Here is a 57,671-nt window from a genome sequence, read left to right as displayed (position 1 = left end):
TTTCCCGTTTACTGTGGTTTGAAAATCTTTGCGATTCAAACCACACAAATTAACGTTTTCCGTTGTGTTCGCCATAATCAGTTGTTTTTAGTTACTAAATTATATTGCAAAGTAACCAAAAAAAAGTGAGTTTAACAAATTTAATGGCGAAAAATTGAGCAAAAGGAATGTTAAAAACAACTAAATGCCATCTTTGAGCAATTCTCCGACGATATAGTTGCTGCCTCCAACAAATATAACATCGTTGTTTCCTGCAGCTTTCTCTGCTTCGTGATATGCCTCACTTACAGATAAATACGTCTTTCCTTTCAGTTGATACTTCTGTGCCAATGCGAAAATAATCTGCTCGTTGAGTGCTCGTTTTGTTTTGGCTTTAGTAAAATAGTAGATTGCCTCTTTTGGAAGCATCTGAAGTATTGCATCTACATCTTTGTCGTTGACCATTCCAAATATAATATGTAATTGGTGGCAATGGGCAATCACATGGTTTAGCTGTTGGCTGATGAAGTGCCAACCGCCAGGATTATGTCCTGTGTCGCAAATTACATGTGGTGACGAACTTATTGTTTGCCATCTTCCTGCCAATCCTGTGAGCTTCTTGACGTTGTCGAATGCTTTGAGCACATTTCCGCTTGTTGCGTCTTTGTCAATGATCAGATAGCCTTTGTCTTCAAGAATCTGAAGGGCGTGTAATGTGGTATTGATATTCTTTGGTTGGTAGATTCCTCCGAGATCGCAAAATACGTTTCCGTATTTCGCTGTTTCGCATTTGATGTCGCCTTGGTCAGTTATTTCTGCACTTTTGATGAAATTGTCGTCTTCGGCAAAGATGATGGGTGCTTCCATTTCCCGTGCCTTTTCTTCGAAGACAGGTCGTGTCTCGTTTTGGTTTTCTCCGATGATGACCGTTGTGGCATGTTTGATGATGCCTGCTTTCTCTCGTGCTATTTCTGCGATGGTGTTTCCTAAGAATTCTGTATGATCCAGACTGATATTGGTGATGATGGATAGGATAGGGTGGATGATGTTGGTACAATCGAGTCGTCCCCCAAGCCCTACTTCAATAATTGCAATATCAACATTTTGTTCTGCAAAATACTTGAAAGCCATTGCCGTCGTCACTTCAAAGAATGACGGCGACAATGGTTCCCAAAAATTTCTTTCGTCTTCAACGAAATTCATCACATAGTCCTCTGGAATCATCTCGCCGTTGACACGAATTCTTTCTCTGAAATCGACGAGATGTGGAGAGGTGTATAGTCCTACTCTGTATCCGCAGCTTTGTAGTGCTGCAGAGAGCATATTAGAAACGGAACCTTTGCCGTTGGTACCTGCCACATGGATGGTGAGATACTTTTGGTGTGGATGACCGAAATGTTCGTCCAGCGCCAGTGTGTTTTCTAATCCTTCTTTGTAGCCACTCTTTCCTTGAGTTTCGAAAGCTGTGGTTCTGCTGAATAGGTATTCGCAAGTTTCCTGATAGGTCATGGACTATACTTTTTTTATGTGTTTTTGAAACAGAATCAGTTGAAATAATTCTTGAAGCGTTGGAAGATAGATCGCTTGGTTGAAGCGTCACCTTTGAAGTTGTCGCTACTTTTGAAGCTTTCTATTGCTTTCTTTTCATCGCTGCTGAGTGTCTTTGGCACATAAACGCTGATGTTGACAACGAGGTCTCCTGTGCCACGTCCATAGCCCTGTACGGAAGGAAGGCCTTTACCGCGCAGACGGAGAGTCTTGCCAGGTTGTGTGCCTGGTTCGATTTTTACTCTCAGGCGTGTTCCGTAGATTGTCGGAATCTCCACCTCACCTCCAAGTGATGCTGTTGGGAAATCGAGCAATAGGTTGTATATGAGGTCGTTATCGTCTCGTATGAAGGTGTCGTGTTCGATTTCTTCCACATATACTTGAATGTTTCCGTTAGCTCCTTTGTTGTGTCCGGCATTACCCTTGCCAGGAACGTTGACGATCATGCCCTGTGCGACTCCTGCAGGGATGTTGATTTCAACTACTTCTTCACCTTTCTCTACGCCAGTACCGCCGCAATATTTGCATTTGTTCTTGATGACACGGCCAGTTCCGCCGCATGTAGGACAAACACCTTGTGTCTGCATCATGCCGAAAAGACTTTGTGTGGTATGGGTGATTACTCCCGAACCATGACATGTGGGGCAGTTTTCTGTGCCGCTGCCGTCTTCTGATCCAGTTCCGTGGCAATGTGAGCAAGGCACGTCTTTGCGCACTTTGAACTTCTTGGTCACTCCTGTGGCGATTTCTTCCAAGGTGAGTTTGACTTTCAGGCGAAGGTCACTTCCTCGATGTTCTTTGGGTCCGGCACTTCTTCTGCTTCCGCCGAATCCTCCGAATCCTCCGCCACCTCCGAAGATGTCGCCGAACATAGAGAAGATATCGTCCATGTTCATACTTTGTCCGCCGAATCCTCCGAATCCTCCCGCACCTTGTGGTCCGTTGAATCCGAATTGGTCGTATTGCTGACGTTTTTGAGGGTCATGGAGCACATCATACGCTTCAGCCGCCTCCTTGAATTTCTCCTCGGCTTCTTTGTCGCCAGGGTTTCTGTCAGGGTGGTATTTGATGGCGATGGTGCGGTAGGCCTTCTTTATTTGGTCTTCTGTGGCATTTTTGTCAATGCCCAGAACTTCATAATAGTCTCTCTTTGCCATAATTGTGTTGTCTTAGTTTTTATTGATTCTATGAATCTTTATTGTCCAACTGCCACTTTGGCATGGCGAATGACTTTGTCGTTGAGTTTGTATCCTGTTTGGATGCAATCGATGACTTTTCCTTTTTTATCGTCGCCCATACCAGGTACCATGGCAACTGCTTCATGTTCGTCGGTATCGAAGTCTGCGTCTGTTGTGTCGATGGTCTTCACTCCGAGCGACTCCAATGCTTTGATACATTTATGATAGATGATTTCCATGCCTTCTCTGAGCACTTTAGGATCGTCCGTCTTGGTGCCATTCTCAATAGCTCGCTCCATATCGTCGATGATGGGCAGGATAGTGACAATTGCCTTCTCGCCTCCGTTGAGTATGAGTTCTGCTTTTTCCTTGATGGTGCGCTTGCGGAGGTTTTCAAATTCCGCAGCCTTTCTCAATACTTGGTCTTTGAGTTGTTCGATTTCCTCTTGCGCAGCAGCCAGCGGATCCTTTTCTTCTTCTTCAGGATTTTCGTTTTCTGCCTGCTGTGTGTTATCAGCAGATTCTTGCTGAGCGGATTCTTGCTGTGTGCATTCCTCCTCTTTATTCATTTCCTGTTCTTCGCAATTTATTTGCTCTTCTTTATTCTCTTTCATAATGTTTTTATTTGTTTTCTTAAGGAACATGCAAATTCTGTGCCATGTTTTCATTTACTCATACATAGACGCGCGTTGTTCCTTGATGGTCTCATCATAAATGTAGTCATCATAGGTTGTCAGTTTGTCAATTGTTCCTTTTGGTGTGAGTTCGATGATTCTGTCGGCAACGGTATTGATGAATTCGTGGTCGTGTGAAGAGAAGAGAATATTGCCCTTGAAGTTGACAAGGTTATTGTTGAATGCCTGAATAGACTCCAGATCGAGGTGGTTGGTTGGTGTGTCGAGGATGAGGCAGTTGGCATTTTTTAATTGCATACGTGCAATCATACAGCGCATTTTCTCACCTCCTGAGAGTACGTTGACATGCTTGAGCACATCTTCTTCTTTGAAGAGCATTCTTCCGAGGAACGACTTCATAGTCACTTCGTTACCTTTTCCCCATTGTGAGAGCCATTCCACGAGATTCATATCGGATTCGAAGAAAGAGGTGTTGTCCAACGGCAGATATGCTGTTGTAATGGTAACGCCCCATTTGTATGTTCCTGCATCGGCTTTTCTGTTGTCGTTGATGATTTCGAAGAGAGCAGTCATGGCTTTGGGGTTGTGTGACAGAAATACGGTCTTTTGTCCCTTTTCGATGGTGAAGTTAACATTGTCAAAGAGTACGGTTCCGTCTGTGTCAACAGCCTTGAGTCCTTCTACTTCGAGGATTTGTGTTCCAGGTTCGCGGTCCATAGTGAATATAATTCCTGGATATTTGCGGCTTGACGGACGAATTTCTTCCACGTTGAGTTTCTCCAACATCTTTTTTCGTGATGTTGTTTGCTTTGACTTTGCCACATTGGCAGAGAATCGGCGGATAAACTCCTCCAACTGCTTTCTTTTTTCTTCGTTTTTCATTTTCTGGTTCTGAGCCTGACGGAGTGCCAATTGACTTGATTCATACCAGAAAGAATAGTTTCCTGAGAAAAGGGTGATCTTTCCAAAGTCGATATCGACGGTCTGGGTGGAAACGGCATCGAGGAAGTGACGGTCGTGGCTGACTACCAATACGCATTGTTCAAGGTTTGAAAGATATTCTTCCAGCCATTGTACGGTATCGAGGTCGAGGTCGTTGGTCGGCTCGTCGAGCAGGAGGTTGTCGGGGTGTCCGAAAAGTGCTTTGGCCAGCATGACGCGCACCTTCTCGTTGTTTGATATTTCTTCCATCTGCTTGTAGTGCTGTGAGTCTGCCACACCAAGGTTTTGCAAGAGTTGTGCGGCTTCGCTTTCTGCTTCCCAGCCATTCATTTCGGCGAAAGCCATTTCCAGTTCTGCGGCACGGTTTCCATCCTCTTCTGTCATTTCGTCTTTCGCATAGAGTGCTTCACGCTCTTTCATGTTCTGCCAAAGTGGCTGGTGTCCCATGAGGACGGTATCCATTACCGAGAATGCATCATATTTGAAGTGGTCCTGCTCGAGCACAGACATACGCTCGCCAGGTCCTTGTTCGATAGTGCCCTTGTTGGGTTCAAGTTCTCCGCTGATAGCTCGAAGATATGTAGATTTTCCTGCACCATTGGCACCGATAATGCCGTAAATGTTCCCATTGGTAAATTTCATGTTGACGTCTTTGTAGAGCGTCTTCTTTCCAAACTGAATAGCCAAGTTTGTGACTGTAATCATTTCTTCTTTTCTCTTTATTTAAAATATATATTTCTTGCAAAGTTACTGCAAATCAATCGAATTACAAAGAAAAATCCTGCTTTTTTCGTCAATCCATGTGGTTCTTTGTTGAAAATCAGTGAAAACGGGCAAAGAAACGTGGAGAGAGTCGGAAAAATCTCAAATGGTTTGGAAATAATGAAGGAAGAATGGTGGAGCAAGAAGTGGAAGAAATGTAACTAAACTTTCGTGAAAATGAGTCGTGCTAATGAGAAATTATTACTGCTTTTTGGGCTCTGCTCTCGGCTTCGGGAAGCCTTGGTCTTTGACCTAGTCTTCTTTGCCTCGGCAAAGCTCAAAAGTGAACTTTCAGCTCTGCTCTCGGCTTCGGGAAGCCTTCGGGATGGGTTCGGGATGGGTTCGGGATTTGTGAATATGGAAGTTTGTGTTATAGTCCCAAGCAATTCCCAATTAAGTCCCAATTAAGTCCCATTATCTTTCCACAATCATGCGAACTTGATGGGAGAAGGATGGGAGATGAAGGGAAAGGAGAGAGGAAAAGTAAATGGAAAAAAGTAAATCTTAGGTTGTCTTTCCGTCATCGTTTACGTAAAAAAAGACAATATTTTAATATATAATATTTTATAAAACAAAAAAAAATGCTACCTTTGCAAGGTTAAAATTAAAACGAATCAAACTAAAACAATAAGAAATGAAGCAATTCAATGACAAAAACTTCGTTCTTGACAACGAAGTGGCTCAGGACCTCTTCCACAATCATGCGTCCAAAATGCCAATCATCGACTACCATTGCCATCTGATTCCAGAGATGGTAGCCAAGGATCACAAATTCAACAGTATTACTGAACTTTGGCTCGGCGGCGACCACTACAAATGGCGTGCAATGCGTACCAATGGCGTGGATGAGCGCTATTGTACAGGAAAGGACACCAGCGATTGGGAAAAATTTGAGAAATGGGCTGAGACTGTTCCCTATACTCTTCGCAACCCACTTTACCACTGGACACACCTTGAGTTGAAAACCGCTTTCGGAATCGAAAAACTTCTGTCTCCAAAGACCGCACGTGAGATTTTCGACGAGTGTAATGAGAAGCTTAAACAGCCTGAGTTCTCTGCACGTGGCCTCATGAAGCACTATAATGTGGAGTGCGTATGTACTACCGATGATCCCGTTGACGACCTTCACAACCACATTGAATATGCAAAGAGCAAGGCAGCCGATGATCCCATGATGATTCCAGCATGGCGTCCTGACAAGGCCATGAATATCGAAAAACCTGATTTTGGCGCTTATGTTCACCAGCTCGAAGAGGTTAGCGGAGTAACCATTACCAAGTTTGCCGATATGGTTGACGCTCTTAAGAAACGTCACGATTTCTTCAGTGCCAATGGCTGTAAACTCTCAGACCATGGAATTGAAGAATTCTATGATGAGGAATATACAGATTCACAGATTGAAGTGATTTTCGAAAAGGCACTTCGTGGTCAGCAGCTCTCTGCCTTAGAGACTCGTCAGTATAAAAACTGTTTCCTGACCATTATGGCAGAAATGGATGCTGATGCAGACTGGACCCAACAGTTCCACTACGGAGCAATCCGCGACAACAACACGAAGATGTATAATGCTCTCGGTCCTGATACCGGTTTCGACTCTATCGGCGAATTCAATACCGCTAAGGCCATGTCGAAGTTCCTCAACAAGCTCAACATGGAAGATAAGCTCACACGTACCATATTATATACGTTGAATCCTTGCGCCAACGAAGTAATCGCTACTATGCTAGGTAACTTCCAAGGCGGAGAACCTGGAAAAATCCAGTTTGGTTCAGGATGGTGGTTCAACGATCAGAAAGATGGTATGGAGCGCCAGATGAACGCACTCTCGGTACTTGGCCTTCTCAGCCGTTTCGTTGGAATGCTTACCGACAGCCGTTCGTTCCTCAGCTATCCACGTCACGAATATTTCCGTCGCATCCTTTGCAATATGCTCGGAAATGACGTAGAAAAGGGACTTCTTCCCGACGATCGCGAGTTGCTCGGAAAGATGGTAGAAGACATCTCTTACAACAACGCAAGAAGATATTTCAAATTCTATTAATAAAAAAATCGGCTATCGTTGCACATGATAGCCGATTTTTTTTTATCTTTGCACCCGAAATAGCGAACACAAACTTTATAAACGAGGAAATATATGTGTGGAATAGTAGGATACATAGGCAACAAACAAGCCTATCCCATCTTGATAAAAGGCTTGCGACGTCTTGAATACCGTGGTTATGATTCTGCCGGTGTTGCCCTTATCAATGATAATGGCAACCTTAATGTCTGTAAGACAAAAGGCAAGGTCGATAACCTGGAGGAATATTGCAAAGACAAGGATGTAAGCGGAACAGTAGGTATTGCTCATACCCGATGGGCTACCCACGGAGAACCATCTGCCGTAAATGCACACCCTCACTATTCTGAATCAAAGAATCTCGCAATTATACATAATGGTATTATAGAAAACTACGCAGACTTGAAGCGTAAACTTCAATCCAAAGGCGTAGAGTTTCGTTCTGATACGGATACAGAAGTACTCGTGCAACTGGTAGAGTATATTATGGAGCATAAGGATGTCGATCTTCTCACAGCCGTACAGGTAGCTCTCTTCCAGGTCATTGGCGCCTATGCAATTGCCATTATCGACAAACGCGACCCCAATCAGATTATTGCAGCCCGTAAGCAGAGTCCACTTGTGGTCGGAATAGGTAAAGACGAATTCTTCTTAGGTTCAGACGCCACACCACTGGTGGAATATACCGACAAGGTCGTCTATCTCGAAGATGGAAATATCGCCGTGATCCGTCGCGGAGAAGAACTTAAAGTGGTAAGTATTTTTGGAGAGGAACAGCAACTCAAGGTGAAAAAGGTGGATATTAACCTTGGACAACTTGAAAAAGGTGGATTCCCACACTTCATGCTTAAGGAAATCTTTGAGCAGCCCGAATGTCTGACCAACTGTATGCGAGGACGCGTCAACGTGGATACCGACAACGTAGTACTCTCGGCAGTAATCGATTATAAGAAACAACTGCTTGATGCCAATCGCTTCATCATCGTAGCCTGTGGTACGTCGTGGCACGCAGGATTGATAGGCAAACAAATGATAGAACAACTCTGTCGCATTCCTGTAGAAGTGGAATATGCGTCAGAATTCAGATATCGCAATCCCGTCATTACGTCAAAAGACGTGGTAATTGCCATCTCACAAAGCGGTGAGACCGCAGACACCCTTGCCGCCATACAACTTGCCAAAGAGCACGGCGCATTTATTTATGGAATATGTAATGCCATCGGATCAAGTATTCCCCGTGCCACAGATACCGGTTCGTATATTCACGTAGGACCAGAGATAGGAGTCGCTTCTACTAAAGCCTTTACTGGACAGGTTACCGTATTGACCATGCTGGCTCTTGCTTTGGCAAAAGAAAAAGGAACAATCTCCACGGAGAATTACATGCATGTGGTGAAAGAACTCCACGAAATACCCAAGAAGATAAAAACAGTACTTCAACTTAACGACCGTATCGCAGATTTAAGTCGTACATTCACCTATGCACGAAACTTCTTATATCTCGGACGTGGATTCAGTTATCCGGTTGCACTTGAAGGAGCCTTGAAACTGAAGGAAATTTCCTATATTCATGCAGAAGGTTATCCGGCTGCAGAAATGAAACATGGTCCGATTGCCTTGATTGACTCAGACATGCCTGTGGTGGTCATCGCAACACATAATGCCATGTACGAGAAAGTATTATCCAATATCCAGGAAGTAAAAGCTCGTAAGGGAAAGGTTATCGCTATTGTCAGTCACGACGACAATACTATCAGCAAAATTGCCGATGAAGTCATCGAACTGCCAGACACCATCGAAAGTCTTGAACCGTTATTGACAACAATACCCTTGCAATTGCTGGCGTATCATGTTGCAGTATGTAAAGGTCTTGATGTTGACCAACCCCGTAATCTCGCAAAGTCGGTAACCGTTGAATGATTTCAACAGTTACCGACTTTTTTTTGCGACGTAGTGAAAAGAGAGAAGAACAGACAATACAAACACAAATAAACAAAGGAGACAAAAAAAGTGGAAGAACTCAAGCACGAATGTGGTGTGGCCATGATCAGGCTACTTAAGCCGTTGGAATACTACGAGAAGAAGTATGGCACATGGGCGTATGGTTTCAACAAACTCTATCTGATGATGGAGAAACAGCACAACCGCGGACAAGAAGGCGCAGGTTTTGCTACGGTAAAACTAAATACTGAGCCCGGAAACGAATATATGTTTCGTGAAAAGGCTGAAGGTAAAGACGCTATCACAGAAATATTCTCGCGCGTAAAACAAGACATGGTTGGAGAACTTTATATGGGCCATCTTCGCTATTCCACTACAGGAAAGTCTGGACTGACTTATGTTCATCCATTCCTGCGACGAAACAACTGGAAGGCGAAGAATCTCTGTATTTGTGGTAATTTCAATATGACAAATATTGACCATGTGTTTCAGAAAATTACAGCACAGGGCCAATGTCCACGCATCTATTCAGACTCCTATATCATGCTGGAATGGATGGGCCATCGCCTTGACCGAGAAGTGGAGCGTAACTTCGTAGAAGCTCAACGCCAAGGGTTGGAAGGACGCGATATTACCGATTATATCGATCAACACGTAGAAATGAGTAATGTCCTTCAAACCACGATGCCCGACTTTGATGGAGGATATGTTGTGTGTGGATTGACAGGAAGTGGCGAAATGTTTGCCATGAGAGATCCGTGGGGAATCAGACCGGCATTTTACTATCGTGACGATGAAGTCGTGGCTTTAGCAAGTGAACGGCCTGTATTGCAAACCACCTTTGATATTTCTTCGGATGCCGTCTGCGAACTCAAAGCCGGACAGGCTTTACTCGTCAATCAGAATGGTAAGGTGGATGTACGGCAAATAATTCCTCAACGTGGCGATAAAGCTTGTTCGTTTGAACGTATTTATTTCAGCCGCGGTAATGATGAGGATATTTATAAAGAACGACTCCTCTTAGGAGAACAATTGACCGGTAGCATTCTCAAGGCTATCGATAAGGATGTCCATCATACGGTATTCTCATTTATCCCCAATACCGCAGAAGTGGCATACTATGGTATGTTGCGTGGTTTCAAACAGTATATCAACCAACGCAAGATAGAGCGTATCTCGAATCTTGGCCACATACCTACTCCAGAGGAATTGGAGGATATCCTTAAAGATTACGTGCGCTCGGAAAAGGCGGCATGGAAAGATATTAAATTGAGAACCTTTATTACCGAAGGAAATTCTCGTAACGACTTGGCTTCACATGTCTATGATGTAACCTATGGGATTCTGGAACCTCAACGCGACAATCTCGTCATTATCGATGATTCTATTGTGCGAGGAACAACCCTGAAGGAAAGCATCATAAAAATACTCGCGCGACTTCAACCCAAGAAAATCGTTATCGTTAGTAGCGCTCCACAGATTCGTTATCCAGACTATTATGGTATCGACATGGCGCGCCTTGAGGAATTTTGCGCCTTCCGTGCGTGCATCCAACTGTTGAAAGACAGACATATGGAGTCTCTCATAGATACGGTTTATCGGAAGTGTAAAGACGAACTTCAGAAAAACGACGGAAGCATGGAGTGTGCTGTCAAGGAACTCTACCGTCCGTTTACCGTAGAAGAACTCAACGTTAAGATGGTTGAAATGTTGTGCCCTGCTGATGTGGAAACACCTATAGAACTGGTATTCCAAAGCATAGAAGGCCTTCATAAAGCTTGTCCCAATCATCATGGCGATTGGTATTTTACAGGCGACTATCCAACGCCAGGAGGTACAAGACTCTGCCTCATGGCATTCGTGAACTATATAGAAAATGTATATAATCAGGAAACAAAATAATAAATAATGAAAGACGTAACACTTGTTCTGGAAGACGGAACGCAATTCAAAGGAAAATCATTCGGCTATGATGCACCAGTAGCAGGAGAAGTCGTGTTCAACACGGCTATGATGGGCTACCCCGAGTCATTAACAGACCCATCTTATGCCGGACAACTCATGACGCTTACATATCCGTTGGTTGGAAACTATGGAGTACCTCAGTTTTCTTTCGAAAAGAACGGCCTACCGAGCTTCATGGAAAGCGACCGTATCTATGCTTCTGCTATTATCGTAAGCGATTATAGTGAGCAATATTCCCATTGGAATGCTAACGAAAGTCTTGCCGACTGGTTGAAAAGAGAAAAAGTACCTGGTATAACAGGTATTGACACCCGCCAATTGACAAAGGTTCTTCGTGAACATGGTGTGATGATGGGTAAAATACTCATGGACGACGAACCTGACAATATTCCAGAAGCCGATTATGAAGGTGTGAATTTCGTGGATCGTGTTTCCTGTAAAGACATCATCCGATATAATGAAGGCGCAGGACGAAAAGTGCTACTCGTCGATTGTGGAGTGAAAGCCAATATCATTCGTTGTCTTATCAATCGTGGAGTGGAAGTTATTCGGGTGCCATGGAACTACGATTATACTGGAATGGAATTTGATGGACTCTTTTTGGCTAACGGACCTGGCGACCCTGACATGTGTGGAGATGCCGTCGATATTATCCGTAAGCAGATGTCTGTTAGCCGCAAACCAATATGTGGAATCTGCATGGGAAACCAATTGTTAGCTAAGGCAGGTGGCGCCTCAATCTATAAGTTGAAATATGGACATCGCAGCCACAACCAACCAGTTCGCGAAGTAGGTACCAACCGTTGTTATGTGACCAGTCAGAACCATGGTTATGCCGTTGATGCTTCTACATTAGGAAAAGAATGGCGCGAACTCTTTGTCAATATGAACGACGGTTCTAATGAAGGCATTCGCCATCAGACCAACCCTTGGTTTAGCAGCCAGTTCCATCCTGAGGCTTGTTCTGGACCAGTCGATACTGAGTTTATGTTCGACCGCTTCGTAGAGGCATTATAATCCATCAAACCATTTTTATGTAATAAGAACAATAATGAAATACGATAATATCAAAAAAGTATTGCTCCTTGGAAGTGGAGCGCTCAAAATCGGAGAAGCTGGAGAATTTGATTATTCTGGTTCACAAGCCCTTAAAGCATTACGCGAGGAAGGGGTGAAAACCGTACTTATCAATCCGAATATTGCTACCGTACAGACGTCAGAAGGGGTAGCCGATGAAATATACTTCTTACCCGTTCAACCTTATTTTGTTGAACGTGTGATAGAAAAAGAACGACCAGACGGTATCCTGCTTTCTTTTGGTGGTCAGACCGCGTTGAACTGTGGCGTAGAACTCTATCAGAGTGGAGTGCTCGATAAATATGGCGTACGCGTATTAGGAACTCCCGTACAGGCCATTATGGATACAGAAGACCGCGAACTCTTTGTGGAGAAACTCGATGAAATCAACGTAAAGACTATTAAGAGTGAGGCTTGTGAAAACATAGAACAAACACGCAAAGCTGCTGCGGAATTGGGCTATCCTGTCATTCTTCGTGCAGCATACGCACTTGGCGGATTAGGTTCGGGTTTTGCCGATAATGAAGAAGAACTCAACAAACTTGCTGAAAAAGCGTTCTCTTTCTCTCCACAGGTATTGGTCGAGAAATCTCTCAAAGGTTGGAAGGAGATTGAATACGAGGTGGTGCGAGACCGTTACGATAATTGCATTACCGTCTGCAATATGGAAAACTTCGACCCGCTGGGAATACATACGGGCGAATCAATAGTTGTTGCTCCTTCTCAGACCTTGACAAACTCAGAATATCACAAACTCCGTGCCCTTGCCATCAAGATTATCCGTCATATCGGAATTGTTGGAGAATGTAATGTACAATACGCTTTCGACCCACAGTCGGAAGACTATCGAGTGATTGAGGTTAATGCACGCCTGAGTCGTTCTTCTGCTTTGGCATCTAAAGCGACTGGTTATCCCTTGGCATTTGTGGCTGCCAAACTTGGTATGGGTTATGGACTCTTTGAACTCAATAATTCGGTTACCAAAACGACAAGTGCATTCTTCGAACCTGCCCTTGACTATGTGGTCTGCAAAATTCCACGTTGGGACTTGTCCAAATTCCGTGGTGTTGACAAGGAACTTGGATCATCTATGAAGTCTGTAGGTGAGGTCATGGCTATCGGACGTACCTTTGAAGAGGCTATACAGAAGGGACTGCGCATGATAGGACAGGGAATGCATGGTTTTGTGGAAAACAAGGAACTGAAGATTGAGGATGTTGACGCGGCCCTTCGTGAACCTACCGATAAGCGCATCTTCGTCATTTCAAAGGCTATGCATCTTCCGCAATATGATATTGACCGTATTCACGAACTTACCCGTATCGATAAGTGGTTCCTCTACAAACTGAAACACATCATAGATATCGACGAGGCGTTGAAAGGCCTGAAAAATAATGATGGTACATCGGCAGAAAAACTTGATGCGACATTACTTCGTGAGGCAAAAGTCTATGGATTTACCGATTTCCAAATTGCACGTGCCATCGGACTTGAGGATACCATGAACAATATGCATGAGGCTGTACTTGCTGTTCGTAAGATACGTAAGTCGATGGGTATTGTTCCCGTGGTTAAACAGATAGACACGCTTGCTGCGGAATATCCTGCCCAGACCAATTATCTTTATGTGACGTATAGTGGGGTGGAAAGCGATATTCAATATGAACAAGATGGAAAGAGTATTATCGTACTTGGCTCAGGAGCTTACCGCATCGGTTCGAGTGTAGAGTTCGACTGGTGTGGTGTGCAGGCTCTTAATACCATACGCAAGGAAGGTTGGAGAAGTGTCATGATCAATTATAATCCGGAAACGGTTTCTACCGATTATGATATGTGCGACCGCCTGTATTTCGACGAACTGACCTTCGAACGCGTCATGGATATTATTGACCTCGAACAGCCTCATGGTGTCATCGTATCGACTGGTGGACAGATTCCTAATAATCTTGCCATGCCTTTGGCAGAACAGCACGTGCCGATTCTGGGTACGTCTGCCATCGATATTGACGGAGCAGAAGATCGTGCAAAGTTCTCACAGATGCTCAACGAACTTGGAGTCAACCAACCTGAATGGAGCGCTTTGACCTCGATGGATGACATAGACCGCTTTGTGGATAGGGTAGGATTCCCAGTTCTCGTGCGCCCATCGTATGTGTTGAGTGGAGCGGCCATGAATGTTTGTTCCAATCGTGAAGAACTTGAGCGCTTCCTCCAGTTGGCTGCAAATGTGAGCGAAGACCACCCTGTGGTTGTTTCCAAGTTTATCGAACATGCCAAGGAAATAGAAATGGATGCTGTTGCTAAAGATGGCGAAATATTTGCCTATGCCATTTCAGAACATATCGAGTTTGCTGGCGTCCATTCTGGAGATGCTACGATTCAGTTCCCTCCACAGAAACTTTATGTAGAAACAGTTCGCCGCATCAAGCGCATCAGTCGCCAGATTGCCAAAGCGCTTCACATCAACGGACCGTTCAATATTCAGTTCATGGCACGTGATAATGACATTCTCGTGATTGAATGTAACTTGCGCGCCTCACGCTCCTTCCCGTTTGTATCAAAGGTGTTGAAAATCAACTTGATTGAGCTTGCCACTAAAGTAATGCTTGGTCTTCCTGTTGAAAAACCTCATAAAAACCTTTTCGACCTCGATTATGTAGGTATCAAAGCCAGTCAGTTCTCTTTCAACAGATTGCAGAAAGCTGATCCTGTACTTGGTGTTGATATGGCTTCAACAGGTGAGGTGGGATGCTTGGGTGACAATACATCTACGGCTTTGCTGAAAGCCATGCTGAGCGTGGGACATCGCATTCCGAAAAAGACAGTCCTCTTATCTACAGGTACACCTAAACAGAAAGCTGAAATGATTGATGCTGCCCGTATGTTAGTAGATCATGGCTACAAGCTCTATGCTACAGGTGGAACATCACGCTATCTGACAGAAAATGGTATAGAAAACACGACTGTCTATTGGCCCAGCGAATCAGACAAACAGCCACAGGCTCTTACACTCCTCCATGACCACAAGGTGGATATGGTAGTCAATATCCCCAAAAATCTGACCGAAGGAGAACTGAGTAATGGTTATCTCATCCGTCGTGCCTCCATCGATCTCAACGTGCCGCTCATTACCAACAGTCGATTGGCTTCTGCTTTTATCCAGGCGTTCTGTACGGTATCGTTAGACAATATAGGAATCAAGTCTTGGAGAGAGTATTGACAAAAATAATTATGTAAACATTTGGCAGGTTGCCAAATGTTTACTATATTTGCACAGTCAAAACTCTTAAAGATTATAAAACTATGGAACTTGGTGACATACTTGAATCTAAAATAAACCGAAGTGACTATAAGATACTTATTGTCGATGATGTGACGAGTAACGTGTTGCTATTGAAGATTCTTCTGACCAATGAGAAGTTTCAAATATGCACAGCGTCTAACGGCCATCAATGTGTAGAAGTGGCACGTAGCGAACATCCTGACTTGATATTGCTCGATGTAATGATGCCCGAACTCAACGGATTTGACACGGCGGTTATATTGAAAAAAGATCCCCTGACAGCAGATATACCTATTATATTTCTGACGGCTCTCAATAGCCCAAGTGATCTTGTACATGGATTCCAAGTTGGAGCTCATGACTTTTTGACGAAGCCTTTCAATAAGGAAGAACTGATCATGCGCGTCATGCACCAGATTTCATTGGTGGCAGCCAAACGCTATATTATAGAGCAAAATGAAAAGCTCAAGCGGATCATTTCTAACCGTGATAAGATGTATTCAGTAATCGCACATGACTTGCGTTCGCCTATGGCATCCATCCGTATGGTACTTAACCTCTGTGTCAACGTGGTGACGCCGGATATGGTTGGCGAGGAGATCTTTGGTTTGCTCGATAAGGCCAATCGTGAATCAGAAGAGACTCATGACTTGCTTGACAACCTGTTGAAGTGGACCAAGAGTCAGACTGGACGCCTTGAAGTGGCTTATCAGAATCTCGAACTCGATGATATCGTTCCTGGTGTGGTTGATATCTTCACGATGATTGCTGAGATGAAGAAGATCAAACTTCAGTATATTCCTTCTGAGGAGCATCTGAAAGTACGAGCTGACAACGATATGATGAAAACCGTGGTGCGCAACTTCATTTCAAACGCTATTAAGTTTACCCCAGAAGGCAAGGGAATCGAGGTATATTATAAGAAGTCGGGCGAGTTTGCCAAAATCAGCGTTCGCGACCATGGTGTCGGAATTGCTCCAGAACGTATTGATACCTTGTTCCATAAAGGAGAAACCACTTATGGTACAGGTGGTGAGGAAGGTTCTGGACTTGGACTCCAGCTTTGTGCAGATTTCGCTCGCAAGAATGGTGGCGACGTGATGGTGGAATCAACCTTAGGAGAAGGCTCTACCTTCAGTTTCTTAGTACCGTTGTTGAAAGAAGAAGCATAATATTGTAATCATACATTTTGATTATTACAATAAAATACAGGCAGGGGCATCTTTTGAATGATCGCCCCTGTTTGTGTTTCGTGAACTTATGACACTTTATTCTTCTTCGGGATGTTTTGGAAATGTCTTCGGGTTAATACGATCCTATGCTTACCTCTTCAATAAGTCTCTTCTAAGTACTATAAAAATGGGAGTTTAATGGGACTTACTTCCTATATAAATATAAGTAAGCATAAGTTGCCACCTCTGTCATGTAGGAAGCCGTAATGAATGACTTATTTAAAGAAATAATGAAAAAAATTACTCTTTTCTTGCATAATACAAGGAAATATGTTATCTTTGCCGAATAGAAAAATCAATAACAATAATTAATAAACAAACATCAAAGCTAACTTATGAGCCAAAAAAGAGTTTATACCTTTGGTAATGGAAAAGCTGAAGGTAATGCAAAAATGCGTGAACAACTTGGTGGTAAGGGTGCCAACCTTGCCGAAATGAACCTTATTGGAGTGCCTGTGCCTCCAGGATTCACCATTACTACTGACTGTTGCAACGAATACTATCAGGTAGGACAAGAGAAAATCATGCAGTTGCTTAACGATGATGTCATGGCTGCTGTCAAGCACATCGAGGAACTGATGAACTCTAAGTTCGGAGACAAAGAAAATCCATTGCTCGTGTCTGTTCGTTCTGGAGCACGTGCTTCCATGCCTGGTATGATGGATACCATCCTGAACCTTGGTCTTAACGACGAGGTGGCAGAAGGATTGGTAAAGAAGACAAACAACCCTCACTTCGTTTATGACTCATATCGCCGTTTCGTACAGATGTATGGCGACGTCGTACTCGAAATGAAACCTGTGAATAAAGAGGATATCGATCCGTTTGAGGAGATTATCGAACAAGTGAAGGCTGAGCGTGGTGTGAAACTCGACAAAGATCTTTCTGTGGATGAGTTGAAGAAACTCGTTCAGCTGTTTAAAGCAGCTATCAAGGAACGTACAGGCAAAGTATTCCCAGACAATCCTATTGAACAGCTGTGGGGTGCTATTTGTGCGGTGTTCCGTTCATGGATGAACGAACGTGCCATCCTCTATCGTAAGATGGAAAGCATTCCAGACGAGTGGGGTACAGCTGTTTCGGTAATGGCCATGGTATTCGGTAATATGGGTGAGACTTCAGCTACTGGTGTATGCTTCAGCCGTGATGCCGCTAATGGTGAAAACGTATTCAATGGTGAGTATCTTGTTAATGCACAGGGTGAAGATGTTGTGGCTGGTATCCGCACACCACAGCAGATTACAAAGCTGGGGTCACAGCGTTGGGCAGAACGTGCAGGAATCTCAGAAGAAGAGCGTGTCGCTAAATATCCTTCAATGGAAGAAGCTATGCCAGAGATTTACGCACAGCTTAACGGCATTCAGGAGAAACTCGAAGAGCACTATCGCGATATGCAGGATATGGAGTTCACCGTACAGGAGGGCAAACTCTGGTTCCTTCAGACCCGTAACGGAAAACGTACAGGTGCTGCCATGGTGAAGATTGCCATCGACCTGCTTCACGAAGGAAAAATCGACGAGAAGACCGCTATCATGCGTTGTGAACCACAGAAGCTTGATGAACTGCTTCACCCCATCTTTGATAAAAAAGCTCTTACCACAGCAAAAGTTATTGCACAGGGTCTGCCTGCATCTCCAGGAGCAGCATGCGGACAGATTGTATTCCATGCTGACGATGCACAGGAATGGCATGAAGATGGCCACAAAGTGGTACTTGTACGTATTGAAACCTCTCCAGAAGACCTCGCCGGTATGTCTGCCGCAGAAGGCATCCTGACAGCACGTGGCGGTATGACCTCTCACGCTGCCGTTGTAGCACGTGGCATGGGTAAATGCTGTGTATCAGGTGTAGGTTCACTCAATGTTGATTATCATGCTAAGACCGTTGAGATTGACGGAGTCGTATATAAAGAAGGTGACTACATCTCACTTAATGGTACCACAGGTCAGGTTTATGCAGGCGAAGTACCTACCAAGGCTGCAGAACTGAGTGGCGACTTCAAAGAACTCATGGACCTTTGCGATAAATACACCAAACTTCAGGTTCGTACCAATGCAGACACTCCACGCGATGCACAGGTTGCACGTCAGTTTGGTGCCAAGGGTATTGGTTTGACTCGTACCGAGCACATGTTCTTCGAGGACAAGAAGATCGTGGCTATGCGTGAAATGATCCTTTCTGATAGTATCGCAGGACGCGAAAAGGCACTCGCCAAACTTCTTCCTTATCAGAAAGCTGACTTCAAGGGAATTCTTGAAGCAATGGACGGTCTGCCCGTAAATATCCGTCTGCTTGATCCACCCCTCCACGAGTTCGTTCCCCACGATATCGAAGGTCAAAAAGTAATGGCCAAGGAGATGGGCGTAGATCTCGCCACCATCCAGCGTCGTGTGGATTCTCTGGCAGAGAACAACCCGATGCTTGGACATCGCGGATGTCGTCTTGGTATTACCTTCCCTGAAATTACAGCCATGCAGACCCGTGCTATTCTCAGCGCAGCATGTGAACTGAAGAAGGAAGGAAAGAATCCTATGCCAGAGATTATGGTTCCATTGATCGGTACCATCAAGGAGCTCAAACAGCAGAAGGATGTTATTCAGTATGCTGCCAAGGAGGTATTTGCTGAATATGGCATCAAGGTAGAGTTTGAGATTGGTACTATGATTGAGATTCCACGTGCTGCCCTTACAGCAGGTCTTATTGCCAGCGAAGCACAGTACTTCTCATTTGGTACTAACGACCTTACCCAGATGACCTTCGGTTACAGCCGTGACGATATTGCTTCGTTCCTGCCTGTATATCTCGACAAGAAGATTCTTAAGGTTGACCCATTCCAGGTACTCGACCAAGAGGGTGTAGGCCGTCTCATCAAGTATGCCGTTAAAGAGGGTCGCGAAACACGTCCTGATCTCCGTTGTGGCATCTGTGGTGAGCATGGTGGTGAACCAAGTTCTGTGAAGTTCTGTGCCAAGATTGGTATGAACTATGCATCATGTTCTCCTTTCCGCGTGCCCATCGCAAGACTTGCTGCCGCGCAGGCAGCTGTAGAGGAATAGACGAAAGATGCTGAAAATCAGTTAAATACAAGACAAGGATCTGGCAACAGGTTCTTGTCTTGATTTTAGCTAATATTTTGCATGTTACGTCTGCAAGACGCGTGTATATATGAATGCAGAGCAGAGATAATAGGTGTTTTAGGCTCTATGTAATACAAGACTGTCATGTCACTCGAAATGTCGGATAATCCATAATAATATTGATATTGGAAATGCGTAAAAAGATAGTATTATTTCTTCTTTGTATTGTACTCTTTGTTCCTGATTTAAGAGCACAACAGGTTCAAATGCAGCAGCGATTCGAGTCTGCATACAAAGAAATTGTAGATATGCTTGAAGACAAGAAGCCACTATCTATTAAAAGGAGTGTGTTTCTTGCTGAATGGGCGTATCTTGATGGGCATCTCGATTATGAGCAAGATTTTTGTGAACCGTTGCAAAGAGGGGCACAATACATGAGGAGACTAATCACTGCTAATAAGTGGGAAAATTATAAGACTGCAAAACAGATTGCAATCTGTACATTCTTCTTTCAATCATTATCAGGAAATAATTATACTATATTTTCTTATGATTTTAGTACTGAGTATCCTGACGAAGATTGGCATCATCAATTAGTATCAAGAACCCTAAAGACGCATAAAGGACAATGCCATTCGCTCCCATGGGCTTTCAAACTGTATGCAGAAGAACTTGGAGCAAAGGCTTATATAGCACATGCCCCACGACATTGCTTCATTATGTACAAGGATGAAGATAATTTGTTTCCTGAAGACTGGGTGAATGTTGAGGTTACTGCCCAACAGTATCAACCGACTTGGGGGATAAAAGAACATTTTGAGATAGAAGATTCAGCAATTATTGCAAAAACATACCTTTCGCCGTTAACAGATAAAGAAACCGTTGCCTGCCAATTAAGTGACTTGGCTTTAGCATATTATCATAAGTTTTCGCGTTATGATGAGTTTACACTAAAATGTGTAGAAACTTCGTTGAAATACTATGCAATGAATCCTAATGCGATAATTACTAAAGGTAAATCCTTGGATACGCTACTACAGAGGCATCTTGAACAAAATGGGCATCTTCGAGATGATTATACAGATGAGAATGATGCTCAATCTAAGCAATGTCTACAAGACCTAAGAGCAACTCATTGGACTCAAGAAACAGAGGAACTACGGAATAAATTGAAGCAGACTCCAGAAGATATGGAGAGAATTCGAAAGAATGTACAAATTATAAAATAAAGTCATTATGAACAGATTAAAGAAAGTCTTAATTTCAGTTGCTATTTCAATAGTAACCGTAAATGCAAATGCATGGCCCTGGATTTCGCCGTATGCTTATTGTTTCGGAAATCCAGTAAATTGTATTGATCCTGATGGAAGAAGCACATGGGTAATTAATCAAGGAGATGGAAAATATCAAGTTGTAGGTGGTAATCTAAACGATAAGGATAAAAACATTTATGTTGGTTCATTTAATAAAAAGGGAGAATTTGTTCGTGGCAATTCCATTGGAGTAACTACATCAATGACATCATTCTATAATAGTGAAGCTCAAGGTGGAGGTCAATGGAGTGTCGGAAGTATTATTGACACAAATGATAGGAGTGGCGACAAATTCCTTGAAAAAATCATTTCTAATAATCCTCCAATGATAGATGATTACATGATGAATGCACGAAATAATAAGCCTTATGATTTTAAAGTGACAAATGGAACAAACAGTCCAATAAAAGGTATAGACATCTATCGCGGTATGCCTGTAGGAGAGAATGGAAAAGGACAAACTATTTATACTTCTGCCAGGGATATAGGAAACATAGCAGCAGGATATGTTGCAGGAGTAAATGGAATGTCTTGGGAGGCATCGAGAATAGCATTTGATTCATACCAAGGTGGAATGGAGGGTAAATCTACAAGAAATGCCGAAAGGTATGGATGGACTATGGGATACAACAATGCGAGCTATAACAAAAAAATGGATAACCTTTTGAGGTCAGTGGGAAGTTCTATAAAATCCCTGTGGAATTACTTTATTAAATGAAAAAAAAGATATATATATTGGTCCTGTTTTTTTTACCAGTAGTGATATATATGTCACTTCCATATATCACCTTATCGTCTAATGATCGCAAATTTGAGGCAATATTTGATAGAGGTGGATGGCGCATAGAAATGAAAGAGCAAAAACAGGACTCACTTTTGTTTTTTACTATCCATCAAGCAGGGAAGATAAAAAGTGACAGTATATCATTCTATGTTCACAATAATTATTGCAGTGATGTTATATCTTTTCTTTTTGTAGAAGGCGTGGATACTGTCTATATTCGGAAAGGGCGTGAGTTCAAGGAATTGTTTTCTTTAGAAGAACAAAGTTCACATTCCATGGCTCCAAAAGACTTCCCTGTAAACAATCCAGTTATCGGAAAACTGCCCTTTAAGTGTAAACTAGTGGCTTTTTCTGATCCGAGATTTTTTATATACGACAAGAATAAGTGCACATACATTCCGAAAGATGACATAACTCATGTAATCACGTTGTTTCATAATACAGAAAGAGGGGACTCTTACACTCTTTGTGATGTTATGCGTACTGACACGTTGGAAATAAATATTATTCAAAAGCATTAAAAAGTAAACCTTTAAAAAGTAAGGATTAGATGATGGAATATTTTATTATGTAAGTGAATATTCTTGCAAGAGAATACGAGTCTGCAACGTGCAGAACGTGCAGAATGCACGAAAACTGCATCTCAAATGTTGACCAGTCCTTATGTATATTATCGATTATCAGAAAGTTATCTTTCGTATTAGCTGCCGCCCAGGCAGCTGTCGAAGAATAGACAGAAAATGCTGAAATTCAGTAGTATAAATGGTAAGCGTCTGCGTGACAGACACTTACCATTTCTTTTTGCGTTCATTCTGTGCGTTTCATTTGCAGAATAAGACGTCGAAAACAGGCAATATGTTTCCCAAATTTGAGGGTGCTGTTACTACAATTTTATTACGGGAGTTTCCCCCGATGCTTTTAGGGAAAATCATACATCAGATTATGGTTTTCCCCTTGTTGTTTTCAGCTATTCTCCCTATCTTTGCACCAGAAATAAATGCAGTAATAACCCTTTAAAGAGAAGATAGTTATGAAAAGAATGATTATGACATTGGTAGCAGCATGGATGATGATTACATCTATGAATGCTCAGAGACTGACAAATATTCAGGCAGAAGCCCGTTTTATCACAGATAAGATGGTGGTGGAACTGGGATTGAGCAGCGCCCAGCGCAACAGCATCCTGAACATCAATCTTAATTATCTCAATAGCATCCGCAGCTATCGCGACATCGATGCCTACGGCTGGCATTACCGCAACAAGCAGCTCAAGCGCATGATGACCGCCAGACAATGGAAGAAATTTAAGAACTCATACTATTTCTATCGCCCTATCGGCTGGCAGAATCATGTGTATGTTCACCATATTTACACCAAGTATCCAAAGCATAACTGGGGACACGACAAGCGCCGCCCTCGCCCTGAGTGCAGCTACGGAAGACCAGGATGCCCAGGCGGAACCCATGTAACTTATGGACCAGGAAAGCCGTGCAAGCATCACAAGCATCACAAGCACGATAAGAAGTGGAAGCACGACAAGAAGAAGTGGAAGCACGATAGAGATTGGGATGATGACTAAGATTAAGACAAACATTCGATGATAAAACAGAAGAAATCCAAGCTAGAGATGATTCTCCGGCTTGGATTTCTCGTTAAATAAAAACTAACTATGCCGACTAACTAATCATTAATCATTAATAACTAACAAAACGTCTTCCACAATCTGCTCATCGAGCAGGCGATTATCCGAAAGCAACTGCTGCACATCGTATCTGTCATAGAGTCCCTTTCTGATGCCGCCCACCATCACCTTCATATCCGAAGTGCCATAGTAAGAGGCGATACGCTCGCCGAATCCGCCATCCTTCGATCCATCCTCCAGAGTTACCACCAACTGATGGTTTGCCTTCAGGCTATCCAGCACTTCGGCATCCACCTCGTTCAGATAACGTGGATTGATGAGCGTAGCATCGATGCCCTTATCAGCCAACAGGCGGACTACATTCTCGCCCTTCTGATAGAACGAACCGGCGGCGATGACTGCCACCTTCTCGCCCTGGTGCATCATCTTGTACTTTGCCTCGTAACCATATTCAGCATCAACGGCTTCGGACGTATGAACCACGCCATTGCTTGGCACGCGGATGGCGATAGGCTTTTTATCCTGCAGAATGCTCCAGCGGAGCATGGCGAAATACTCCTCACAGGTGGTTGGAGCCAGATAGATGAGCCCCGGAATGCTGCAGAGCATCGGAATATCGAAAAGGCAGATGTGGGTGATGTCGTTCATCGAGTTCACTCCGCCTCCTACCACGTTGATTACGGCTGGGTTGGAATTGATGCAGAGGTCTTGCGCTATCTGGTCGTAGGTACGTTGGATGAAGGTGCTGTAAACGGTCCAGACAGGATGCAATCCACCCTTCGCCATTCCCGAAATCATGGCCACCGCCTGCTCTTCGGCGATTCCCATATCGATGTGCTGCTTGCCAGCCAGTTGGCGCTTATCGGCAGTAAAACCACCAGCGGTAGGAGTACCGGCGGTTACGGCGATTAGGGTCTTATCCTGCTTCATCTCGCCCAGCATCCAGTCGGAGAATAATGTGCCGTAATCCTCTGTTGGAGCAACCACCGGGAGAGTTCCATCGGCATTCTTTCTTGGTCGGCTGCCGTCTTCCAGATTGAAAGGCATTCCCCAATGCCATGCCTCCTTGTTGGCTACGGCTGGCGCAAATCCATGACCTTTCTCTGTGTGAATGTGAACCACGGTAGGCTTATCCGTATCCTTCACGCTCTTGAAAATCTGGATGAGTTTTTCGATGTCGTTACCCTCTTCCAGGTACTTGTATTCAAAGCCCCACGCCTTGAACCAGTTGTGCTTGCAGGTGCCGTTGCTCTGGCGCAAGGCACGCAGGTTCTTATAGATTCCGCCATGATTTTCGGCGATAGACATTTCGTTGTCGTTTACCACGATGATGATACCCGTGCCGAGTTCCGAAGCCTCGTCTAGTCCCTCGAAAGCCTCGCCGCCAGAAAGTGAGCCGTCGCCGATAATGGCTATGATGTTCTCATCGGTTCCCTTGATGTCGCGCGCCTTTTGCAAACCGGTGGCAAGACTCACGGAAGTTGAAGTATGCCCCACCTCGAAGTTATCATACTCCGGACATTCGGCAGGAGAAGAATAGCCCGAAATGGCATTCATGTCATCCACATCGCCGAGGAATCCCGCAGCTCGTCCGGTGAGCACCTTATGCGGATAACATTGGTGGCTTACGTCAAACACGAGCTTATCCTTTGGCGCATTAAAAACGTAGTGAAGCGCCACGGTAGCCTCTACGAATCCCAGATTCGGCCCCACATGACCGCCATGCTTGCTCACACGGTTCAGCACAGCCTGTCTGGTTTCATCAGCCACAACCTGCAACTCCTTCAAATCCAGCTTCTTCAAGTCGGTTGGCGACTTTATTTTCTCAATATACATATTTTTTTATACTTATAGTTATGATTATATGATGATCATCATTTCCGGGTGCAAAGATACGAAGAATCCAGGAAACACGCATTACCCAAACTACAGAAAAAATGAATGATTTTCCGGAAAACTCATCTTAGAAATCAGCCTGCTGCCTTATCCCTATCCTTCAGAATCACAGCCATGTTATCCAGCGCCCATTCTATCAGATGAGCCTTTCTTACTCCTGATGGAGCAACCTGCGTTGAAGCTGTGAAAGCTGCCATCGCTGCTGGCTACACCCACATCGACACCGCTGCTGTCTATAAAAATGAGAAGAGCGTGGGCGAGGAAATCAAGGAAATTGGAATCAAACGTGAGAATCTCTTTGTTACCAGCAAGGTTTGGAACACGGAGCGTGGCTACGACAAGACCTTGAAGGCGTTTGACAAGACTTTGAGCGATTTAGGTCTCGATTATCTCGACCTCAACCTCAGCCATTGGCCAGCCAACGAGTTGCAGTTTGGCAAGGATGCAAATCAGCAGAATGTAGATACTTGGAAAGCGATGGATCGTCTGCATGAAGAGGGCTTGATTTGCAGCATCGGTCTTTCCAACTTCATGCAGCATCATGCAGAGCCAGTAATGGCGAAGGCAAACATCTGTCCGATGGTTGACCAGATAGAGTATCATCCTGAATTCACCCGGAAGGAGTGTGTTGAGTTCTGCAAGAAGAACAACATTCTTGTGGAAGCATGGAGCTCATTGGGAAGAGGTAATGTCTTGGATAATCCTCTCTTGAAGTCGATTGCTGCCAACCATGGCAAGAGTGTAGCTCAGGTAGTTATCCGTTGGGTGATGCAGACAGGCGTGCTGCCACTGGTAAAGTCGGTTACTCCAAGCCGAATCAAGGAAAACTTCGATGTCTTCGACTTTGAACTCTCTCAGCAGGAAATGTTTGAAATCGCATCGCTGAAGGCTGACAGAATAGGTGCAGACCCAGATACATGTGATTTCTAATACGGTATGGTTTGGAGTGAAATGCTCCCAAAACATATAAGATGAAAATGTAAAAAGTTACGGAGATAATTCATATTCTCTGTAACTTTTTACTTAAAACAGTCATATAATTTATCTGTTGTTTTCACCCTATGCAGGAACATCTATTTACAAAATGCAGATCAGTCAATATCTATTAATTGGAAATGCTTGTTGAAGGTCAAATCCAATCCGTTTGTCAGTTCCACCTCGTATTCATTCTTGTTCATTTCAATCTTTTTCACCGATTGTCCTGCATAATTATCCTTCAAGTAGTTCTTGATGGCTTGCGGAATCAACAGAGCTGGCACGATTCCCTGCTTGCAGTTTATCTCTGTAAGATTTCCTTTTTTGTCGAATTCCAGCTTCGTGCCATTCTGCAGAACCACATCATAGCTTCTGCTGACAACTCCCGATTCAATCGTTGCAAGCATCACCTTCTGACCATTGAAATGATTATTGAGCAAGGTCTGGGCCTTGGCAGGAAGTGCATTTACAGAGATAGGCTTGTCGTTGCCCGCATTCGCCGCCATATTGCATGAAACCATGCAGCAAATGGCAATCATCAATATTTGAAAAATTCTTTTCATAAGCTAAAAATTAAAAATTTATAATACCTAAAAAGCGATGGGTGCTTAAACGCCATTACCTAAGAATTAGACGCAAATCGTGCCTGAAAGTTTAAAGAGAAATTCTATTGCAGCTTCTGATGAAACTCCTTCCTTGTCTTAGCCATTGCTTCCGTAGCCCTATCATGGGTCTCTATCAGCAATGGGCTCTTATGATATTGTACGATTTTGACTCCAACAGACTTGTGTCTCTTCTTTTCCTCGATGCATTGAATAATCAAGTCGGAGTTGGCTCTCGCCTTCTTCCCTCGCGACTCGGCAGAGATTGCAAGCGAGCTTGCATCTTTGCTCTCGCTGCTCGTTCGGTTGGCCGACTTTGATGTTGGAGTCTTGTCAAAGTTTTGAATATAGGCGGCATTGGTCAGGAAGATAATGTCGGAACTTTCAGGGATTTCCTGCATTACCTTCACCATGAGGGTTAGCATCATGCGGAACTCTGTGGTATGCAAGTCGCTGATTACATCACGGCTGATGATGCTACCGTTATGCTCAATCACAACGGCAGCACCACCAGCACGTTCCTTATGACCGTAGTCACATGACCCGCCTATCCATACATAATATGTTGTCGAGTCCTGTACCATCACTCTGCAGGTGCCCATTTGCAACGAACAGGAGAGACGATTGCGCCCTCTGCCTTCAACTGCTTCATGGCTGCATCTACCTCTTTGCGGTCGAGACCGCTGAGCTCTGCGATTTTACCTGCGTTAAGAGGCTGACCTGCCTCTTTCATTGTTGCTAATACTTTTTCTTTTGCGTCCATTGTTTTAACGATTTAATGTGTTATTATTATATTGTTATGCAGTCTCCTTCGTGCCCGATGCACCAAAAGGGGACATCCTTTTCTTTGCAGAAAGGCTCCATGCGCCACGCACTCTCAAACCCACTCATGACTAAGTGCATTGGAACGAACATCCCAACCTTGAAGCGGTCGATAAACTGACGCCCTCCCAGCGTAAAGCCGTTGCCGATGCGTCCGTCCACAGGGAACATCACAAGGTCAAACGAATCGGTAATCTTTCGGATGTCTTTAAGTTCACCAAGGAACCGCTTTTCCTCTGCCACTGGATTGATATATTGACTGAACTCTTCGCTAAAGATTTCTCCTTCAGGCGCGCCGTCAACAAGAAAGCGTGCGTACCAGTTGCACAGGTCACCAGCATGAAAGATGGTTTTACCTTCTGTTTCAACAATCCAGCTCACGCCACTGTCATTGCTGCCCGTGGCTGACACCTTCAGGTTCTCATCTTCCCATACCGTTCCTTTGGCCATCCATACATCGGCATACTCTTTCTGCGCTCTTCTTCGTTTGAGTATATCCTTTGACAGGATGTATGTAATATTGGGGATGCTATTCTTCCATTTGAAGATTGCTTTCGTGAAGTGGTCCTCATGGAAATGGCTTGAAAACATGTACACATGTTTACATGTATTCATGTACCCACTCATGACATCGGCAGGATCCATCCAGTAGTCAAAGACCAGGATGCACCGAGCCGTTTCAAGCAGGAATCCACTATGGAAGATGTATCTGAGTGTCATCATTTCAAAGCCTTGCCATCTGAGAATGCCTTTCCAATGGTCTTGTCAAGTTCGATGTAACCATGATGTATCGGGTCGAACACGATGAGTTCCATCTTCTCCATGTCGGGCTTGCCGTCCTCTGCCAGATAGTTCTCATCCACAAGGATGTTGACTATCTCTGCCACGATGTAATAGCCCTCTTCCGACTCGTCAATCTTTTCCTTGATGCGGCACTCCAAGGTCATGGGAAAGTCGGTGAAGACGGGTGCGTTTACATTCTCTGACTTCTCCCATTTCCAACCTGCTTTCTCCATCTTGTCTGCATCGTTCTTGGCAGAGACAATGCCCACGAAATCAGCAGCCACCATGGTCTGTTTTGTAGCAAATGCCACGGTAAAATCAGGGCAGTCGTTCAGATTCTCGGTAGTGGCATGTGCGCCCATGGCAATCATAATCTCCTTCGCGTCCCATTGACCTCCCCAAGCAGCATTCATAGCATTGGGCTTGCCGTTCTTATCGTATGTGCCGATAATCAGTACCGGCTGTGGAAGCATCCACGATTTTTGTCCAAATGATTTGACCTTTGGTCTTCCTCCTCCTTGTAAAGCAGAGTTAATGCCTGCATTACTCTGCGTTTCCTTCGTTCGTCGGTTCATTTTTATTCTATTTATTTTGTTATCAATTCATTCAATGTATTGTCATAGACTCATTTGTTACTTCTTATTTCCAATGTTATATCCATATACGACCGATTGCCGTCTATATAGTCGGTATAGAGGATTTCTTCGCTTCGACCTTTAAGAACATGGCATTTGCCACACAACTCACAGTTGTGTAAGCATTTCCATTCGTTCAGAAGTAATCCAAACGCTCTTCTCGTGTGGATGATTCAATACTCGGTGCGGTCATAATATGATTGTATGCAGATAGGCCACCAAAGCAATCTGCATGATGATTATTAAAGGTATGCCATACTTGAATTTCTTGTGCATAGTCTTGTGATGCCAAAGTCGCATACCTGCCCATGCTCCAATACTTCCACCTATGGCAGCCATTGTCAGCAGTGTAGCCTCTGATATACGCCATTTATTCTTCTTTGCCTTGTACTTGTCAATGCCGTACAAGAAGAATGTGGCTATGTTGACGGCAAGTAGATAACCAAGAATGATGTTCATCATTTCAATGCCCTTTCCGCTTCCATGGTTTATATACAGACACAATGGTTACGACGGTCAGCAATACTATTTGGAGCAGACCGGCATAGGCGTTTGCCGTAACATTCTTCCAGTACTGCGCCACATCACCGTTTCCCTCTATGATAGCCTTGCCTATCAGTACATTCTCTTTTACCAATGGTCCCATATAGAACGTGCCGAAAAGAATCATGAAGAGAGTGAGCACCCATTTCACCGTGAGCCATCTATGCTTGAAGAAGCCCCAGTTGGTGAAAATGCCATAGACAATGCCCGTGAGCAGGCAGCCAACAGCTCCTGGCACCAGTATCTTCATGTCAATGGCTTCCAGTATCTCTGCCATCCAATACATTCCTGCTGCATCCTTTACCACTACAATGTGTCGCAGCAGATTCATGGATATGGCAGAGCCAAACCAAGCTATGGCACATAAAAGGTGTACCACCTTCAGTGCCTTCATCCCCTTTGCTGACAGTTTCTTCATTGTCTCATCATCTTTGAATGACTATTTATGTAGTTGAACAGTTAGTCTGGCTGCTGTCCGTTGTGAGCCTTCCATGTACATTCGGTCAGCTTCATGTCGGTGAAGATGGCCTTGAAGGATGACTCCTCGGGAGAGCATGCGTAGATGCCAAAACGTATCTTCCCGCCGCCCTGATGCATGTGGCATACGCGCATCTGGGTAAAATGTTCTCCGTCCCGCGAGCACTCAATGCAATAGTCATCCTCTCGGCGCGAGAGGCGATACCACATCGTCTTCACGTCGGCGGGAATGGCGGTGGTTGCCCAGTCGGAGTAGCCGTTGTTGGTGACCACGCTACCTAAGTGCTGAAATTCCTCGTTCTCGTATTCCACACTGCCTTTTAGCCAGTTCTCGCTGTCGAGATACATCACGATGCCGCATTGGTCGAAGCGATGGTGGCTTTCGGTGAAGTCGGTCTTTACCACGAAGCTGAAGAACTTCTCCTCAGTCTCCATCTGGAATACGGGAGCGTTGTCGTTGCGGAAATGGTAATAAGTACGTTGCCACAAGTCCGTTCCCGGTTTGGTCACGACTTCGATTGTGTCACCCTTGATGACGTAACTCTCGGGTTGCCGTGTCCACTTGAAATTGTCGATATTCAGTGTCATAACCTTGTTGTTTTGTTCTACGTTCTCTTGGCTTTTGCCATTGTTATTGCCGCCGCATGCCGTCATCAATGCCAGCAATGCGAAAGGAATTATAAAGTTTTTCATTTGGTCACTGGCATACCTTTGCTTGTCCAACCATTAAAACCAGAATCCAGTTCTATTACCTCGTAACCATTCTTTACAAGGATTCTTGCTGCATTCTTGCTTCGCTTTCCGCTACGGCAGTTTATGGCAATGATTCTGTCCTTTGGAAGTGTAGCAACGGCTTTCTGCTCAAAGTCAGATTTGAGTACATCAATGTTGAGAGCCTTCGCTATGTGTCCGTCTGCGTATTCTTCTGCTGTGCGTACATCAAGGCGCACAATGGTTGTGTCCTCAATCGCCTTGGCATATTCTTCTACAGAAAGACTCTTGAATCCTTCTGTCTGAGCACTGCAACCAAACAGGCTACAGAGCATTGTAATAATTCCCATAACTCTTCTTATTATTTATATGTTAGGATTTTTGAATACTGGTTTATCTGCGTGTTCACCACAGTCATGATGGCTGCATTCCAATTCTTACGTGGACTTCCGTTTATTGCTATTACTTTCATTTTTCTAAACGTTCTTTATAATTTTTGCAGGTATACCACCCACAACTGTTCTTGCTTCTACATCCTTTGTTACAACTGCTCCTGCTGCTACAACTGCTCCTTCACCGATGGTGACACCAGGACAGATGGTTACGTTTGCTCCAAGCCACACCTTATTTTCAATGCGAATTGGCTTGAATGTCATGTCGCCACGATGCTCTGGATCGGGATTGTGATTGATAGTACAGAGTGTTGCATTATGTCCTATAAGGCAATCATTGCCAATGAAGATGCCTCCTTGATCCTGGAACTTGCAACCGCTATTGATGAATACTCGCTCATCAATGTGGGTATTCTTTCCACAATCGGTATTGAAAGGAGGGAACATGCCGAACGACTCTGGTACGTCTATGTCCCAAAGTTCGGAGAACAGCTTCCTGAGTTCCTCTGGTGTATGGTACTTGTTGTTTATCTCCATAGTGATGCGAATGGCCTCTTGCGCCATTTGGTGCATGAAGAGGTGGACATCGCTACCAGCCACAACAGGATTTCCTGCTGCAATGTAATCTCTGTATTCTTGTACTGTCATATCTATTCAAAAGCAATTACGGCGTATGTTCCGCACTCGCATTTCAGTTCGATGTAATATTTGTTATCATCCACATAAACAATGGGAGTGAGTTCTATCTGCTTTACAGACTGCTTTCTTTATTATACGTATTCTTTTTACTCCATGTAATAGCATCAGCAGTACAAAACTAATACCTATTTTGTAATGTAAAAGACCGACCTGTGTGTTTACGCCCCATATTGCAAGCAGGACAATTCCTGAAAACACAGTGGATATGGAAACCATAGTCAGCATGGTTGTCATAAACCGTTTACGGCTGATTGTGCTTCGACGTACATGTTTGAACCAAGCCCAATGAGTGTGGATGTGACAGGCAAGCAGTATGGTAAACGAAACTGATAAGACAGAATGAATAACAGCCCAAATTTCCCATGTATTATGGTTACTTCCATGTCCCGCTATGTGCAAGCCTATACCAGACAGAATCGTAAGAAGTCCCAGAGGATATAGCCCACAATCAATTTTAAAAATCTTCTTCATTGTTAAATTTTTTTAATTATTTTGTCATCAATCAAATTAGCAGTAGATATGTACACTCTGTCATAATCCAGCCTTCGATGAAGTCAACATCCAGCCATGATCACCATGGTAAATCATCTGTCGGGTCATACCGCCGTCGATGCAGATATTTTCGCCTGTGATGAATCCTGCCTTGTCCGAGCAGAGGAACAGCACCATATTGGCGATGTCCATCGGGTTGCCCACACGTCCTGCCGGCTGCTGCACCGCATCTGCGCCATCGTACTCCTTATAATCAGTGTCTATCCATCCTGGCGAAATGGAGTTGACCCTTGCCTTGTTCCGAAGTGTGACGGCAAGGGCATGGGTGAGGGCGGCAATACCTCCCTTGGCAGCTGTGTAGCTCTCTGTCTGCGGCTGACTCATGCGGTCGCGCGAGGACGATATGTTTACTATCGATGCTCCCTCAGCAAGATACGGAGCAAGCAGCTTGACAAGATAGAAAGGTGCTGTAATCCCGACTGTCAAAGCATACTGAAACTCCTCCCACGTACATACATCCAGCCCCTTCATCAGAGGAAGGGCATTGTTGATGATATAATCCACCTTACCGTATTTGCCGATTATTTCATCGGCAAAGGCTTCCAGCACCTCCTTCTTGGAAATGTCCCCAACGAAATGGTCACCCTCTCGCATATCAATGACCGCTACCGAAGCCCCTTTCTTGCGAAACTCCTCAGCGATACATTTGCCGATGCCATGCGCACCGCCTGTCACGATTGCTACCTTATCTTTATATTCCATTTTTTTTCTTTATAGTGCCAATGAATTTTTACACATTCTTATATGTTGGTATTATATTGAAGCTCCGAGGGAAAATGCTTCTTTTAGGGCGTTGGTGTTTTTGATGTCGCCCTTTTCTTTAACTCCTCTTACAAGTATCTTTCCACTGTCTTCAAGGTGGAAGTAGTTGATGCATAGTCTATATTGGACAAGAATGCTGTCAAACAGTTCGGGTAATGTGGCGGCACCGACGAGCAACAAGGCAACTTTCTTTATTTTGAAAGAATCTCTGAGTGGATTGTGACACCTGTCGATCAGAGCCTTAAGCTGTGAACTTATGCCGTAGAAATAGACAGGAGAAGCAACAACAAGCATGTCTGCCTTTGCCAACTTGTCGTAAACGGTCTGCATGTCATCTTTTTGAATACAGGATTGGTCATCTCTCTTGAAACACGAATTACATCCTATACAAGGATTTATGTGATAGTCCCTTACTGATATGAAGTCAACATTGTGCTTGGATGAAGCTCCTTGGGCAAACGATTCCGCCAATATTTCCGTGTTGCCCCCCTTTCGTGGGCTGCCTGATAATATTACGATGTTCATTGTATGTCAGAATTTGAAATGTATAGGTCTTGCAAACTCATCTCTGTTCTCCAGTCCCTTGACATGACCGAGGTTGGTCATCCATCCGTCGATGTCCTTCAGATAGAACACCTTGAAGATGGGATTGTCACGCATATTCTTATATAGCGCATTCACGATGGCACTCTTGTCGATGATGGCATCCCTAATGTTCTGCCTTTCCTCGAAAACTGCCTCTGCCGAGAAACGAATCCAAGGAGTCTGCATCTCATCCCTTTCCAGTTTGCAGCCACAGAGTTCCACAAAGGGATTGGCTTGCAGTTCTGCATAGACCTCCTTCTTAGAATTGGTGCAGAACCATAGTTTCCCATCCTCCAACACCATATACTGCATCGGACGAACCTTCGGCTTGCCGTCCAATCCTATTGTCGCCAAGAATTGGATGCCGATATTGTCCAGATAGTTGGCCAAATCACGTAATGTCATCTCTTGTTCCATAATGATATTTATCTTAAAAACGGGTCAATCGTTGCAACAACTCTGATTTCTGTACCACGCCGCTTGTTCTCCAAAGTACTTCGCCGTGTCTAAACAACATGAGTGTGGGCACAGACTGTATGCCATACTGGTTTGCTGTCACTCCATACTTGTCCACATCTACCTTGATGATGCGGATTCTGTCACCCAGCACTGTCTTCACCTGCTCCAAGATGGGGTGCATCATCTTGCATGGCTGGCACCATGTGGCGAAGAAATCGACCAAGACCAGTTGGTCGCCTGATATAACGTCTTTGAATGTTTCCATCTTTATCTGTCTATTTCTGTGAATCGGTTAAATGTCCTTCCGTCTCTTGTTATTTGCTCGAAAAACATCTTCTCGGGACGAACCCAGTATGCTTCCTCACCATATAGTGCTTGATATACTACCATGCGTTCCTGAGTTTCGCTGTCATATGCGGAATGGATATACTTGTACATTCCTCCCTTGAAGTGACGGAAAAATCTTTCTTCTTTAACTGAATACTCCATGAGTATCTTCTGTACCAACGGGGCATACCAAGTCCTGACTTCCTGCTCTGTGGGCGTGTGTCCGCCAGGGAAGTGATAGCTGTTGTTATAGTACTGCAAGAACAACGGCTCAAAATGAGCCAGTGTGTCTTGTTCACCAAAGAGTCCCCACACACGATCCTTGTAATACGGATTACAACAATCAAACTGTGTGGCTTCGAGTTCCCCAAACTCATTGATGAGTGATTCGTTGATGACTATTGTCTGATTACCGTCCATGCGCGGAGCCTTGTACTCATGTTCGCCAATGCGTTCTCTCAGGAAGTCCGTCATCTTGAAATGAGGATTGCCAAGTAGGGCAGGGATGCCAACGACAGGAGAAAGCATCTGTGCAAGGAAAGCCCCGCAACTGTTGCCTATGAGCAGGTCTGGCTTCTCCTTGTCGATAAGCATGCGTATGTATTTCAGTGCTACCTTGGGATGGAGAGGCAGATCGGGAGTCAGCACGATGGCTTGCCCATCAAAGGCCTCCCTCAGTGCTCTCGCCATTGGACAGCTGCCAGTAGCAAAGAAACCATGTAGGAACAGTATCTTTTTCATGCTATTTATTCTTTGTCTTGTGGATTGTCAGATATGCCCTTTCTCTTGATTGGCCCAGAATGATTGTCGCGGTTCAGCTTGATGCCATGTTTGTTCAGTATGCGGAACACAGAGCTTCGGCTTCTGAAACCGCTGGCTCTCCATACTTCATCAATGGGATGACCTGCAACATACAGGTTGATGACTGTCTTTTCTCTGTCGAGCTTCTGCATCTTTGCTGACGAGACGGGAGGTAGTGACACTATCATCTTCTCCTGTAAATTGACGACATGCTCCGCAGACTTACGCAGGGGAAGAACCTCTTCCGGAAAAGCACCCATCATTTCCAATACATCGGACGGCCTTGTTTCGGGAAACAGCTCGTTCCTTGAATCAATCTGGTCATGGATGCTGACAATACGGATGACCTTGACTCGGCAAAATTCCAGAAATGTTGCCAGTTCCCGACTGCCACGCAAGGCATTGGAAAACTTGGATATGACAAGTTCATCGCCCCTTTGCAGGGCAACCATCAGTTGTTTCCAGAGCGGTCTGTTGCGTTCGTCCTCATCGTTTTCTTCTACGATGCGGACACAGCCGAAGTCGTTCATCCATTTGCGGTCTTCTTCCAGTTTGTCATACTGAGAGGTTGCCATTATGTAGCCCACTTTTGCCATATCAAAATATATTATTGACTGATAATTTGATAGTTATATGCCTATAGATAACAGAAAAGTCAAAACTTAATCTTAAATAGATATGATTCACATGCAAAGGTACACAATAATATTCAGAATCATTATTATACTGATATTTTTTGTTTGACAAACCCAAAGAATCATACATGATTTCACACACATAAAGATAAAAACAAAATATCATACTAAAGAGAGTATGAAATATAAAATTATACAAAGTCTGATTGCCGTGGCTTTTGTTTGGATTTTTATCTGTGTCTTTGCACTCAAATTTTACAAATGGCTTGATTCGCCGTGAGAATGCCTGAGTGGGTCTGAAAGTACTGCTGTCTGCCTCGGCAGAAGCAGGGTGAGGGGCTGTATGCTGGTTTGTGGTTGCAAAAGGGTATTCTGCAAGCCATGACGGGGGCTTCTCGTTGGGTTTTCAATAGCTTCTCGTCGGCATCTCGATCGATATTCGTTGTTCTTTCGTTCGTTTTTTGCTTGTTCCTCGTTCGGTCCTCGATAGGTCTTCGATAGACTAACGAATAAGCAACGAGAGACGAACGAGAGACGAACGAGGACCTAACGAGAAGTTAACGGGAACCGAACGAGAAGCGATCGGGAAACCGTTGTGTCTCTGTCGGGACCGGATGGTGTGTTGAATTACTTGTTTTGTAAACATAAGTGACTTTTTAGTTGTAAATTATTTGTTTAACTTTTGATTTGAAGGTCTCTTTCTTGTTTTGGAAATCATCCTCGGCTTAAAATACAAATATACAACATGAAATCCCCAGAATGCAAGAGATTTGGCACTTTTTATATCGCCTATTAATTATATTTAACTAAAACCAGTATTGGTTTAACTTAAATTATAATACTTTATGCTGATTTAGCTGGATGAGTTTGGGTTGCTTCGCAAGAAATCTTTGGAGGAAATCTTTGATAAAATATGGCCTATGGCCAGAAATATTACGGATTTACAGAACCACGGAACTACGGATCTACTACACCGGAGCACCAACGCAAAAAATCCGTGTCATTCGATTTCCGACATTAAAAGGGGCTGCACACGGAGGTTCTGATAAAATAAAAGCGGCACTTTCTTGATGATGGAAAAGTGCCGCGGTGTTTGTTAATATCGCAAAGTCTTATTGATGCTGGCTGCGCAATAAGTCGTTGACGGTCTTTACAGGATTAAAAGTGCCAAGAGGAACTTCCACAAAGATAGTATTCCAATTGCTCATGGCACCATTCCAAAGGCCTGGGAGCTCAAGTGCCTGAAGCGGTTTTCCGTCTTTGGATTTCTGTGAGATGAATCCTGTGGTAGGATCTACAAAGTCGGGCAGATTGAAAGGCTTGTCCTGATAGTCTTTCACGGCGCAGACCAAATCGACTGGATTGAAATGTGTTCCCTTGGTAAACATTTCCATATAAGCGGTATTTGATTTGTCTATCTGTGAACTTTCCAGAATTTGCAGCGATACGGTTCCGTCTTGGTTGTAGGTGAGGAAAGGACCACCTCCCGGTTCGCCTACATTTTTCACAACGCCACACACGCGCATGGGACGGTTGAGCTTCTTTTTGAGGTACATTACCAGTTCTGCATCTTCCAGTTCCTTGATGTTGTTTTTGCGGCAGCAAAGATCTTGTTGGACGAAACGGATGATTTCTTCAATCTGCTGGTGGTTGTAACAACCGGTTTCAAGCAGCTGTAGATAGTCGAAAGCGCGTTTCTGGAGCGTTACCAATACTCCTGCAATGATTTGTTTCCATTCCACTGTTTCGTCTTTCAGTCGGTCTGGAACTACATTATCTATGTTTTTGACGAATATGACATCGGCGCTGATCTCGTTCAGATTCTCGATAAGTGCGCCATGGCCTCCGGGACGGAACAACAGAGATCCGTCTTGGTTGCGGAACGGGGTACCGTCAGGATTGGCAGCAATGGTGTCGGTAGAAGGTTTTTGCTCTGAGAAACTGATGTCATAGCGGATTCCATATTTCTTTGCAAAAGAATCGGCTTTCATGGCTACGCGCTGTTTGAAGTAGTCCATGTGCTCATGGCTCACCGTGAAATGTACGTGAGCCTCGTTGTTAGAGGCAGCGTAGAGGGCACCTTCCACAAGATGCTCTTCCATTGGTGTGCGTGCTCCTTCCGGATAGTTGTGGAACAGCAGCATACCTTTTGGCAGTTGTCCGTAGTTGAGGCCTTCCGGTTTGAGCATATTTTCTACTACAGCTTTGTATTGTCCATCGGCTATGAGTTGGCTGATGCCTTTTCCATTGTTCTTGCGGCAGGCAGCATCAAGTTCGTTGTAGAAGGCGAAGTGGCTGATGTTGTCGAAGAATTTTTTCTCAAAGTCTGTTGTGGGGATATCATAGTCGGCATCGACAAAGGCAAACATGTCTTTGAACATACGGCTTGCGGCTCCAGAGGCAGGTACGAATTTGACTACTCTGTGGCCTGCTTTCTTGTAGCTTTCCCATGCCTCTATATATTTCTTCCGGTCAGCATCGCTGGGTGCCATGATACCATGCTGAATGCTAGCAGCAGCTTCAAGCTTCAGAAAAGGGAACCCTTTTTTGAATAGTTCAAGTTGTTTCTCTACTTGTGCTTCGTTGATTCCTTTTTGGGAAATCTGTTTTAGATCTTCTTGTGAATATTCCATAATATATAGGATTGTTAGTATTGAATTTGTTTTGATGCAAAGATAGGAATTATATTGCACACCACCAAAAAAGAATGATAAAAATATTTGGCTGTTTCAGTAAAATCAACTAATTTCGCATTTCATTTATAAAAACTTAATAGAACGGAAATATGATAGAAACAGGAATGAAACATACCAGTGAGCTGGTTGTTGACGAAAATGTAACAGCGAAGAAGATAGGTTCTGGAGATATGAAGGTATTGGCGACTCCAGCCATGATGGCGCTTATGGAAAATGCCGCCATGCTGGCTGTTGCTGATGCGTTGCCGGAGGGCTGTACTACAGTAGGCGGTCATATTGAATCTTCGCATCTTCGGCCGACAAAAATCGGCGAAACCGTAACGGCTACGGCAGAGGTGACCAAAGTAGATGGTCGGAAAATAGAATATGCTGTGAAAGCATTCTGCGGCGAACAATTGCTTGGTGAGGGCACTCATCTTCGCTTTGTTGTGGACCGGGAGAAATTCCTCTCAAAGCTGTAAGTCCATACGTCAAGAAAAAAAGAGAATCTCTATTCAAATTCAGAGATTCTCTTTTTGTTTATTGCATTATTTACCTAAGTTTACCTTTCTTCAAAATATCAGAAAGGTGGTGATGATAGCCTGATGATGTTATTCTTGCATGAGAAATGATTTGAAATCTACGAAATCTTTCGTCATGGGAATGCTCTTCTTTTCGCCTTTCATAAATGCAGCAAGACGTTCTGGAATGGTGATGTCGGTATGGAGGATGGCATCGACCTTCTCTTTGAACTTAGCAGGATGTGCTGTTTCCAAGAATACGCCAACCTCTCCAGGTTGCAATCCTTCCTTGAGTGCACGGTAACCACAGGCTCCGTGCGGATCCAACGTGTAACCATGATCCCGATAGCATTGTGTCATCGTCTCTTTGATTTGTTCGTCGGAATAGGTGGCACCGCTGATGTCTTGGCAGATATCCTGATGACTTCCCTTATAAAGGTCATAGATGCGTGCGAAGTTTGAGGGATCGCCCACATCCATCGCATTGGCCAAGGTCTGTACGCTGGTTTTTGGTTCGTATTTGCCAGTACAGAGATATTTATAGAAGATATCGTTGGCATTGTTGGCTGCGATAAAACGGCTGATGGGGAGACCCATCTTTTTGCCGAAGAGGGCAGAGCAGATATTGCCGAAGTTGCCACTGGGAACACAAGCCACCAGTTTATCAGCAAGTCCGCGCTCCTTCATGCGTGCATAGGCATTGAAATAGTAGAACGACTGTGGCAGAAAGCGCGCAACATTGATAGAGTTTGCCGATGTGAGGCACATGTGCGCGTTGAGTTCCTGATCCATAAAAGCTGCTTTCACCAATGCCTGACAGTCGTCAAAGACTCCATCAACTTCAATGGCTGTGATGTTCTGTCCCAAGGTCGTAAACTGTGACTCTTGTATTTTGCTGACCTTGCCTTTTGGATAAAGAACATAGACATGAATACCTTCAACACCGAGGAATCCGTTGGCAACGGCACTACCCGTGTCTCCACTGGTTGCCACGAGAACATTCACGCGGCCTTTCTTTTCTTTGCTGATGAAATACTGTAACAGACGAGCCATGAAACGTGCACCTACATCTTTGAATGCAAGAGTGGGACCATGGAAGAGTTCGAGCGAGTAGATGGTCGGTTCAACCTCTACCACAGGACAGTCAAAGGCTAAAGTATCATACACAATCTTCTTCAGCGCATCCGCCTCCACATCCTCACCGAAGAAGGCATCGGCAACAGTATAGGCGATTTCCTGAAATGAAAGTGTCTCGATATGGTCGAAAAACGACTGTGGTAATGCCTTGATCTTTTCAGGCATGTATAGACCTTTATCTTCTGCCAGACCTTTTACTACAGCCTTATGCAAGTCTGCGTTTGGCGCTTTTCCGTTTGTACTGTAATATTTCATTATATTTTCATCAGTTGGTTCATAAATTCATTGAGTTTCAACATCCCATAACTGCCGCTTACGCAACTCACCTCATCATAATGTTCTACTGCGTCAGCCTCGATGCCAGGATGCCAGATCAGGAAGGGGACAGGTTCATCGACATGGATGCGCATTTCCACGGGAGTAGGGTGGTCGGGGAGGATAGCGATGCATACGGGTTCGTTCATTTGACATACGGCTTCATAAACGGGTTTGATAAGCCGTTTGTCAAGATAGTCAATGGCCCGCAGTTTCAGTTCGAGGTCGCCATCATGACCAGCTTCGTCAGTAGCCTCTACATGAACAAATACGAAGTCATCGTGTTGCAAGGCTTCAATAGCAGCCTGTGCCTTACCTTCGTAGTTGGTATTTGCCAAACCAGTAGCACCTTCTACGTTGACGATTTCCAGTCCGGCATAATGTCCTATGCCTCTGATCAGGTCAACGGCAGAAATCACGGTACCGCTCTTAACCTGTGGGTAGAGTTGTGTGAGTGGCTGCATGGAAGGTCGGTATCCACCGCCCCATGGCCAAATACTATTGGCCTGTCGTTCACCTTTTGCCGCCCTGTTGCGATTGAAAGGATGTGCGGACAGAATCTGCTGGGATTCTATGATGAGTCTGTTGATGAGTTCTGCCGTTTCCTCTGCAGTCATTCTTCCTGGTTCAACAGGTGCGTTGTCTTCCGCCTTCACCAATAGTTTCTCCCATGGTTCATTGGGATGGTCGTGTGGGGGAGCACAGACAACATGTTTTGAACCACCACGAATGACGAGCAGGTGACGGTATTGAATGCCAGTGATAAAGCGCACACGGTCATCTCCCAGGTATTTGTTGAGCTCTTGTATCAACACATCTGCATCAGCCGTTTCAAGGTTTCCGCCATTGTGTGTGATGATATTCCCATCCGCCAGCGAGATGATGTTGCACCGTAGCGCCAAGTCATCGGGATGCAGTTCATATCCGATAGAAGCAGCCTCAAGCGGGCCACGTCCTTCATATACCTTGTTGAGGTCGTATCCGAGAATGGACGTATTAGCTACTTCGCTACCCGGAGCAAATCCACTTGGGATGGTTTGCAGTCTTCCTGTCCGTCCCATTTTAGCCAAGCGGTTCATGTATTCAGGGCGTGCATATTCCAAGAGTGTTTTTCCACCAAGTCTTTCAACGGGGTGGTCAGCCATTCCGTCGCCCAATATGATGATATGTTTCAATGTGATTATATATTAGCAATTGACATGATGTTAGCAAACACACCTGCTGCAGTTACACCTGCACCAGCTCCATAGCCCTGTATGAGCATGGGGTATTCTTTGTATCGTTCTGTCGTCAGCAGGACGATGTTGTTTGATCCTTCAAGACCATAGAAAGGATGATGTTCGCTGACGGCCTCCAACGACACTTTTGTCTTGCCCATCTCCATGCTCGCCACAAAGCGCCAGCGTTTCTTCTCTTTTTCCAATATTTCACGGCGGCGCTCAAAGTCAGCATCAAGTGACGGTAGGCGCTTCCAGAAATCCTCCAGACTACCCTCGAAGAAATCATCTGGCATGAACAACTGTTTCACGACGTCGCTTTGTTCTACTCTATATCCTGCTTCGCGAGTAAGGATGACCAACTTACGGATAACATCCTTACCGCACAGGTCGATACGTGGGTCCGGTTCTGAATAGCCTTCCTCTTTGGCAAGTCTGACTGTTTCAGAGAAAGGTACGTCGGCTGCTATTGTATTGAAGATATAGTTAAGCGTACCAGACAATACCGCTTCGATTTTAAGGATCTTGTCGCCTGAATTTCTCAAGTCGTTGATGGTACCAATGATAGGCAGTCCTGCGCCCACATTGGTTTCGAAGAGAAATTTCACGCCACGGCGCAGCGCAGTTTCTTTGAGTTTCGCATATTTCTCATACTCCGCAGAGGCAGCAATTTTGTTGGCTGTTACGACTGAAATATTGTGCTCCAGAAACGTCTGGTACAGTTCTGCCACTTCGCTGCTGGCTGTGCAGTCAACGAATACGGAATTGAAGATATTCATGCCCACCACTTCCTTGCACATTTTTGAAATGTTGCTGGGCTCCGACGCTTTCAGCTGCTCTTTGTAGTTGTTCAGGTCAAGGCCTTCTCGGTTGAAGATGGCATTGTGTGAACTGGCGATACCCACTACGTTAAGTTTCAGTTGGCGTGTATCGGCGAGTTCCTGATATTGTGATGCAATCTGTTGCAGGAGGTTACCTCCGACGGTTCCCACACCACACACAAACAAGTTGAGTACTTTGTATTCCGACAAGAAGAACGAGTCGTGCAGAACGTTGAGGGATTTACGCAGATATTTTGAGTGGACAACAAACGAGATGTTTGTTTCGGATGCACCCTGTGCACAGGCGATGACGGATATTCCGCTTCGTCCCAATGTACCGAAGAGTTTACCGGCAATACCAGGTGTATGTTTCATGTTTTCGCCCACGATAGCGATTGTAGCCAATCCGCTTTCAGCGTGCATGGGGAACATAGCTCCTGTTTTGATTTCTTTAGCAAATTCCTCGTTGAGTGTTTCAACGGCTTTGTCAGCATCCTCATCGCGCACACCTATTGACGTAGAGTTCTCAGACGATGCCTGCGACACCATGAATACCGAGATACCATTGTTTGCCAATGCTGTGAAGATGCGTCTGTTGACACCAATCACACCGACCATTGACAGGCCGGTAACGGTGATGAGAGTTGTACCCTTGATGCTTGAAATACCCTTGATAGGTTTGCGGTCGTTTTCTATCTTGTCTTTGATGATCGTTCCGGGATCAGAGGGGTTGAATGTGTTTTTGACCTTGATAGGAATGTTTTTGACGCAAACCGGATATATGGTAGGAGGATATACGACTTTAGCTCCGAAGTTGCACAATTCCATCGCCTCGATGTAGGACAATTCGTTGATGGTATAAGCCGACTTGATGACGCGTGGGTCGGCTGTCATGAATCCGTTGACGTCAGTCCATATTTCCAACACGTCAGCATCGAGTGCTGCTGCGATAATAGAAGCGGTATAGTCGCTTCCGCCTCGTCCCAGATTGGTTGTCTCGTTGGTGTCTCTGTCTCTGCTGATGAAACCGGGCACCACAGGAACTGTCGTATTGAAGTCGATAGTAGCGAAAGTATCTTTCACCAGTTGGTTGGTGAGTTTGGTGTCGAGTGTATGTTTACCCTGTTTGTTGATGGTCTTGATGAAGTCGCGTGAATTCATTCGCTTACCGTTTTTGATAAGCGTCCCTACGATATGCGAGCTCAGGCGTTCTCCATAACTGACTATTGTGGCCTGCGTTTTTGCGCTGAGGTCATGTATGAGGAATACGCCATAGTAGATGGATCGCAACTGATCGAAGAGGTCGTTGAGTGTGCCGAGCAGCGCTTTTTTCGCCGTTTCGTCTTTGATGATGTTTTCCACCATGTGATGATGGCGTTTGACGATGTTTTCAAACTCCTCTTTATATTGTTCGTCACCGGTTAGTGCCTGTTGTGAAATGGCAATCAGTTTGTCTGTGATGCCTCCTAAAGCGCTGACCACGACAATGACGGGTTGGGTCTCTGACTCAACGATACTTTTCAAACTGAGAATACTCTCTATAGAACCGACGGAAGTGCCGCCAAACTTTAATACTTTCATACAGTATGCAAAAGTACGAAAAATCTCACAAATGCAAGCAAAAAAAAAGGAAAATCGTGAGATTTATTACTGATAGTGCAATAATTTGAGCCATTTTGTCGTTTAATAGGGTAGTATGAAGATTACCAGAAGAAACAGTGGCATTTCGCCATTCCGTCATATTTTAATGGTCACCGGCCTTTTTGGTGGCGTTCAGGCGGTTAATGTTGTCGCTTCACTTATCCGCAATAAGTGTGCGGCCTTGTTTCTTGGCCCTGACGGTGTAGGTGCTCTTTCGTTGCTCAATACGTTGGTCAATATGTTGGTCCAGCTTTGTGGCATGGGTGTGTCGTTGAGTGGCGTCCGTCGTTTGTCGTTGGCTTTTGACGAAGGGAATGTGCAACGCATTCGGAGCGTATGGTCTGTACGGTTGTTGACGATATCCGGCGGATCGTTAGGGTTGGTTGTCTGCGGTCTGATGGGGCATTGGCTGTTGTCGCCAGCAGTCTTGTTGATGATCGTCTGTTCAGGTGAGTTGGCAATCCTCAAAGCCGCCCGTCGCCTTCGTTGGTTGGCCTTGTCGCAGATCGTCTCCGTATTGTCGAGTCTCTTGCTGACCGTACCTCTATATATATATTATGGAGCGTCATCCATCGTAGCGGTAGTGGTTTTAACAGCATTGGCAGCCCTGTTGCCCGTACTTTTTTGTTCGTTGCGCGTATGTCCGTTGCAGTTTCCAAAAGGCAATACCCTGTTTCCATTGTCAGAAATGCGCTCCATGTTTCGTTTAGGAATGGCCTTTACCTTGGCAGCTGTAATAGGTGCAGCATCAGAATATGGTATTCGTGTGTGGCTTCAAGGCGAAGCATCTTCGCAGGTGGTAGGATGGTTTAGTTCAGCCCAATTGCTTACAGCAGGTTATATGGCCATTTTGTTTTCCGCTTTAGAACAGGATTACATGCCTCGTCTGTCAGCAACCTCTGACCATCGTGCGGCTTCAGGAATAGTGCGCCGTCAGTTGTTGGTGTTGACCGGTTTGACTATTCCGTTAGTCTTGATCGTTATGGTGTTGTTGCCGTGGTTAGTACCATTGTTGCTTTCTTCATCGTTTCTGCCTATTGTTCCTTTAGCCCGTTGGTGGGCAGGCGCGATGATACTTAAGTCGGCAACTCTTCCTGTTGCTTATCTCACCTTAGCGCGAGGCCGTTCGCTTGACTATCTTCTTTTGGAGGCAGTCTATTATGTGTTTTTTGTGATTTCAGTTATTGTCGGATGGCATTATTCCGGACTTTCGGGTGTGGGCGTCGGAATCTTTATAGCCCATGTTTTCGACTTATTGCTCATCCATATTTATGCCAGAAATCAGTTTGATTTCCGGCTTTAGAAGCGGAAGTCAAGCTGAAGATCTACAAAGTTGTAGTTGTGTTTGTCAGGATTGGCAATCGTTCTGTCGTTGACGCGGGCATATTCCATGTTGACCTGCAGGTTTTTGCAGAAAACATAGTTGATACCCATTTCGTACATGGTTTTTGACGAACTCCATGATTTATCCTGTCGGTACATATTGTATCGTGCTTTGGCATAGAGTTTCTTGGGAATAACAGGTGCAATACCGAATGCGTAGAGACCGTCGGCTTTATCGCCAAGGTTTTTGCCAGGAGCCGCTGCACCCTGACTGTGGATGTATTCTGACCGGAAAGTCCAGTCGTTCTTGCTGTATTCAGCCGATAGCGCATAACGGTTTTTTGTGCCTACGCTCGCTCTGCTTCCAGTCCATCCGAAAGCACCTATGCGAAGCCCTTCAACCGGCATCAGCCAAAGTCCTCCGATAATATCTTTTCTGTTGTCAGCATCTTTTGTGTTGATACCTTCGCCATTATATACTCCCACCTGATAGTGTAACAGATAGCGTCCGGCTTTGTTTTTTAGCAAATCACCCTGCAGTTGGACGCCGATGTCACGTCCTCCTGCCGATTTCTCTCCCGTCCGGTCTCCGTAGCCCACGAGGTTGTTGATGACGAGTGCATAGGAGTAGAAACCTTGGTCGATGGGGTTTGTAGGACTTTCAAAGGTGAAAGCACGTTTGAATTGTCCTGCTTTGACTCGTATTTCTCTGTATTTCTGCCATTCCGCATAGAGGTCAACAAGAAAGGCAGACGATCCGCTTCCTTGGAATTGTGCACGCCATGCCACGTCGCCGATTTTTCCATCGAGCATGAGCCTTAGCAGTCTGATGTTGAAGGTGTTTGAAGCATTCTTTTCTGTGATGATGTTTCCCTCTTCATCTGTTGTTGTGCGGTAGGGGTCTTGAGCCTGATACTGCAACATTCCATATCCGCTGAGTTTGATGTCTTTGGCCCATTGTGGAAGTTCTACGGAAACGGTTTTCTTTTCCTGTTTGTTTTCCTGTGCTTTGATGCCGAGTACGAACAACGAGGCTGTGAGAAGCAAAACGATTTTTCTCATATTCTTAATTATGATCTTCTGGTTAGTAATACAACATTTTCTACGTGAGGAGTGTGTGGAAACATATCTACGGGTTGCACCTCGTTGACCGTATAGGCCACGTCGAGCAATTGTAGGTCGCGTGCTTGAGTGGCAGGATTGCAACTCACATATACGATACGTTGTGGCGCAGCATTCAGAATGGTGTTTACAACATCAGGGTGCATTCCTGCTCTTGGTGGGTCTGTCACGATAACATCGGGTCTGCCGTGTTGTTGGATAAACTCATCGGTCAGAATATCTTTCATGTCCCCTGCATAGAACAGGGTATTGCCAATGCCGTTGATGCTGGAATTGACCTTGGCGTCTTCAATGGCTTCTGGCACATATTCGATACCGATGACTTTGCTGGCTTTGGCAGCAACAAAGTTGGCAATGGTTCCCGTACCGGTGTAAAGGTCGTAGATCAGAGGCGCTTCGTTGGGCGTCTGTCCGTTAACAGGCATGAAAGCGAACTCTCTGACAACGGAGTAAAGGTGGTAGGCCTGTTCGGTATTGGTTTGGTAGAACGATTTCGGTCCCACCTTAAACCGCAGGTCTTCCATGGTTTCGAAGATGTGGTCGTTGCCTTTGAACACGATAATATCCTGATCACCTATGGTGTCATTACATTTCTGGTTGTTGACATAGAGTAATGCTGTGATTTGCGGGAATTTATCTGCCACGTGTTGCAGAAGTTCTGCAGCCCGTTGTTCATCACCTTCTTCATCATAGTGGAACTGAATGATGACCATCCATTCGCCCGTATTGGAGTTGCGTACGATGACATCTCTCAAGAGTCCGGTTTGTGCTCTGAGGTCAAAGAAAGACATCTCGTGGTTTAGTGCATAATCGAAAATCTCGTTTCTGATTTCGTTTTGCAGATGGTCCATCAGCCAGCATTTCTCAATGGGCAGTATTTTGTCGAAGGCACCTGTAATATGGAATCCTATGGCGTTACGCTGGAATTGCAGTCCGCTACTGATTTCTTCGTTGGTCAGATAACGTTTGTTACAACATCCGAAATCGAGTTTGTTGCGGTATTCCTGTGTTTTTACCGAACCGAGGATAGGACGGAAGTCGGGTAGGGTGATTTTGCCAATGCGAGTCAGTTGGTCTTTTACCTGTTGTTGCTTCATTTTCAGTTGTTCCTCGTAGGGGAGCTGCTGCCATTTACATCCTCCGCAGGTGCCGAAGTGTTGGCAGAATGGTTTTGTTCGGAGGGGACTTTCCTCATGGAAGCGTATGATTTCAGCCTCCATAAAACTATGTTTCTTTCTTCTGACCTGTAAATCCACTACATCGCCGGGAACAGACCAAGGCACGAAGACAACCATATCGTTGACCCTTGCAACACATTTTCCTTCTGCTGCAAAGTCTGTGATGGTGATGTTTTCGAGTATGGGTAATGCCTTTTTCTTTCTTGTCATATTGTTGTATTTCTTGTCTGTTTTTGTTTGATATGACGGACAAAGTTAATGCAAAAATTAGAAATATCCAAAAATGTGAATAAAATATGATGTTTTGAGAGAAAATTGGCTCTGCTCTCGGCTTCTGGACGCCATGACCTTTTGTCTTGTCTTCTTTGTCTCGGCAAAGCCATAAAGCGAACTTTTATGGCTCTGCTCTCGGCTTCGGGATGCCATCGGGAAGTGTTCGGGATACGTTTCCGCCATGAGTCCGTTATAAGTCCGTAGTAATTCCCATAACCAAGCAGACCCTGTTGCGTGTTATTGTGGAGGTGCATGGGAACAGAATGAGGCCTTTTCAGGTTCGACCTTTTGCAGAATAAGCCGATAGCTTGAAAATATCAGCGCCTTTGTTGGGAATTATAATATATTTTTCTTATCTTTGCAGTTCAAACAATATGAAAGAGCAAATTAGACATATAATCGGTTTTTTCCGTTACGGACTATGGCAATTGAACGAAGACGATACGACTCCGTTCAAGTGGATTATGATAGAGATCCTTAAGAAACTCGTACTCGCCATTCGCTTCTTTACAGCCAAACGCGTGGTGAATAAGGCGGCGGCGCTGACTTATTCGTCTCTGTTGGCTATTGTGCCTATCCTGGCAGTGGTCTTTGCCATTGCCCGTGGTTTTGGATATAATAAATATATTGAGGTGTGGTTTCGTGATGCTTTGCAGTCCCAGCCACAGGCAGCCGAGGTTATCATAGGCTTTGTAAACAGCTATTTGGTACATACGAAAAGCGGCATTTTCCTTGGTATTGGCCTGCTGTTCATGCTCTATACCGTTTTGATGCTGGTGAGTAATGTGGAACAGGCATTTAATGAGATTTGGCAGGTGAAGAAACCACGCACCATTTTCCGTACCTTTACGGATTATCTTGCCATGTTCTTCTGTTTTCCCATCCTTATTGTCCTGACCTCTGGATTGTCAATCTTTATGGCGACTATGGTCAACGAGATGGATGATTTCATGTTGTTGACTCCTGTGGTAAGGTTTCTGATAGACATGGTGCCGTATGTATTGATGTCGGGCCTCTTTATCGCCTTTTATATCTTTATGCCCAATACGCATGTAAAACCAATGTGTGCCGTCGTGCCAGGTATTCTTGCAGGTATTGCGATGCAGGGCGTGCAGATCTTCTATATTCATGCTCAAATGTTTCTGTCGAGTTATAATGCCATCTATGGTTCTTTTGCAGCCTTACCTTTGTTTATGCTCTGGTTGCAGATTTCCTGGACCATCTGTCTTTTTGGCGTAGAACTCTGTTATACGAATCAGAATCTCGATTATTATGATTATGATGCCAATACAGGCGAAATAAGTTATCGTTACCGAGTCATGATGTGTGCTCTGTTGATGAGTTGTGTGGCGCAACGCTTCAAACAAGGAGGTCGGCCTTTGACCGCTCTCGACTTGCGTAAGCGCACCCGTTTGCCCATACGTATTGTCAACGATTTGCTTTATAAGTTGATTGATGCCAAATTGCTGCTGGAGGTATCTGCCGACGAAAAGGGTGAGACATCTTCCTTTATTCCAGCCCATGACTTGCGCAGCATGACGGTAGGCACTATGGTTGACCATTTGGAGAGTGTAGGCACTTGGAAGATAGAACTTGATGTCAACGCACTCTTCACGGAACAATGGTGTAAAACTTTGGAAATTCATACGGAGTACCTGCATCAATTGCGCAATATTCCGTTGGAAGACCTGGCAAAAGTTCAGTAGAGCGGGCGAGTCTGAAAGCAGAAACTTTCGATGTGCTTGTCTGCTAAAGAAAAGAATGTTTGAAAAGAAAGGTAATTAATAACGTAATTTTTTAAAATTTTATAAACAACAGGTTTTTGCTTCAATAAAAACGATATAAGTATCTGAATAATAATATAGTATGTTTTTAAAGACTGGCGATTCACTCGCTTGTTGTGAAAAAGGGATTTGATGTAAAATCTTAAAAATTGCACAAAGTTGTTAAATATTTATGAAAAAAGTTGTGCTGTCTGAAAAAAATATGCTAATTTTGTAGCTAAATAATAACCGCTATTACATTTACAGTTATGGCTAAGTATAATATCACAGAAAAAAAAGAACACGAGGCGAAGTATCGGAGCCTAGTTAATCCTGAAATGATGGACACTCTGAAAGAAAAAATCCTTCGCATTATTGTAATTCAGGAAAAGTACAAGGACAAAGAGTATTCTGCCAAACAACTGGCAATGGACCTTGGAACAAACACACGTTATGTGTCAGCAGTCATCAACGTGAAGTTCCATACCAATTACTCTTGCTTTGTTAACAAGTACAGAATCGATGAGGCCATGTCACTCATGGTTGACCGACGTTATCAGAAGCTCACCATGGAGCAAATCAGCGACATGGTAGGATTCTCTAACCGTCAGTCATTCTATGCCTCTTTCTATCGCATCATGAATATGTCGCCAAGAGAGTATCGTGTGAAGTTCCTTGAACAACACCCCTCTCAGAAAGTGGAGAATCAGAAGAAAGACAGATCGTCGAAATGATCCAATACGAAGACGAACACTTCGCAGACATACAGCTGTTGCGCTACCGACTGAATGGTTTTGAGCAACTCAGCAAGCGTCAACAGCTGTATGTCTATTATCTTTCGCAAGCTACACTCTACGGACGCGATATTACATTCGACCAGTTTGGACGATATAATCTTCGCATACGCAAAATGCTGGAAGCTGTCTATACCTCCGATAGGATAGATCGCGATAATGATAATTTCCGGGCTTTGGAAGTTTATCTCAAGCGGGTGTGGTTTTCAAGCGGAATTTATCACCACTACGGCACAGAAAAAATGATTCCGGAATTTGACGAATGTTATTTGCGTCAAGTTTTGGAACAGATAGATTTAACCTCTTTGCCGTTATGTGAAGGGGAAACGGTCGGACAGTTGTGCGATGAATTGTTTCCCGTGATTTTTAATCCTGAAATTCTGCCCAAACGAGTCAATCAGGCTGACGGTGCAGACCTTGTCACAACCTCAGCATGCAACTACTACCAAGGTTTGACGCAGACGGAAGTGGAAGACTTCTATCATGCGCAGAAACGCGATTATAAAGGTCAGCAACCTCCTTCTTTTGGACTTAATTCCACTCTTGTGAAAACTCCACAAGGAATAGAGGAGCAGACATGGTGTGCTGACGGGAAATACGGTAAGGCTATCAAACAGATCGTCTATTGGCTTGAAAAAGCCAAGGATGTGGCAGAAACCCCACAGCAGGAAGAGGTGACAACAGCCCTTATACAGTATTATAAGAGTGGTAATCTGCAAGATTTCAACGACTACTGTATCAAGTGGGTGAAATGTCACGAAGGCGACATCGACTATGTCAACGGATTTATTGAGGTCTATGGCGATCCGCTCGGCCTGAAAGGTTCATGGGAAGGTATTGTGGAATATACAGACAAGGAAGCCACACGTCGCACCAAACTCATAAGCGACAATGCACAATGGTTTGAAGATCACTCGCCCGTGGATCCGCAATTCCGCAAGCCGAAGGTGAAAGGCGTCATGGCAAAGGCTATCTGTGCTGCCATGCTTGGCGGCGATGAATATCCCTCAACCGCCATTGGCATCAACCTACCTAATGCCGACTGGATTAGAGCACAATACGGCAGCAAGAGTGTTACCATTACCAATATTACTGATGCTTACAATAAAGCATCGCTGGGCAATGGATTCAAAGAGGAATTTGTTGTTGACAAAGCAACTCTTGACCTCATCAAAAAGTATGGAGACCGTTGCGACGAACTGCATACAGACCTTCATGAATGTCTCGGACACGGAAGTGGACAACTCTTACCCCATACAGATCCCGATGCACTCAAGGCTTACGGCAGTACTATAGAAGAAGCACGCGCCGACTTGTTCGGACTTTATTATATGGCCGACAAGAAATTGATAGAACTCGGACTTCTTCCCGATGATGAGGCTTATAAAGCCCAGTATTACAGTTATGTGCTCAACGGACTGCTTACGCAACTCATCCGTATCCAGCCCGGACAGCAGATAGAAGAGGCTCACATGCGTAACAGGGCACTCATAGCCAGGTGGTGTTATGAGAAAGGCGATGCAATCAGTCTTGAGAAGTGCAACGGAAAAACATACGTACGTATCACCGATTACCCACAGCTTCGCCAACTTTTCGCACAACTGCTTGCCGAAGTACAACGCATCAAGAGCGAGGGCGATTATGAGGCAGCCAGACAATTGGTGGAGCAATATGGTGTGAAAGTCGAACCTGCGCTTCATCGTGAAATACTCGAACGTTACCAGCAACTGGGGTTGGCCCCTTATAAAGGATTCATCAATCCCATACTCAACCCTGTGTTAGGGGCTGACGGGGAGATAGATCATATTGAGATTGACTATAGTGAAGGCTACGCCCAACAGATGCTACGATACAGTAGTGACTACGGTACGCTGATATGAGTTCATCAAAATAAAGACAAGTGGAAAAACAACAAGTAATAGATAAAGTTCGCGAAATCAAACAGTCGTTCCGATTGATTATGGACGGACAGACTGCCCAGTCGATGCGCGACAAAGGCTCTGACTATAAACTCAATTGGGGAGCGTCAATCCTTATGCTGAAAGAAAAGGCCGCAGAAATAGGACAGGATTACGACCTCGCCATTGAATTGTGGAAAGCTGACGTGAGGGAATGTAAAATCTTAGCTACCATGCTGATGCCTCCCGATGAAATATGTGCTGAAGTGGTGGATATCTGGATGGAACAGACCCATACCCAGGAAATTGCTGAACAAGCCACATTCAACCTCTATCAGCATCTGCCATTTGCTGCACAGAAAGCCTACCAGTGGATTGCCTCTCCACAACCACTCTACCAGTTGTGTGGCTTCCATGTGCTCACCCGCCTTTTTATGAAGGGACAAGAACCTAACGAAAGAGGTATTAACGAGTTTATAGACCAAGCACTTGTAGCCCTGCAAGGTGACAATCTGGCGGTTAAGAAGGCTGCCTTTCAGACGATGACGCGTTTTGCCGACCTTGGACTTGTCTATGAAAGATTGGCCAAAAGTGCATTAAAACAAATAGAAATAGACATTTTTTAAACGATATAGGCATAATCTCGATAAAATGTCGTAACTTTGTGCGGTTTTAAACTGCAACTGTCATGAAAGAGAACGTGAAAGAAACGGTAACGCAGATCTTAGACAATTATCTGGCACAGAACAACAGGCGTAAGACTCCTGAGCGATATGCTATTCTGGAAACTGTCTATGCTATGAACGGATATTTCACACTCGATGAACTTGGAAAACGACTCGCAGAAGAACGTAGATTCCCAGTTAGTAGGGCAACACTCTACAATACTATCAAGCTATTTCTCAAACTGCGACTTATAATAGAACATCATTTCCAAAAACAGGTAACTTATAGTGCCGCATACAATAAAGGTGGACAGTTCTTTCAGATTTGCACCCTGTGTGGAAAAGTGACTGATGTGAAGGCGACAGCGCTCGTGAAGGCAGTCGAATCCATGCGGCTGCGACGGTTCAAAAAAGACAGTTACACATTATATATCTATGGTGTGTGTAGCAGTTGTCAGGCCAAACTAACGATGGAGAAGAAAAAACAAGAAAATAAAGAATCAAAATAATCCGAAACAATGAATCAAGGTAAAGTTGACGTCCTGCTTGGTTTGCAGTGGGGCGATGAAGGTAAAGGTAAGGTGGTCGATGTATTGACCCCACAGTACGATGTAGTGGCACGTTTCCAAGGTGGTCCTAATGCTGGTCACACGCTGGAGTTCGAAGGTCAGAAGTATGTGCTACGCAGCATCCCCTCCGGTATCTTCCAGGGTGGAAAGGTGAATATCATCGGCAATGGCGTAGTGCTCGCTCCAGACTTGTTCATGGAAGAAGCCAAGGCGCTTGAAGCCAGTGGTCATGAACTGAAAAACCGTCTTCATATTTCTAAGAAGGCTCACCTCATCATGCCCACACACCGTGTTCTTGATGCCGCTTATGAGGCTGCAAAGGGTAAGAATAAGGTAGGAACCACAGGAAAGGGAATTGGACCGACCTATACTGATAAAGTATCACGTAACGGTCTCCGTGTAGGCGACATCCTTGAAAACTTTGAAGAGAAATATGCTGCTTGCAAGGCACGCCACGAAGCCATCCTCCGTTCTTTGAACTTCGAGTACGACATTACTGAAGTGGAAAAGAAATGGCTGGAAGGTATAGATTATCTTCGCCAGTTCCATATCGTCGATTCTGAACATGAAATCAACAACCTGCTGAAGAGCGGCAAGAGCGTACTTTGTGAAGGCGCTCAAGGCACTATGCTTGATGTGGATTTCGGCTCATACCCCTTTGTGACTTCTTCTAACACCATTTGTGCTGGAGCATGCACCGGACTCGGTATCGGTCCTAACAAAATAGGAGATGTATTTGGAATCATGAAAGCATACTGCACACGTGTCGGAGCAGGACCATTCCCCACAGAACTCTTTGACGAAACAGGTAAGCGCATCCGTGACCTCGGTCACGAATATGGTGCTGTGACCGGTCGTGAACGCCGCTGTGGATGGATTGACCTTGTTGCCTTGAAATATGCTATCATGGTCAATGGTGTTACTAAACTTATCATGATGAAGAGTGATGTACTCGACGGATTTGACACCATCAAGGCTTGCGTTGCCTATAAGCAGAATGGACAGCAGATTGACTATTTCCCCTATAATATTGAGGAAAATATTGAACCGGTCTATGAGGAACTTCCAGGATGGAAAACCGACATGACTCAGTTTACCAGCGAAGAGCAGTTCCCACAAGCATTCAACGATTATATCAAATTCCTGGAAGCCCAACTTGAGACTCCCATTCAGATTATCTCAATCGGTCCAGACCGAGCACAAACCATCGTAAGAAAATAAATGGCACAGAAACCAAATATTCCAAAGGGAACGCGCGACTTCTCTCCCATAGAGATGGCTAAGCGCAATTATATCTTCAACACCATCCGTGAGGTCTATGCACTTTATGGATTCCAGCAGATTGAAACCCCTGCCATGGAAACGCTGCAAACACTCATGGGGAAATATGGCGAAGAGGGCGACAAACTGCTTTTCAAAGTGCTGAATAGTGGTGACTGCCTGTCAAAGGTAAGCGATGAAGAACTCGCAGAGCGTAATGCACTCCACTTGGCATCGAAAATGTGTGAAAAGGGATTGAGGTACGATCTTACCGTGCCTTTCGCACGTTACGTTGTGATGCATCGCGACGAACTTCAACTTCCTTTCAAGCGCTATCAGATTCAACCCGTTTGGCGCGCAGACCGTCCCCAGAAGGGCCGTTATCGTGAGTTCTATCAATGTGATGCTGATGTGGTGGGTTCCGACTCTTTGCTCAACGAGGTGGAACTGATGCAGATCGTAGATACGGTATTCAGCCGTTTCGGTATCCGTGTTCAGATTAAGATCAACAACCGTAAGATTCTTACGGGAATTGCTGAAGTAATCGGTGCTGCCGATAAGATTGTTGACATTACCGTTGCCATCGACAAACTCGACAAGATCGGTATTGACAATGTGAATGAGGAACTCCGTCAAGACGGACTCAGCGACGCACAGATAGAAAAGTTGCAACCTATTATCTCCTTGACAGGAAGTAATGATGAGAAGCTCAATACCATCGCTGGTGTTCTGGCTGAGAGCGAAACAGGATTGAAAGGTGTAGAGGAAACTCGCTATATTCTTGAAACGCTCAAAACAATCGGACTGAACAATGAAATCCAGCTCGATCTGACACTTGCCCGTGGCCTGAACTATTATACCGGTGCCATCTTCGAAGTCAAAGCTCTCGATGTGCAGATTGGTAGTATTACAGGTGGTGGACGCTACGATAACCTTACTGGCATCTTCGGAATGCCAGGACTTAGCGGTGTCGGCATATCGTTTGGAGCAGACCGCATCTATGATGTCCTCAACACACTCGATCTCTATCCAAAAGATTCCATTAACGCTACACAACTCCTCTTCATCAATTTCGGTGAAAAGGAAACAGCCTATTGTCTGCCCCTCGTCACTAAGGCTCGTCAGGCAGGTATTCGTACCGAAATGTTTCCTGATGCTGCCAAGATGAAGAAGCAGATGAACTATGCCAATGCCAAGCAGATTCCGTTTGTTGTCCTTGCAGGAGAAAACGAGATGAACGAAGGTAAGGTGACGTTGAAGAACATGATAACAGGCGAACAGCAGATGGTTTCTGGTGATGAACTGGTGACTATCGTTAAGGCCTGAACGTCAATCCGATAAAAAAGTTGAATGATGAAAAAGATTGGACGTTGGTTTATGCTTGCCGTCATGTTTTGCGTGGTATGTGCCTTCCAAGCCGACCATGTGACCACCATATTTATCATAGGTGATTCAACGGCTGCACAGAAAGACCTTTCTACAGGGTCACCGGAAAGAGGGTGGGGAATGGCTCTGCAATGTTATTTTGATTCTACCTTTGTACGAGTTGATAACCATGCTGTCAACGGACGTTCTTCTAAGAGCTTTATCAACGAGAAACGCTGGGATAAAGTATTGTCGCTCCTCAAACCAGGAGACTACGTCATTATCCAATTTGGTCACAACGATGAGAAACCTAAGGCCGACCGTCATACAGACCCAGGCTCTACTTTCGATTACAACTTGGCAAAGTTTGTAAGAGAAACGCGTGAAAAAGGGGGAATCCCCATTCTGATGAATGCAGTAGTACGACGTAATTGGCTTCCTGCCGATCAGGCTCAGACTGCAAAACCTGTTGGACAGAAAATCGACGATGAGAATCTGCGCAATACGGTGGCAACAGGAAAGGTTACCTCCGCAGCGAAAGCTAAACGCAAGAAGAAGGAAACTGCCGTCGAACTCCCTCACGTACTTGTAGATACTCATGGTCTCTATATCGTTGCACCACGTGATGTTGCGCAGCGTATGAATGTCCATTTCGTAGATGCTAACCGCATTACCCACCTGCTTGAAGATTCGTTGGGTGAGGAAGGTTCTAAGAAACTGCACATGATTTACGCGCCAGGTGAACATCCAGCCATCCCTCAAGGTAGGCAGGACAACACCCATTACAATATCTATGGTGCCCACATGGTAGCCCAGCGACTGGCAGATGCACTCTGCAAAGAGATTCCCCTCTTGTCGCGTTACCGTACGTCTGGCGATGTATGTAATTTGGAAAAAACGAAACACTAAAAAATAAAATCCTGCATATTCTTGCGGGATTTAATTTTTATGTGTATCTTTGCCATTGAATCAAATAAAAAACTAAACGAATACTAATATGAAGAAAAAGTTTATTTGTGCCGTTTGTGGATATATCTACGAAGGCGACGCTGCCCCTGAAA

General features: G+C 44.6%; 51 protein-coding genes and 1 pseudogene (2 of these 52 cut by a window edge). 23 read left to right on the top strand and 29 right to left on the bottom strand.

Going from position 1 to position 57,671, the window contains the following annotated elements; translation table 11 throughout:
- From CIK96_RS03725 to CIK96_RS03705, 5 genes are all read right to left on the bottom strand, one after another.
- Window positions 1-75, bottom strand: the 5' portion of a protein-coding gene (locus CIK96_RS03725) for an aldose epimerase family protein (protein WP_094390345.1). The gene continues 1,017 nt to the left of window position 1, outside the view; 75 of the gene's 1,092 nt are visible here — the first part of the coding sequence; the start codon lies at window positions 73-75; its stop codon lies off the left edge, out of view.
- A gap of 105 nt (window positions 76-180) precedes the next feature.
- Window positions 181-1,488, bottom strand: a complete 1,308-nt coding sequence (locus tag CIK96_RS03720) for a folylpolyglutamate synthase/dihydrofolate synthase family protein (protein WP_094435114.1) — start codon at window positions 1,486-1,488, stop codon at window positions 181-183.
- Window positions 1,489-1,523: 35 nt separating this feature from the next.
- Window positions 1,524-2,684, bottom strand: coding sequence for a molecular chaperone DnaJ (gene dnaJ / locus CIK96_RS03715; RefSeq protein WP_173815108.1), 1,161 nt, complete (start codon window positions 2,682-2,684; stop codon window positions 1,524-1,526).
- A 38-nt stretch (window positions 2,685-2,722) separates the two neighbouring features.
- Window positions 2,723-3,319 (bottom strand): nucleotide exchange factor GrpE, encoded by a 597-nt coding sequence (locus CIK96_RS03710; RefSeq protein WP_094439711.1) that lies wholly within the window; start codon window positions 3,317-3,319, stop codon window positions 2,723-2,725.
- Window positions 3,320-3,373: 54 nt separating this feature from the next.
- Window positions 3,374-4,987 carry an ABC-F family ATP-binding cassette domain-containing protein gene (locus CIK96_RS03705; protein ID WP_094439709.1) on the bottom strand — a complete coding sequence of 538 codons (1,614 nt, stop codon included), beginning with the start codon at window positions 4,985-4,987 and terminating at the stop codon, window positions 3,374-3,376.
- Window positions 4,988-5,678: 691 nt separating this feature from the next.
- Between CIK96_RS03705 and uxaC the strand changes: the two genes are divergently transcribed.
- The 11 genes from uxaC (at window position 5,679) to CIK96_RS03650 (ending at window position 23,354) form a co-directional block, all read left to right on the top strand.
- Window positions 5,679-7,085, top strand: coding sequence for a glucuronate isomerase (gene uxaC, locus CIK96_RS03700; RefSeq protein ID WP_094390351.1), 1,407 nt, complete (start codon window positions 5,679-5,681; stop codon window positions 7,083-7,085).
- Window positions 7,086-7,178: 93 nt separating this feature from the next.
- Window positions 7,179-9,023 (top strand): glutamine--fructose-6-phosphate transaminase (isomerizing), encoded by a 1,845-nt coding sequence (gene glmS, locus CIK96_RS03695; RefSeq protein WP_094439707.1) that lies wholly within the window; start codon window positions 7,179-7,181, stop codon window positions 9,021-9,023.
- 90 nt (window positions 9,024-9,113) lie between these two features.
- A complete protein-coding gene (locus CIK96_RS03690) occupies window positions 9,114-10,946 on the top strand; it encodes an amidophosphoribosyltransferase (RefSeq protein WP_094439705.1) in 1,833 nt (610 codons plus the stop codon).
- 6 nt (window positions 10,947-10,952) lie between these two features.
- Entirely contained in the window at window positions 10,953-12,026 is a 1,074-nt protein-coding gene (gene carA / locus CIK96_RS03685) for a glutamine-hydrolyzing carbamoyl-phosphate synthase small subunit (protein ID WP_094439703.1), read from the top strand.
- 34 nt (window positions 12,027-12,060) lie between these two features.
- Complete coding sequence (gene carB, locus CIK96_RS03680) at window positions 12,061-15,306, top strand: carbamoyl-phosphate synthase (glutamine-hydrolyzing) large subunit (RefSeq protein ID WP_094439701.1); 3,246 nt, start codon at window positions 12,061-12,063, stop codon at window positions 15,304-15,306.
- Between the two features lie 83 nt (window positions 15,307-15,389).
- Window positions 15,390-16,541, top strand: coding sequence for a hybrid sensor histidine kinase/response regulator (locus CIK96_RS03675; protein WP_094390355.1), 1,152 nt, complete (start codon window positions 15,390-15,392; stop codon window positions 16,539-16,541).
- Between the two features lie 395 nt (window positions 16,542-16,936).
- The gene (gene ppdK, locus CIK96_RS03670) at window positions 16,937-19,657 is read left to right on the top strand and encodes a pyruvate, phosphate dikinase (RefSeq protein WP_094439699.1); all 2,721 of its coding nucleotides are present in this window, start codon (window positions 16,937-16,939) and stop codon (window positions 19,655-19,657) included.
- Window positions 19,658-19,869: 212 nt separating this feature from the next.
- The gene (locus CIK96_RS03665; protein WP_094390357.1) at window positions 19,870-20,907 is read left to right on the top strand and encodes a hypothetical protein; all 1,038 of its coding nucleotides are present in this window, start codon (window positions 19,870-19,872) and stop codon (window positions 20,905-20,907) included.
- A 7-nt stretch (window positions 20,908-20,914) separates the two neighbouring features.
- Window positions 20,915-21,709, top strand: coding sequence for a hypothetical protein (locus CIK96_RS03660; protein ID WP_094390358.1), 795 nt, complete (start codon window positions 20,915-20,917; stop codon window positions 21,707-21,709).
- A complete protein-coding gene (locus CIK96_RS03655; RefSeq protein ID WP_094390359.1) occupies window positions 21,706-22,296 on the top strand; it encodes a hypothetical protein in 591 nt (196 codons plus the stop codon). Before CIK96_RS03660 ends, CIK96_RS03655 begins: the two co-directional genes overlap by 4 nt.
- A gap of 509 nt (window positions 22,297-22,805) precedes the next feature.
- On the top strand, window positions 22,806-23,354 hold the full coding sequence (locus CIK96_RS03650; protein ID WP_144007477.1) for a hypothetical protein: 549 nt from the start codon (window positions 22,806-22,808) through the stop codon (window positions 23,352-23,354).
- 108 nt (window positions 23,355-23,462) lie between these two features.
- On the opposite strand, the gene CIK96_RS03645 is transcribed toward CIK96_RS03650, so the two are convergent.
- Window positions 23,463-25,253 (bottom strand): 1-deoxy-D-xylulose-5-phosphate synthase, encoded by a 1,791-nt coding sequence (locus CIK96_RS03645; RefSeq protein WP_094439695.1) that lies wholly within the window; start codon window positions 25,251-25,253, stop codon window positions 23,463-23,465.
- 134 nt (window positions 25,254-25,387) lie between these two features.
- Window positions 25,388-25,510, bottom strand: coding sequence for a hypothetical protein (locus tag CIK96_RS13580; RefSeq protein WP_256387347.1), 123 nt, complete (start codon window positions 25,508-25,510; stop codon window positions 25,388-25,390).
- Between CIK96_RS13580 and CIK96_RS03640 the strand changes: the two genes are divergently transcribed.
- Complete coding sequence (locus CIK96_RS03640; protein WP_254047072.1) at window positions 25,497-26,243, top strand: aldo/keto reductase; 747 nt, start codon at window positions 25,497-25,499, stop codon at window positions 26,241-26,243. The two genes, CIK96_RS13580 and CIK96_RS03640, sit on opposite strands and share 14 nt — an antisense overlap.
- Before the next feature lie 161 nt (window positions 26,244-26,404).
- Here CIK96_RS03640 and CIK96_RS03635 read toward each other — a convergent pair whose 3' ends face one another.
- The 17 genes and pseudogenes from CIK96_RS03635 to CIK96_RS03550 all read right to left on the bottom strand — a co-directional run bounded on the left by CIK96_RS03635 (window position 26,405) and on the right by CIK96_RS03550 (window position 38,706).
- The gene (locus CIK96_RS03635) at window positions 26,405-26,851 is read right to left on the bottom strand and encodes a PepSY-like domain-containing protein (protein ID WP_254047071.1); all 447 of its coding nucleotides are present in this window, start codon (window positions 26,849-26,851) and stop codon (window positions 26,405-26,407) included.
- A 104-nt stretch (window positions 26,852-26,955) separates the two neighbouring features.
- Window positions 26,956-27,474: a ribonuclease H gene (locus CIK96_RS03630; protein WP_094439693.1), complete on the bottom strand. Its 519-nt coding sequence runs from the start codon at window positions 27,472-27,474 to the stop codon at window positions 26,956-26,958.
- Window positions 27,474-27,653 (bottom strand): transcriptional regulator, encoded by a 180-nt coding sequence (locus tag CIK96_RS03625; RefSeq protein ID WP_005816310.1) that lies wholly within the window; start codon window positions 27,651-27,653, stop codon window positions 27,474-27,476. The genes CIK96_RS03630 and CIK96_RS03625 overlap by 1 nt, the downstream gene beginning before the upstream one ends.
- 26 nt (window positions 27,654-27,679) lie before the next feature.
- Window positions 27,680-28,432: an MBL fold metallo-hydrolase gene (locus CIK96_RS03620; RefSeq protein ID WP_094439691.1), complete on the bottom strand. Its 753-nt coding sequence runs from the start codon at window positions 28,430-28,432 to the stop codon at window positions 27,680-27,682.
- The gene (locus CIK96_RS03615) at window positions 28,432-28,968 is read right to left on the bottom strand and encodes a flavin reductase family protein (protein ID WP_094439731.1); all 537 of its coding nucleotides are present in this window, start codon (window positions 28,966-28,968) and stop codon (window positions 28,432-28,434) included. Before CIK96_RS03615 ends, CIK96_RS03620 begins: the two co-directional genes overlap by 1 nt.
- Before the next feature lie 351 nt (window positions 28,969-29,319).
- Window positions 29,320-29,592 carry a DUF1294 domain-containing protein gene (locus CIK96_RS03605; RefSeq protein WP_094439687.1) on the bottom strand — a complete coding sequence of 91 codons (273 nt, stop codon included), beginning with the start codon at window positions 29,590-29,592 and terminating at the stop codon, window positions 29,320-29,322.
- A gap of 1 nt (window position 29,593) precedes the next feature.
- Entirely contained in the window at window positions 29,594-30,091 is a 498-nt protein-coding gene (locus CIK96_RS03600; RefSeq protein ID WP_094439685.1) for a hypothetical protein, read from the bottom strand.
- Window positions 30,092-30,132: 41 nt separating this feature from the next.
- Window positions 30,133-30,843 (bottom strand): DUF1349 domain-containing protein, encoded by a 711-nt coding sequence (locus CIK96_RS03595; RefSeq protein ID WP_254046265.1) that lies wholly within the window; start codon window positions 30,841-30,843, stop codon window positions 30,133-30,135.
- Window positions 30,840-31,211, bottom strand: a complete 372-nt coding sequence (locus CIK96_RS03590) for a rhodanese-like domain-containing protein (RefSeq protein WP_094439683.1) — start codon at window positions 31,209-31,211, stop codon at window positions 30,840-30,842. The genes CIK96_RS03595 and CIK96_RS03590 overlap by 4 nt, the downstream gene beginning before the upstream one ends.
- 126 nt (window positions 31,212-31,337) lie before the next feature.
- Window positions 31,338-31,901 (bottom strand): DapH/DapD/GlmU-related protein, encoded by a 564-nt coding sequence (locus tag CIK96_RS03585; RefSeq protein WP_094439681.1) that lies wholly within the window; start codon window positions 31,899-31,901, stop codon window positions 31,338-31,340.
- A 582-nt stretch (window positions 31,902-32,483) separates the two neighbouring features.
- Entirely contained in the window at window positions 32,484-33,206 is a 723-nt protein-coding gene (locus CIK96_RS03580) for an SDR family oxidoreductase (RefSeq protein ID WP_094439679.1), read from the bottom strand.
- Between the two features lie 51 nt (window positions 33,207-33,257).
- On the bottom strand, window positions 33,258-33,791 hold the full coding sequence (locus CIK96_RS03575; protein ID WP_094439677.1) for a flavodoxin family protein: 534 nt from the start codon (window positions 33,789-33,791) through the stop codon (window positions 33,258-33,260).
- A 6-nt stretch (window positions 33,792-33,797) separates the two neighbouring features.
- Entirely contained in the window at window positions 33,798-34,268 is a 471-nt protein-coding gene (locus CIK96_RS03570) for a pyridoxamine 5'-phosphate oxidase family protein (protein WP_094439675.1), read from the bottom strand.
- 8 nt (window positions 34,269-34,276) lie between these two features.
- Window positions 34,277-34,575 (bottom strand): annotated as a pseudogene (trxA, locus tag CIK96_RS03565) (thioredoxin).
- Window positions 34,576-34,577: 2 nt separating this feature from the next.
- Window positions 34,578-35,378 carry a YqiA/YcfP family alpha/beta fold hydrolase gene (locus tag CIK96_RS03560; RefSeq protein ID WP_094439673.1) on the bottom strand — a complete coding sequence of 267 codons (801 nt, stop codon included), beginning with the start codon at window positions 35,376-35,378 and terminating at the stop codon, window positions 34,578-34,580.
- 5 nt (window positions 35,379-35,383) lie between these two features.
- Entirely contained in the window at window positions 35,384-36,034 is a 651-nt protein-coding gene (locus CIK96_RS03555) for a recombinase family protein (RefSeq protein WP_094439671.1), read from the bottom strand.
- Window positions 36,035-37,185: 1,151 nt separating this feature from the next.
- Window positions 37,186-38,706 carry a DUF4301 family protein gene (locus CIK96_RS03550; RefSeq protein WP_094390387.1) on the bottom strand — a complete coding sequence of 507 codons (1,521 nt, stop codon included), beginning with the start codon at window positions 38,704-38,706 and terminating at the stop codon, window positions 37,186-37,188.
- Window positions 38,707-38,858: 152 nt separating this feature from the next.
- Between CIK96_RS03550 and CIK96_RS03545 the strand changes: the two genes are divergently transcribed.
- Window positions 38,859-39,230 carry a thioesterase family protein gene (locus tag CIK96_RS03545; protein WP_094439669.1) on the top strand — a complete coding sequence of 124 codons (372 nt, stop codon included), beginning with the start codon at window positions 38,859-38,861 and terminating at the stop codon, window positions 39,228-39,230.
- Between the two features lie 129 nt (window positions 39,231-39,359).
- Here CIK96_RS03545 and thrC read toward each other — a convergent pair whose 3' ends face one another.
- Genes thrC through thrA form a run of 3 tightly spaced genes read right to left on the bottom strand, consistent with a single transcriptional unit; the run spans window position 39,360 to window position 44,340 of the window.
- Window positions 39,360-40,661 (bottom strand): threonine synthase, encoded by a 1,302-nt coding sequence (thrC, locus tag CIK96_RS03540; protein ID WP_094439667.1) that lies wholly within the window; start codon window positions 40,659-40,661, stop codon window positions 39,360-39,362.
- Window positions 40,661-41,896, bottom strand: coding sequence for a cofactor-independent phosphoglycerate mutase (locus CIK96_RS03535; protein WP_094390390.1), 1,236 nt, complete (start codon window positions 41,894-41,896; stop codon window positions 40,661-40,663). The genes thrC and CIK96_RS03535 overlap by 1 nt, the downstream gene beginning before the upstream one ends.
- Window positions 41,897-41,901: 5 nt before the next feature.
- A complete protein-coding gene (gene thrA / locus CIK96_RS03530) occupies window positions 41,902-44,340 on the bottom strand; it encodes a bifunctional aspartate kinase/homoserine dehydrogenase I (protein WP_094434009.1) in 2,439 nt (812 codons plus the stop codon).
- Between the two features lie 115 nt (window positions 44,341-44,455).
- On the opposite strand from thrA, the gene CIK96_RS03525 reads away from it, so the two are divergent.
- Window positions 44,456-45,703, top strand: a complete 1,248-nt coding sequence (locus tag CIK96_RS03525) for an oligosaccharide flippase family protein (RefSeq protein ID WP_094439665.1) — start codon at window positions 44,456-44,458, stop codon at window positions 45,701-45,703.
- On the opposite strand, the gene CIK96_RS03520 is transcribed toward CIK96_RS03525, so the two are convergent.
- A complete protein-coding gene (locus CIK96_RS03520; protein ID WP_144007476.1) occupies window positions 45,700-46,785 on the bottom strand; it encodes a porin in 1,086 nt (361 codons plus the stop codon). The genes CIK96_RS03525 and CIK96_RS03520 overlap by 4 nt on opposite strands.
- Window positions 46,786-46,793: 8 nt before the next feature.
- The gene (gene rlmD, locus CIK96_RS03515) at window positions 46,794-48,233 is read right to left on the bottom strand and encodes a 23S rRNA (uracil(1939)-C(5))-methyltransferase RlmD (protein ID WP_094439663.1); all 1,440 of its coding nucleotides are present in this window, start codon (window positions 48,231-48,233) and stop codon (window positions 46,794-46,796) included.
- A gap of 437 nt (window positions 48,234-48,670) precedes the next feature.
- On the opposite strand from rlmD, the gene CIK96_RS03510 reads away from it, so the two are divergent.
- From CIK96_RS03510 to CIK96_RS03470, 9 genes are all read left to right on the top strand, one after another.
- Window positions 48,671-50,002 (top strand): YihY/virulence factor BrkB family protein, encoded by a 1,332-nt coding sequence (locus tag CIK96_RS03510; protein ID WP_094439661.1) that lies wholly within the window; start codon window positions 48,671-48,673, stop codon window positions 50,000-50,002.
- Window positions 50,003-50,328: 326 nt separating this feature from the next.
- Window positions 50,329-50,793: an AraC family transcriptional regulator gene (locus tag CIK96_RS03505; protein WP_094390395.1), complete on the top strand. Its 465-nt coding sequence runs from the start codon at window positions 50,329-50,331 to the stop codon at window positions 50,791-50,793.
- A complete protein-coding gene (locus CIK96_RS03500) occupies window positions 50,790-52,733 on the top strand; it encodes a dihydrofolate reductase (RefSeq protein ID WP_094439659.1) in 1,944 nt (647 codons plus the stop codon). The genes CIK96_RS03505 and CIK96_RS03500 overlap by 4 nt, the downstream gene beginning before the upstream one ends.
- Window positions 52,734-52,753: 20 nt before the next feature.
- Entirely contained in the window at window positions 52,754-53,377 is a 624-nt protein-coding gene (locus CIK96_RS03495) for a DNA alkylation repair protein (protein ID WP_254047070.1), read from the top strand.
- A 62-nt stretch (window positions 53,378-53,439) separates the two neighbouring features.
- On the top strand, window positions 53,440-53,925 hold the full coding sequence (locus tag CIK96_RS03490; RefSeq protein ID WP_094390398.1) for a Fur family transcriptional regulator: 486 nt from the start codon (window positions 53,440-53,442) through the stop codon (window positions 53,923-53,925).
- 9 nt (window positions 53,926-53,934) lie between these two features.
- The gene (locus tag CIK96_RS03485; protein WP_094390399.1) at window positions 53,935-55,206 is read left to right on the top strand and encodes an adenylosuccinate synthase; all 1,272 of its coding nucleotides are present in this window, start codon (window positions 53,935-53,937) and stop codon (window positions 55,204-55,206) included.
- A complete protein-coding gene (hisS, locus tag CIK96_RS03480; protein ID WP_094390400.1) occupies window positions 55,207-56,571 on the top strand; it encodes a histidine--tRNA ligase in 1,365 nt (454 codons plus the stop codon). It abuts the gene before it with no gap.
- A gap of 24 nt (window positions 56,572-56,595) precedes the next feature.
- Window positions 56,596-57,519 (top strand): rhamnogalacturonan acetylesterase, encoded by a 924-nt coding sequence (locus CIK96_RS03475; RefSeq protein ID WP_254046713.1) that lies wholly within the window; start codon window positions 56,596-56,598, stop codon window positions 57,517-57,519.
- Between the two features lie 88 nt (window positions 57,520-57,607).
- A protein-coding gene (locus tag CIK96_RS03470) for an NADH peroxidase (protein ID WP_094390401.1) crosses the window boundary here: on the top strand, window positions 57,608-57,671 show its start. Its footprint extends 494 nt past the window's final position; 64 of the gene's 558 nt are visible here — the first part of the coding sequence; it begins with the start codon at window positions 57,608-57,610; its stop codon lies beyond the right edge, outside the window.

This window comes from Prevotella sp. P4-98, assembly GCF_002251405.1.
GTDB lineage: Bacteria > Bacteroidota > Bacteroidia > Bacteroidales > Bacteroidaceae > Prevotella.
This window is presented reverse-complemented; position numbering and strand designations above follow the sequence as displayed.

Excerpts from the sequence above, each read along its gene's own strand:
- CIK96_RS03720 (WP_094435114.1), bottom strand. The coding sequence starts at position 1,488 with ATGACCTATCAGGAAACTTGCGAATACCTATTCAGCAGAACCACAGCT.
- dnaJ (WP_173815108.1), bottom strand. The coding sequence starts at position 2,684 with ATGGCAAAGAGAGACTATTATGAAGTTCTGGGCATTGACAAAAATGCC.
- CIK96_RS03710 (WP_094439711.1), bottom strand. The coding sequence starts at position 3,319 with ATGAAAGAGAATAAAGAAGAGCAAATAAATTGCGAAGAACAGGAAATG.
- CIK96_RS03705 (WP_094439709.1), bottom strand. The coding sequence starts at position 4,987 with ATGATTACAGTCACAAACTTGGCTATTCAGTTTGGAAAGAAGACGCTC.
- uxaC (WP_094390351.1), top strand. The coding sequence starts at position 5,679 with ATGAAGCAATTCAATGACAAAAACTTCGTTCTTGACAACGAAGTGGCT.
- glmS (WP_094439707.1), top strand. The coding sequence starts at position 7,179 with ATGTGTGGAATAGTAGGATACATAGGCAACAAACAAGCCTATCCCATC.
- carA (WP_094439703.1), top strand. The coding sequence starts at position 10,953 with ATGAAAGACGTAACACTTGTTCTGGAAGACGGAACGCAATTCAAAGGA.
- carB (WP_094439701.1), top strand. The coding sequence starts at position 12,061 with ATGAAATACGATAATATCAAAAAAGTATTGCTCCTTGGAAGTGGAGCG.
- CIK96_RS03675 (WP_094390355.1), top strand. The coding sequence starts at position 15,390 with ATGGAACTTGGTGACATACTTGAATCTAAAATAAACCGAAGTGACTAT.
- ppdK (WP_094439699.1), top strand. The coding sequence starts at position 16,937 with ATGAGCCAAAAAAGAGTTTATACCTTTGGTAATGGAAAAGCTGAAGGT.
- CIK96_RS03665 (WP_094390357.1), top strand. The coding sequence starts at position 19,870 with ATGCGTAAAAAGATAGTATTATTTCTTCTTTGTATTGTACTCTTTGTT.
- CIK96_RS03660 (WP_094390358.1), top strand. The coding sequence starts at position 20,915 with ATGAACAGATTAAAGAAAGTCTTAATTTCAGTTGCTATTTCAATAGTA.
- CIK96_RS03655 (WP_094390359.1), top strand. The coding sequence starts at position 21,706 with ATGAAAAAAAAGATATATATATTGGTCCTGTTTTTTTTACCAGTAGTG.
- CIK96_RS03650 (WP_144007477.1), top strand. The coding sequence starts at position 22,806 with ATGAAAAGAATGATTATGACATTGGTAGCAGCATGGATGATGATTACA.
- CIK96_RS03645 (WP_094439695.1), bottom strand. The coding sequence starts at position 25,253 with ATGTATATTGAGAAAATAAAGTCGCCAACCGACTTGAAGAAGCTGGAT.
- CIK96_RS13580 (WP_256387347.1), bottom strand. The coding sequence starts at position 25,510 with ATGGCAGCTTTCACAGCTTCAACGCAGGTTGCTCCATCAGGAGTAAGA.
- CIK96_RS03635 (WP_254047071.1), bottom strand. The coding sequence starts at position 26,851 with ATGAAAAGAATTTTTCAAATATTGATGATTGCCATTTGCTGCATGGTT.
- CIK96_RS03630 (WP_094439693.1), bottom strand. The coding sequence starts at position 27,474 with ATGGTACAGGACTCGACAACATATTATGTATGGATAGGCGGGTCATGT.
- CIK96_RS03625 (WP_005816310.1), bottom strand. The coding sequence starts at position 27,653 with ATGGACGCAAAAGAAAAAGTATTAGCAACAATGAAAGAGGCAGGTCAG.
- CIK96_RS03620 (WP_094439691.1), bottom strand. The coding sequence starts at position 28,432 with ATGACACTCAGATACATCTTCCATAGTGGATTCCTGCTTGAAACGGCT.
- CIK96_RS03615 (WP_094439731.1), bottom strand. The coding sequence starts at position 28,968 with ATGCTTCCACAGCCGGTACTGATTATCGGCACATACGATAAGAACGGC.
- CIK96_RS03605 (WP_094439687.1), bottom strand. The coding sequence starts at position 29,592 with ATGATGAACATCATTCTTGGTTATCTACTTGCCGTCAACATAGCCACA.
- CIK96_RS03600 (WP_094439685.1), bottom strand. The coding sequence starts at position 30,091 with ATGAAGAAACTGTCAGCAAAGGGGATGAAGGCACTGAAGGTGGTACAC.
- CIK96_RS03595 (WP_254046265.1), bottom strand. The coding sequence starts at position 30,843 with ATGAAAAACTTTATAATTCCTTTCGCATTGCTGGCATTGATGACGGCA.
- CIK96_RS03590 (WP_094439683.1), bottom strand. The coding sequence starts at position 31,211 with ATGGGAATTATTACAATGCTCTGTAGCCTGTTTGGTTGCAGTGCTCAG.
- CIK96_RS03585 (WP_094439681.1), bottom strand. The coding sequence starts at position 31,901 with ATGACAGTACAAGAATACAGAGATTACATTGCAGCAGGAAATCCTGTT.
- CIK96_RS03580 (WP_094439679.1), bottom strand. The coding sequence starts at position 33,206 with ATGGAATATAAAGATAAGGTAGCAATCGTGACAGGCGGTGCGCATGGC.
- CIK96_RS03575 (WP_094439677.1), bottom strand. The coding sequence starts at position 33,791 with ATGAACATCGTAATATTATCAGGCAGCCCACGAAAGGGGGGCAACACG.
- CIK96_RS03570 (WP_094439675.1), bottom strand. The coding sequence starts at position 34,268 with ATGGAACAAGAGATGACATTACGTGATTTGGCCAACTATCTGGACAAT.
- CIK96_RS03560 (WP_094439673.1), bottom strand. The coding sequence starts at position 35,378 with ATGAAAAAGATACTGTTCCTACATGGTTTCTTTGCTACTGGCAGCTGT.
- CIK96_RS03555 (WP_094439671.1), bottom strand. The coding sequence starts at position 36,034 with ATGGCAAAAGTGGGCTACATAATGGCAACCTCTCAGTATGACAAACTG.
- CIK96_RS03550 (WP_094390387.1), bottom strand. The coding sequence starts at position 38,706 with ATGGAATATTCACAAGAAGATCTAAAACAGATTTCCCAAAAAGGAATC.
- CIK96_RS03545 (WP_094439669.1), top strand. The coding sequence starts at position 38,859 with ATGATAGAAACAGGAATGAAACATACCAGTGAGCTGGTTGTTGACGAA.
- thrC (WP_094439667.1), bottom strand. The coding sequence starts at position 40,661 with ATGAAATATTACAGTACAAACGGAAAAGCGCCAAACGCAGACTTGCAT.
- thrA (WP_094434009.1), bottom strand. The coding sequence starts at position 44,340 with ATGAAAGTATTAAAGTTTGGCGGCACTTCCGTCGGTTCTATAGAGAGT.
- CIK96_RS03525 (WP_094439665.1), top strand. The coding sequence starts at position 44,456 with ATGAAGATTACCAGAAGAAACAGTGGCATTTCGCCATTCCGTCATATT.
- CIK96_RS03520 (WP_144007476.1), bottom strand. The coding sequence starts at position 46,785 with ATGAGAAAAATCGTTTTGCTTCTCACAGCCTCGTTGTTCGTACTCGGC.
- rlmD (WP_094439663.1), bottom strand. The coding sequence starts at position 48,233 with ATGACAAGAAAGAAAAAGGCATTACCCATACTCGAAAACATCACCATC.
- CIK96_RS03510 (WP_094439661.1), top strand. The coding sequence starts at position 48,671 with ATGAAAGAGCAAATTAGACATATAATCGGTTTTTTCCGTTACGGACTA.
- CIK96_RS03505 (WP_094390395.1), top strand. The coding sequence starts at position 50,329 with ATGGCTAAGTATAATATCACAGAAAAAAAAGAACACGAGGCGAAGTAT.
- CIK96_RS03500 (WP_094439659.1), top strand. The coding sequence starts at position 50,790 with ATGATCCAATACGAAGACGAACACTTCGCAGACATACAGCTGTTGCGC.
- CIK96_RS03490 (WP_094390398.1), top strand. The coding sequence starts at position 53,440 with ATGAAAGAGAACGTGAAAGAAACGGTAACGCAGATCTTAGACAATTAT.
- CIK96_RS03485 (WP_094390399.1), top strand. The coding sequence starts at position 53,935 with ATGAATCAAGGTAAAGTTGACGTCCTGCTTGGTTTGCAGTGGGGCGAT.
- hisS (WP_094390400.1), top strand. The coding sequence starts at position 55,207 with ATGGCACAGAAACCAAATATTCCAAAGGGAACGCGCGACTTCTCTCCC.
- CIK96_RS03475 (WP_254046713.1), top strand. The coding sequence starts at position 56,596 with ATGATGAAAAAGATTGGACGTTGGTTTATGCTTGCCGTCATGTTTTGC.